We start from the raw sequence: 57,462 nt of genomic DNA, 5'->3' as shown, positions 1-57,462 counted from the left end.
CTGCGAACTGGACGCTCATGTCGGAGTCCTTCCACGCGGTGTGGGTTAGCGGGTCGTCCTCCGTTGCGTCGTAGTAGACGAACGGATCGTCGACGTCGGCGTCCATTGCATCGATCACCCACTCGATGGCGGCGTCGAGCGGCGTTGCGAGCTCTTCGACGAGTGTCTCGTTGCCGGTCCACCGGACCGTTTCGTCCAGCAAGACGATCCAGAGCGCCGTCGCGTCGATCGTTCCATAGAATGGGTCGTAGTCGATTTCGCCTCGTCTAGCGAACTCGCCGTGTCTAATCTCGTGGAACATCTTTCCAGGCTCGGCACGTCGTTCGGGGTCGTGGGCCGTCGACTGATGACCGGCGAGATAGGACAGCACACCCTCCGCGAGATCGGGGGCCACGGGTAGGACCTGGTAGGCCGACAGGAGGGAATCCCGCCCGAAGACGGTGGCGAACCAGGGTGCGCCAGCGAGCAGAACTGGACCGTGCGGGGAATCGGCCGAGAGTGCCTCGATGTCGGCGGCAGCCTGTTCGAAAGTCTTGGCGTACTCTGCTACGTCACTCTCGATGACCGGAACGTCCGGAAGTGAAGACGTGGTCGACCGTGATTGAGAGCGGTCCTCGATTGCAGTCGTTACGGTGGCGGTGACGGTGGCGGCGTCCTGTCCGTCGAGGTCGAACTCGAAGTCGGCGTGGCCGACGGCGATCTCGTCCGGAACCGGGTCGAAGGTGATCGTAGTTCGGTAACGAACTGACGTTCCGTCGGCGGCATCGTAGCCGTACTCGTAGGTGACTGAAGCTCCGTCGACAGCGGATTCGATGGTGCGGTCGATTCCACCGTTGACGCCCCGAATTTCGAACAGATCGGCGAAGTCGGCGTCGAAGTCTAGGCGAACCCCGTTGGTGACCGGCGTACTCGAGTGGTTGGTAATCGTGATCTCGTCGGTGAGGATGCCTTCGCGGGCCACGTGCCGGTCACATTCGAGGATCACTGAGGTGCGCTTGTCCTCGCCGGATTCGGAAATTTCGTTGACGGTCGAGAAACCGTCCGCGTACCGAACGAGCTGGTGGTTCGGTGCGATGAGTTCCGACCCGATGGCACTAAACGAACCGTCGTCGACAGTGACGTCGAGTCCGGTCAGGAATCGGGTATCGCGACGGTATAGTCCGCCCTGGGCCGGTTCGACACCGGCGCTCGTCGTGTAGAGAAGCGAGTACCCGTCGACGAGTGAAACGTCAGCCGTCATGGGAATCCTGTCCGTCGATGATCTCGGTTCCGGTCGCGGCGAACCGGGGGTTGCGATGCAGTGCCCGACCCATTCCTACCCCAATCGAGTGAGACCTCGCATATAATCCTTTGTATACCCCCACCGATAGTAGTGGTATTATTTTCCAACAGCCGTTGGCATGTGATCCAATCACGTCTGGTGGTTAGGGCATGGGGCACCCTGACAGATGCCGAAACCCGACCCCAATCACCCACCCCGAACCGCTACGGACCTCCGAGCACCGCTTCCCAAACCGCCTATGACGACGGTTTGGGAGCGATACAAGCCAACTCAAGTGGGGGAGAGAAGCGGGCCGTCCCGCTCCACGAGTGAATTAGTTTGCAACAACTAAAAATGGTTGTGCAAAACCTATATCTAGTTGGCACCGCATCGTGGCCCATGGCGAACTACGCACCGCCACCGCCGCTGGACACTGCAGCCGCCTCGATGATCATGGAGCCCCCAGAACAGGGTGAGGGAAACTGGATCGGTGCACCGTGTGTACACCGGCACGATGACACGACCTATCTCGCAGTCCGCGAGCGGAACCCCGACGACCGAGGTCACGCGATCGCGATCTACGAACGAGAAGCCCTGGATGCGTACACCGAGCGCATCCGCATCACCGCCACAGAGTTAGGCGTCACGAGCATCGAGCGCCCCGCGTTGACGACCGATCCGGACTCGGGGAACCTCAAGCTCTATCTTCCGGTGGATGCACACCGGAACTGCTGGCACATCGAGAAGCTCGCCGACGCCGAGGATCCGGCTGCTTTCGATCCAACAACCGCCCACGACGTAGTTCGCCCCGCGAGCGGCCACACGGACCGATCGACCGTCAAGGATCCCTACGTCATCACGACTGGCGGGAAGTACTACATGTTCTACGCTGGCAGCGACGGGGATAGCACGAGAGCGCACCTCGCGACGAGCATCGATGGCGAGACGTGGACGCGTCGGGACGACCCCATCGTCCACAGCCAGTTCTGGCACGACGAACGCACTCGGGTGTCCTGCGTCGTTCCCGCACCAGATGCACCCATCTGGTACGTGTTCTACGATGGATCTGGGCGAACGGATTATGGTAGTACGTGGAACCTCCGAACCGGGCTCGCCATCTCGACAGATCTGCGAACGTTTGAGGACACCAGTCCGCAGGGTCCAATCGTCTCGGCTCCGACGGCGGATCACCGGCTCGCGCCCCAGAGCTTCGCGACCTGTCGGTACATGGACGTACTACTGACCGACGACGGGTGGGACGTCTTCTTCGAGATGGCGCGCGAAGACGGCTCGTTCGCACTCTACCACCAGCGACTCACGGAGGCACAGTTCCGATCGTGACTGGGGATGCGTCTACAGAAGCGAAGTCAGAACGTCCCTACGTCGAGTACTGTCTCGCGAACGTTTCCCCCGAGCGTCGGGCAGCGCTCGAGGAAGCCGACGTGCCGACACGTGGCGTCGCGTGTCTCGATCGGTGCGGACGGTGCTACCGATCGTCGTTCCTGGTCGTGGACGGGAAGCCGATCGATGGAGAGAGGTGTGAACGGTTCGTCGATGCGCAAATTGCGGGTGGTCCGGAGTGAACGTCTTGTTCGTCTCCATCGACAGCCTCCGTCGAGATTTTTTCACCACGTACCGTGATCGTCCCTTTGGCTACGACTATGCCGTCGAGACGCCGAACCTGGATCGGTTCGCCGAGAGGGCCACGGTGTTCGACACGCACTACGCAGGGAGCCTGTTCTGTATGCCGGCCCGCCGCGAGTGGCTCACTGGCACCCGCGAGTTTCCCTGGCGTGGGTGGGGTCCGATCGAGCCGTTCGACGACACCCTTCCACGCATCGCTCGATCGAACGGAACCGTGGCGGGTCTAGTGACCGACCACTACCACTACTTCCAGCACGGCGCATCTGGTTACTACGACGATTTCAACGGGTTCGAGTTCGTTCGAGGGCACGAACACGACGCCTGGCGGACGGCGCCGCCAAATATCGACGAGTCGTTCGCATCACAGATCCACGCCAGCGATCCCGAGGAGCTATCCTACATGCACCGGGCCCAGTACGCCCGGAACGTTGCCGATTTCGATCCGGAGACCGAATCCGACTTCTTCGCGCCGAAGGTGTTCTCGAGGACCGCACGGTGGATCGAGGACAACCAGTCGTGGGACGACTGGTTTTGCTTCGTCGATAGCTTCGACGTACACGAGCCGTTTCACTGCCCGGAGCCGTACGCGTCGAGGTACACCGAGGATGATCCCCGTGATCCCGAGATGCCAGTGTGGCCCCACTGGGGACGAACCGATGCCGGCCAGGCAGCCATCGACGACCGCCAGTTGGCGTTCGTCAAAGCACAGTTCGCGGGAAAAGTCACGATGGTCGACGAGTGGTTCGGCCGACTCTGTGACACGCTCGACTCGCTGGATGCCTGGTCGGATACTGTGGTGGTCGTCACCGCCGACCACGGATTCTCGCTGGGCGACCACGGGTGGCTTGGGAAAGCCGATGGGCCGCTTTACGACACACTGGCGCACACTCCACTCCTGGTCTGGCATCCAACCTACAGCGATACCGTAGAGCGCGTCGGCGCACTCACGAGCGCAGTGGATCTGCACCCGACGCTCGCATCAGTGATGGACGCAAAGACAGACGGGCCACACGGTCGGTCACTGCTGTCGCTGCTGGACGGAGAATCCAACTCGATCCGAGACGCGGCAGTGTACGGGATTTGGGGATCAGACGTGAACGTCACCGACGGACAGTTCACGTACCATCGGCAGTGCGACGAGGGGAAATCGGCGGTCGTCAGATCCACGTTCCAGATGAATCCGCGTGCCGTGTTTCAGCCGCCAGACCCACCTATGGATCCGGTTCCCGACACCCTTCCGTACACAGACCGACCGGTGTGGCGGTACGAAGCCCCGAGCGTTTCGCGCCAACCCGACACGATGCTGTTCGACACTGATGCAGATCCTGCACAGAAACGGGATCTGCTGTCGACTGGGTCCGAACACGCAGAGAGAATGCGCGAGTTGCTTGTTTCACGCATGCAAGACCTCTCCGCACCAACCCCAGAATTCGGCCGCTTCGGGCTCTCTACTCCCCCAGGACCGGATTGAGGACTCGAGCAACATACGAACAACTACGCAGAATAGTTGTCTCCCAAATCTTTAAGGTTCCCCGTTAGACATTGGTTATCTATGGGAACGTCCCACAATAGACAGCTTCCCCGACGAACAGTACTTGGAAGTGCCGCCGCACTCGCTGGCGGCCTTGCAGGGTGTATCGGCGGTGGTGGCGGTGACGGTGGGGGCGACTCCATCGAATACTGGAGCATTCACAACTCCGAAGACCGCCGCTCCGCGATCGAACCGACGATAGCGTCGTTCGAAGACGAATCCGACGTCAGCGTACAGACGAATTTCGTCGACAACAACGACATCGGTACACAAATCCAAAGCGCGATCGCATCCGATTCACTACCCGACACGGCGCTGCTCGCAGTGCAGGACATCCAGCGCCTGGGTAACGACGGCGCAGTTTCGACGGAAAGTGCAACGGCTGTCGTCGAAGAGCTCGGCGAGGACGACTTTCGGGAAGCGACGCTCAACTTCGTGAGCGATCCCGACGGCGGCTACTACGCCGTTCCGTCGACGTCCTGGGTACAAGGCGTCTGGTACCGAAAGAGCGCATTCGACGAAGCCGGGCTCGACGACCCACTCACGTGGGACGCAATTCTCGAAGCCGCCGAAACGTTCCACGATCCAGACAACGGAACCTACGGGATCGGGTTCGGCACACAGCAAGACGCGTACGCACGACAGTGCTTCACGCAGATGGCCCGCGCCAACGGTGGGCTGGTCGTCAACGCCGACGGTGAGGTCGTCTTCGACCAACCCGAGATCGTCGAGACGCTCCAGTACGTGCAGGACCTCTCCGAGTACACGCCCGGCGCGATCACGTTCAGCGACACCCGGCAGCTCTACGAGAACGAGGAGATCCACATGACCCTGTGGTCGACGAACATCCTCAGACATATCCTGAACAACGTCGGCGAGGAGATGGCCCAGGACACCGGCTTCGCATCCTACATGGAGAACACCCGGCAGTCGACCTACGGACAGGTGCTCGGGCATCCGATCTTCAACAGCTCCGACGCGAAGCGAGAGTCCGCACAGGACCTCGTTTCACACGTGACCTCCGGAGACGCCTATATCGCTTGGGCGCACGCCGCACCCGGCGGAATGGTTCCGGCCCGACAGTCCATCACGGAGACCGACGAGTACCAGGACAACGAAATCCTCTCCGCCTGGGGAGACACGATCTCACAGTTCACGTCCGCGATGGACAATATGGAACGCTTCGATCTCGTCGGCGGGACGCAAGTTCCCGAATTCGGCAGCATCGCGAGCGCTGCGCTCGTCGAGGGAGCCGTGAACCGCGTCGCGGTCCAGGGAGACGACCCGGAGACCGTGGCACAGGAGCAGGCCGACGAGATGCGGAACGTGATCTAGGGAATGGCGTCGACCACGTTCATGAGAGAACGGATCGAGCGCATCGATCCGCGCCGGCGCGAGGTGTTGCTGGGCTACCTGCTGGTGTTGCCGTCGTTGCTGCTCATCGGCGGGGTCATTTTGTACCCACTCATATACAACGTATACCTCGGCTTCACCGAGGTGCCGCTCAACCCCGACCAGTCACCAGTGTGGATCGGCCTCGAAAACTACGAGACCCTCGTCAACAGCGACCGCTTCTGGGAGGCAACCTACAACACCGTCGTATTTACTGTGGCCAGTGCATTACTCGCGACGGCACTCGGCCTCGCCGTTGCGCTCCTATTCGACCGGGCGTTTCGCGGCCGACGGCTAGCACGCGGCCTGGTTCTCCTTCCCCACGTGACGCCGATCATCGCGGTGGCGTTCGCCTGGCAGTTCATGCTCGATCCGTTGTGGGGTAACCTCCCGGACTTCCTCGCGTGGCTCGGCATCTACGAGAGTGACGTCGGACTCCTCCAGTCACGAGACCACGCGTTGCAAATGGCGATCCTCTTCGACGTCTGGCGGAACTTCCCGTTCGCCTTCTTGCTGTTCATCGCACGGTTACAGGCGATTCCACAGAGTATGTACGAAGCAGCGACGATAGACGGAGCCGGCCGATTCGCACAGTTCAAGGACATCATCCTGCCCGAGCTGAAGGGGACGATCCTGATCGCAATCTTGCTCCGGTTCGTCTGGGAGTTCAACGCGTTCGAACCGGTCTGGCTGCTAACAAGGAATCTCGAAACGCTTCCGATCTACGCCTACAAGTCGGCGTTCTCGACGTACAATCAGGGACTCGGTGCAGCGATTGCAGTTATGCTGTTCCTGTTCCAGCTCGTCATGGTCGCCGTCTACATGCGGTTCGTGGGGGAGGACGAACTATGACGGTTCGAGAGAACGTTGCGAACGGCTTTCGGATCGTGCTCGATGGCCACCGTCGGTCGTCGCTCCTCAGTCGCATCGGATTCTACGTTGCAACCGCACTGACCCTCCTGTTCTCACTCTACCCCTTCTACGTGATGTTCATCACGAGCATCTCGACCAACGAGTCACTGTACTCGCGGGACAGAGGCGTGATTCCGAAATCGTTCACCCTCGAACATTACGAGGTGATCTTCGGGAGCGGGTCATTCCCCGTTCAGACGTACTTCTGGAACAGCCTCTCGGTCGCCTTGGTCACGTCAGTGATCGCACTGGTCGTCAGCATCCTCGGCGCCTACAGTTTCACTCGACTCGACTACCCGGGTGGCACGCTGATCCGGCGGGGAATCATCGTGGTGTACATGCTCGCGGCGATCACCCTGGTGATCCCGTTGTTCCAGTTGCTGGTCCGGTTCGACCTGGTCGACACCAAAACGAGTCTCTACATCACGTACACCGTCAAGACGCTCCCGCTGACGCTGTACATCCTCTGGAACTACTTTCGGTCCATTCCGGTCGAGATCGAAGAGGCGGCTTTCATCGACGGGTACTCCAGACTCGAGACGATCGCACGCGTGATCGTGCCCGTGAGTCTGCCGGTGCTCGTCGCAGCCTTCCTCTTTTCTTTCAAGATTGCGTGGAACGAGTACCTGTTCGCGAGTGTCTTTCTCCAGTCCGAAGCACTGTACACGCTTCCGATCGGGATCGAGACGCTCGACAGTGCCTTCCAGAACGTCTGGGGCGAGATCATGGCGGCATCGATCATCACCACGCTGCCGATCATCGTGATGTTCCTCTATCTAGAGAAATACATGGTCGAAGGACTGACCGCAGGAGCGGTGGAGGGGTAAGATGGCGGAACAACGTCGGAAACCGTCAGAATCCTCGTCACTCTCCGAGTCGTCGGCGTCGGGCGCCGTCCACGTCGATGGGCTCACGAAGCAGTACGACGACGTCGTCGCCGTTTCCGACCTCGACCTCCACGTCGAGCCAGGCGAACTACTCGTCTTGCTGGGCCCATCCGGCTGTGGGAAGACAACGACGCTTCGATCGATCGCGGGACTCGAACACGTGACCGATGGGACGATTCACTTCGACGACGAAGACGTGACCCGGCAGGCTCCACAGCGTCGCGACGTCGCGATGGTGTTTCAGAGCTATGCGCTCTACCCCCACAAGACGGTCCGAGGGAATCTACAGTTTCCATTGCGGAAAACCGACATCAGCGGCACGGAAGCGACGGAGCGCGTCGAGGAGATCGCCGAACTGCTCGAGATGGAGACCCACCTGGACACCCGACCCGCCCAACTCAGCGGCGGACAGCGACAGCGCGTCGCCGTCGGCCGAGCTCTCGTTCGACAGCCACACCTGCTGTGTATGGACGAACCGTTGAGCAATCTCGACGCCAAACTACGGGTCGAAACGCGATCAGAACTCCGGCAGCTTCAGCAGCGCCTCGGCATTACGACGATCTACGTCACGCACGACCAGGAAGAGGCCATGAGTATCGCAGATAGGATTGCGGTGATGAACGACGGACGCATCGAGCAGGTCGGCACACCCGAAGACGTCTACGAACGACCCGCAAACGAGTTCGTTGCGTCGTTCGTCGGCGATCCGCCCATGAACTTCTGTGATCCCGACGACGTGCAGGCAGCGGGCATCGAGACTCCCCAATCCGCGGCAGGGTCACCGGACACTATCGGGATACGGCCCGAGTACATCTACCCGACGGATAGCAGAGGAGAGCCGGCCGCTGGCGATCGGGTCGAGGTGGACCGTCCATCGGATCCTGTTGTGTTGACGGTGGAGCTGATAGAGCCTGTCGGACGAGCGTACGAGATTCAGCTCACCGGCCACGGACTCGATCTCGTGGCTCGGCTCAGAACACGACCGGACGACGTAACAGAGGGAGACAGCTCCGAGTTCGTTTTCGATCTGGATCGATTGACGACGTTCAACGACGCCGGGGAGGTGGTGTAACCGTGTCCGAACTCCGTCTCGAGAACGTTAGGAAGGAGTTTGGGTCGGAGACCGCGGTGTCTGAGCTCTCCCTCACGGCGGACGGTGATCTATTGGTCCTCGTCGGACCGTCCGGTTGCGGGAAATCGACGACGCTCCGCATGATCGCGGGACTCGAACAGCCGACTGACGGCAAGATCTTTATCGACGGAGAGGACGTCACTCGTCGATCGCCGAGTGGCCGGTCGATCGCGATGGTGTTCCAGAACTACGCGCTCTATCGGACCATGAACGTTCGGAAGAACATCGGATACGGCCTCAAACACTCGAGTGCTCTATCGAAGTCCGAACGCATCGAGAAAGTGGAGGAGATCGCCGAGATGTTCGGTATCAGTGAACTTCTCGATCGAGAAGTGTCGGCGCTCTCCGGTGGCCAAAAGCAACGCGTGGCCCTCGGTCGAGCGCTCGTCCGCGATCCGGACGTGTTTCTCCTCGACGAACCGCTCTCGAGTCTGGATGCGAAGCTCCGTTCACAGATGCGGACGGAGCTACAGCGCATCCAGCAAGAGCTCGGCGTGACGACGATCTACGTCACCCACGATCAGAAGGAGGCGATGACCATGAGTGATCGGCTGGCAGTGATGAACGACGGCGAACTCCAGCAGATTGGATCGCCCGAGGCGACGTACGTTCGGCCAGAGAACCGGTTCGTCGCTTCGTTCCTCGGCAGCCCAGCGATGAATTTCCTGGACATCGACGTCGAACGTCGGAACGGGCACACGAGGTATCTCCTCGACAGCCACGAACTCGTGCGGGTATCGGATGACACCCAGGCGATCGATCGTCCGATTCAACTCGGCATTCGACCGGAGGACCTGACGTTGCTCGACGACCCGGACGACGGCGCCACTACTGGAACCGTTCGCCACGTAGAGTACCAGGGGAACGACAGCTTCGTTCGACTCGAGGTGAACGGCCGAATCGTCACGTGCGTCGTTCCCGCCAGCGTACGCCCCCGACAAGGGGATAGTGTAGGGCTTAACTTCCCGCCCGATCAGATCCACCTGTTCGACATGGACGCTGGTGATGCGATTCGATCGCCGTCGGTCGACGCGAGCGATACCCGGATAGAGACGGGGCCGTCCACGACCGAGGGTAACGAAACCGACTCACGAGGTGCCAATAGATGAGTGAGGGACCCAGCCTCGACGTAGAACGCCTCACGGAGCAGCTTCAGGATCTCGGCCTCACCGAGTATCAGTCCCGAGCCTACGTCGCAGCAGTCGAGCTCGGCGAAGCTCGCCCCTCGAAAATCGTCGAAGAGTCGGGCGTCCCGCAGGCCCGGATTTACGACGTCATCGACGATCTCAGCGAGATGGGACTGGTCGAGGTCCACGAGAAGAGTGGCGGGAAGACCGTGGGAGCACCGGCACCGGAAGTGGCCCTGGATGCGTACAAAGAACGCCACGTCGGAGAGTTCGCCGAGACGGTGGACTACGTTTCGAGTGAGCTCGAGAAGACGCACGAGCAGGAACAAGCAACTGCAGGCTCCGTTACTGTCCTGAGCCACAGCGAGTCGGCCAACCGGCATATGCGCCAGGCGATCGAGCAGGCAGAATGGTGGATCGCGCTCTCGCTGACGCCCGAACGGTACGCGGAGCTCGAGGACGAGATTCTGGACGCCCTCGATCGCGGCGTCACAGTTCGACTCGTCGCGACCACATCAGATCTGGGTGCCAGCGTTTCGGCTGGCGAGTACCCGGACGACCTCCTCGTTCGATCTCGGCAGTTGTCGGACCTACTCGTCGCCAGCGATCGGTCCTATGGCGTGTACAGCGGCGAGATTCCGACCAGCGACGAACGGTCGTATCACGTCGTCACGAACCAGAACCTGGTGTTGCAGTTCCAGCAGTACTACGAACAGATCTGGACCTCGTCCCGCACAGTACAGGAACCACAGAGACTCCCTCGCCGGTATCTAGATCCGTGGCGAGCCATCGTCGATCTCCAGGCGGCCTTCGACAACGACGAGCCGCTGGAAGCACGCGTCGTTGGCCACGAGACCGGGTCGCGGGTTGGTGGCACCTGGAACGGACGGATCGTCGATTACGAACTTGAAGGGCCCATCGACGCAGATTACAAGGTATCGATCCCGGTGAAAGCGACACTGCTCATCGACGTCGACGGCGAGGAGTACTCCGTCGGCGGCTGGAAAGCAGCGGTCGAGGATATCGCAGCCGAGGGACTCGAAATATCACGAATCGATCAGTAGGTCCGTCGGAGGAGCGCGTGGCAGACGGTGTTTTCGTCGAAGAGGGACTGCCGGCCAATGCGTACACTCACACGCCACGAACACTTTTCTTGCGACCGGACGACTGACCACCAATGGCCGCGATCAGGACCGAGGGGCTGACGAAGCGCTACGGCTCCTGCAGACGGTTCCCGCTTCCGTGGCGCGAGCAGCCCAAAGGCGAGGACGGGCCAGTCGTCGGCATAGAGGACGTCTCGCTCACCGTCGAGAAGGGAGAGATCTTCGGCTATCTCGGCCCGAACGGCGCTGGGAAGACGACCACGATTCGCACGCTGTTGGGCGTGATCTCCCCGTCAGCAGGCGACGCCGAGGTACTCGGCGCGGACGTCACCGATCCCGCTGCCCTCCGGGGAGCGAAGGCGAGGATCGGATTCCTCCCCTCCGTGATGGGGTTTCCCGAAGACGTGACCGGGCGGCGGTATCTCGATCACCAGGCGCGGATCCTCGGCGACGAGCGCCGTGAGGAGCTACTCGAACTGTTCGATCCGCCGCTCGATCGCGAGATCGGGGAGTACTCGACGGGGAACCGGCGAATGCTCGGGATCGTCCGCGCGTTCATGCACGATCCGGATCTGGTGATCCTCGACGAACCGACCGCCGGTCTCGACCCGCTCAAACAGTCCCACTTCAACGCGTTCGTTCGCGAGGAGGCCGCGAGCGGCACGACAGTGTTCTTCTCCTCGCACGTACTCGGGGAGGTCCGGCAGGTCTGTGACCGCGTCGGAATCCTCCGGGGTGGCAGGCTGGCGACCGTCGAACCCGTCGACGAACTGCTGGATCGCGGCGGGAAACGGGTTCGCGTCCGGACCCGCGGCGATCCCGGAGCCGTCGGCGTCGGGCTCGAAGGCGTCGTCGAACGCACCGTCCACGACCGCGAGGTGCAGTTCACCTACGGCGGCGAGTACCAGCGACTGCTCGACCACCTCGCCGGGATCGACGCGATCGAAGATCTCGAGATTGCGGAGCCGCCACTCGAAGACGTCTTCCTGCACTTCTACGGCGAGGAGACCGAGACGGAACACGCGACCACGCTACCCGATACGGAGGCCGACGCTTGATGCCCGAGATCGCCCGCTTCGAGGGGCGTCGGAGGCTGAAAGGCTCACTCTATCTCGCGATCGGGATCGCTGCGTTCGCACTACTGTTCACCTCCTTTTTCCCCTCCGTCGAGCAGATCGACGTGGATGAGTACACCGAGTCGATGCCGGCACTCTTTCAGGAGCTGTTCAACATCTCGGCGATGGGAACCATCGAGGGCTTTCTCGCCGTCGAGATCTACCAGTTCGTCTGGGTGTTGCTCCTGCCGCTGTACGTCGCGTATCTCGGTGCGGGCGTCGTGGCTGGCGATGCCGACGCAGACCGACTGGACGTACTGCTCACCCTGCCGATTTCGCGCAGTCGGCTCCTCGCGGAGAAGGCGGCCTCGCTTGCGCCGGTCGTGCTGGTGCCGAACCTCGTCGTTCCGCCGGTCGTCTACGCGGGCGTACTCGCACTCGGCGAGTCGATCGATCCGATCGCGCTGCTCGCGGTCCACGCACTGTCGATCCCCTTCCTCATCGCCTGCGGAGCGATCGGCGTCGCCGTGTCGGTTCTCGTGCTCGATGGCGATCTCGCGCGGCGCGGTGCGATCGCCGCCGTGTTCGCGCTCTACCTGCTGGACTCGCTATCGGTCGTCGCGGATCGCGACTGGATCGGTGCCGTGAGTCCGATGCGCTACTACGATCCGACGGAGATCATGGTCGACGGCGAGTGCGATCTCGTCGGCGTCGGTGCTCTCTGTCTGATCGCCGCAGTCGCACTTGCGGTTGCCGTCGTCCGCTTCCAGCGCGTTGACGCGCCCTGATCGGAGGGTCGAGGTCTCCGATCGGGCGGAAACCGGGCTGGCAGTCCTGCCGGGTGCCATCCTGATCTCTCGTCGCTCCCGAGGTCGTCTTCGGCGGGGTTCCGGAGTGGGTGGCGGCGATCGCCGTCCTGCTGGTCGCGATTCGCACGGAGAGCATCGTCCTGGCGATGGCAGTCGGGATGAGCGTCGTGTGGCTCGTCACCGGCCTGGGCGGGGTCGTCTGAGCTGCGATCGGTCGGCTCGGCTCCATCCTCACCAGTTCATCCCTGGATCGTCGGCAGCCTGGCGAACCCAGGACGCGACTCTGCATCGTCCAGCGACGTCCCATCCGTGACGTCCAGCGGCTGTCTATCCGGATCCGACGCGGTGGGCGGTTCGGGGTCGAGATACGTTCCAGCCACGAAGAAGAGTTTGACGTGGTTCTTGAACGCGCTGATCGATGCGAACCAGCCCCGGTCCTCGACGGCGTAGAACGGCTGATACCAGTTCACGGCACGGCGGACACCGGACACCTCCGGCTCGATCAGTTCGTCGAATCGCGTCGCGACCGCTCGCTTCCATCCCGGCAGAGCTGCGACGTACGCATGCACCGACGCAGCACCGTCGGTGTCGTCGTTCCGCTGCGCCGTCTGGTACCGTTTGCTCTGCGCTTCCCACGCCGCCTGCGTCGGGAAATCCGCTGGTAGCTCGATCGTCCCGAACTCCTCGTCGACTATCGAGGCCCCACCCGCCCGGCCCACAATCGCAATCACGATGAGGGTCGGGTCGACTCGTCGGGGGTGTCGATGCACTCGACGGCCAGTCCTATAGTCCCACCGCGCCAGTGACGGACAAAGCCCACGAAGCCACCATCCCCTGGAGCCGGCTCGACGCGGAACAACTCCAGCATCGCTGGAACGGCGTCGGCACCCCACTGGAGTTCCTTCTCTAGCTCCGTGAACTCGACGCCTTCGTGGTTATCAGTCTCGTAGTACGAAGCCCTGATCACACGGTTCGCCAGCACGAGATCGGCTACCCGCTGAGCAGTGAGTGGGTTAGGCGTGTTCACGTGTACCAGTACGAGAACTGCGACGACCAACGTTCCGACAACACGACACCGGTTATTCTCGGTACGGGCGGGTGGAGGTCGGTGACCGCTGCTATTGAGTCCGAACGTATAATTTATACATAAGTGGAGTTATATTCCCACCCACCTATAGATTATATTACTATCTCGAACGCCGGGTAGTCAGCTACGCACCTGGCAAGATCTGCCACTCGAAGAGGCCCACCGAACCGAATGAAGACCGAACAGACAGGCGACTTTCGTATCGCATCCTGATGCGTCTTCACTCCATCTTGTTACAAACCTACTCGGTCATCGGTGTACGAAGCAAGGCAACTGTTCGAGGGAGATCACGGTGCTAAGAGAAAATTCGAAACGGGGTCACATACCAACGTTCATAGACCATAGACAGAATAGTCATTCAAAATTACAGTACAATATAATTTTATAATACACACCAGTATTGTTATCAAAGAGACGTTCCACCGACGGTCGAACCATTCAGGGTTTGCCGACGACGGCGTGACGATGTGCCACCGGTGACCACAATACTTACTTGTGAAGAGCGAAAAACGACCCCCATGGCAGCCATAACGTTCGATAGTGTAACCAAACAGTTTTCTGACAAAAATGAGACCGTCACCGCAGTCGACGACCTGGATCTCGAGATCGAGGATGGAGATTTCGTCGTGCTCGTCGGGCCCAGTGGCTGTGGCAAAACGACGACGCTTCGCTGTATCGCCGGCCTCGAGTCCGTAACTGACGGTGAAATCCGACTCGACGGGGAAGGGATGACCGACAAGCTCCCCGAGAATCGGAACGTCTCAATGGTGTTCCAGTCCTATGCGCTGTATCCGCATATGACGGTCCGGGAGAACATGAGTTTCGGGCTCAAGTACGCGACCGATCACTCGAAAGAGGAGATCGAGGAGAAGATTCAGGACGCCGTCGGTATGATGGGAATCGACGACCTTCTCGATCGACATCCGGCGGATCTCTCGGGCGGGCAACAGCAGCGAGTTGCGCTCGGTCGGGCGATCGTTCGGAACCCCGAGGCGTTTCTGATGGACGAGCCCCTCAGCAATCTCGACGCCAAGCTGCGGGCAGAGATGCGGACCTACCTCCAGCAGCTTCAGGAGGACCTCGGCGTGACGACCGTCTACGTAACCCACGACCAGACCGAGGCGATGACGATGGGCGACAAGATCGCGATCCTCGACGACGGTGAACTACAACAGTATGGAACGCCGGCAGAGTGCTATCACCAACCCCAGAACACGTTCGTAGCGGAGTTCCTGGGAGAGCCCTCGATCAACCTCATCGACATGACGTTACAGGACGCTACCATCTCGACGAGCGGGTTCGAACACGAGTTTTCCGAACCGATCGGCGATGGGACGACGAACTCTGACGTGATCGTCGGCGTCCGACCCGAAGAGCTCTCGATCACAGACGAGCCCCGAGCCGACGTGAGTTCCTTCGATGGTACCGTCACGGTCACCGAGCACCTCGGCAAGGAGAGCAACGTGTACGTCGAGACTGAAGGTGGTGCGACCGAGTTAACCGTCGTCGTCGACGGGGAGCCGACGGTCGACGACGAAGACGAAGTCACCGTAGAAGTGCCAAACGACGCCATCCACGTCTTCGACGCGAAGACTGGCGAAGTTATCCGGAGTGCCGAAGCGAGCGGTGATGTGGACGGCCTCGCCGGCGCCCAGGCTGCGGACTCGGCTCCGTAAGGAATCCCTCGAACCGGCGGTAAACTGCTCCTCCTGCGTTCGAAATCCGACAACACTCGAAGCCAGTAGCGAGCAGTATACGGATACTACCGCTACGACAGGACTCACTCCTGGAAAACCATACACGAAGGAGCGGGTACTGACAACCGCCCATCGAGTTCGGTCAACGTGCCGTCGTCGGGGTCGATCCGGAACGGGACGATATCGTCAGACTCCCTGTTCTGGACGAACAGTAGTTGCCCGGTCGGGTCGATGACGAAGTATCGTGGCCACGCGCCGCCAGTTGGAACTGTCTCGACGAACTCCAGACTGCCGTCGTCCCGCACGGCCGATGTCGCGATGCTGTCGTGGCCGCGGTTCGCGACGTAGACCCACTCACCCGACGGATGGACGGCGATCTCTGAGGTTTGATTGGCATCCACATAGCCCGTGGGAAGGGTAGATGTCGTCCCAATTTGATCTAACGCTCCCGTCGAAGCATCGAACTCGTAGGCAACGATGGTGGAACCGAGTTCGGTGACGAGGTAGGCCAGCGATCGCGTAGGATGGAACGCGAAGTGCCGTGGGCCGGTACCGGGATCGGTCCGTACTGCGTCACTGCGCACGAGCGAGCCGGCCTCGGCGTCTATCTCGTAGACCACCACCTCGTCCGTTCCAAGATCCGGAACGTAGAGGAAATTGCCACTGGGACCGCAATTGGCAGAGTGTGGATGGGAACCCTCCTGACGGTCGGCGTTCGGCCCGGAGCCCTCGTGCTCGATTACTTCGACGGGTTCGCCGATGGTACCGTCGCTCTCGATGGGAAGCATCGATACGGCACCACCCGCGTACTGCGCCACGAAGAGATACCGACCGGACCGATGGACGCTGCAGTGACACGGCCCAGCGGCACCGGTTCGCTGCTGATCGAGCTTCGCCAGCCCGCCCTCGTCTTCGAAGCGATAGGCCGACACCTGACCAGACTCGATTTCGTGGACGGCGTACACCAGCGGTTCGTCGGGATGGGCTGCCAGAAACGTCGGATGCTCGCGGTGATCGGTGACCGAGCGCCGTTCGAGTGAAACGCTCGCACCGAGTTCCGCATCCGCCTCGAACTCGACGTCACAACTGTAGATGCCCTCGCTACCGTGCTCGCTGTAGGTTCCGATAACTGCGTTGTAGTGCACAACGCGACTCTCGACGTCCAGATCCCTCAATCTACCTGTCGGGCTCGGAAAACACTCGATCGTCGGTGCCTCGACGATAGGGATCGGCTATCGATTCTGCTCGCTGATCGTACGGAACAGCGAGGCGAGTTCCGCACCGAGGAGATCGTAGAGTTCCTCCCCTTTCTCCTCCGATGCGAGATCGGGATCACCAATCGCACCGGTATCGGAGTAGGCCGTGAACGGCCGATGTACCGAGAGTGGACCGCCGTCCAGGAGATCGTCGCCAGCCAGGTCGTATGGTTCCTCCCAGTACGTCGCCTCGCCGTCGCCAACGAGGTCGGGTCGGAGATGCTCCATGAGCGACGTCTCGAACTCGCCGCCGTGGGCCATACCCCCCGTGGCACTGTCACGAACCTCGTCGATGAACGGCTCGGCCAGTTCGAAGTACGTCAACCCGAGCACTTCGTTGCCTGGTCGCTGGTTGCCGAGTGTGTTGACGACCGATCCAATCACAGCGGTGTTGCCGCCGTGCCCATTCAGAAACACCACCGCATCGAAACCATTCTCGAGGGCCGTGTCGGCCACTTCCTCGAGAACCGTTAGGAGCGTCCGGTGGCTGAGCGATATTGTCCCGCCGAAGGGCATGTGGTGTGGCGAGAAACCCGACCACACAGGGGGCGTCAGCAGAATCGGTACGTCCTCACGAACCCGCCTAGCACCTTCGTGAGCGACGGCGTCGACGAGGATCGTGTCGGTCGCGACGGGAAGATGGTGACCGTGTTGTTCGACGCTGCCGACGGGAATCACGAGGACCGATCCCGGCTGCTCGGCGAGTTCGACGATCTCTGGGTACGACTTCCCAGCCCAGGAATCGGACAATGCTCCCAGTTCACGATACACGTGCGGTCACCTCCGATTCCGGACGTCGATGCTCGAGGCGTCTCTCCGTCGATACGGTCGTCGGCTGGTGTGAACACGTCATAGTGGTTCCGTGGGAAATCGAAGGGAGATTCAGGCGCCGGTCTGGCTGAATCCCTCTGCGAACTGCCGGGTGAACAGGACGTACACGATCAGCGTGGGCAGCGCGGTCAGAAAGCCACCCGCCATGATCGTGTTGAACTGCTGGACTTTCGCGCCAGCTATGCCAGAGAAGGTCACGGTGACCGGCTCCGCCGCCGGGTTACTGACCAGCACGAGCGCGAACAGCAGGTCGTTCCAGATCGTGGTGAATGCCAGGATCATCACGACCACGAACACCGGTCGTGAGAGAGGCAACACGATGTTGAGGTAGATGCGGTAGATGCTCACGCCTTCGAGGCGAGCCGCCTCGATCATCTCTTCGGACATGTCCTTGTAGTGTGACCGAAAGAGCAACGTTGCGAGCGGAATCCCGAAGGCGATATGGGTCACGGCCAGTTCGATGAACTGTGCCTGATACCGCTGGGTGTACGGAAGCTCCCAGACGTTCAGTGGCCCCAGACTCGCCAACGTAGCCTCGACGCTCGCGTTGCTCCAGATGATCGACAGCGGAACGAGCACCGATTGCAGCGGGACGAAGATGCCAGCGATGAACAGCGTGTACAGCGCAAGCTGACCCCGCCAGTTAGTGATCGTTAGTCCGAACGCTGCCAGGCTGCCCAGGATCGGGACGATGATCGTCGCCGGGATGACGAACATCGCACTGTTGATGATCGAAGGGTTCAGCGTCTCCCAGGCCGACGACCAGGCGTCGAGCGTGAACTGATCGAAGCCGGGCGGGACGAACGGAGCCGTGTTGGCAAAGCCGGTGACGGTCTTCAGTGAAGTCGCGATTGCGGACCACAGCGGTAACAGATACAGCACTGCGATCACGAACAGGCTCGCGTAGAGACCCGCACGGACCCAGGACGTCCCGTCGAGTGCGTTTGCAATCCGTGATTCGGCGCCGTCCGAGTGGGATGGATCAGTCATGAGTCAGAGGAGGTCCTTCTTGTGTTGATAGTAGAGGTACGGGACGATCGCGGCGAAGGTCGCGAGGAGGAGGACGACCGCGATGCTGGACCCGTACGCCCAGTTGTTCGCGTCGAACGCCTCTCGGTACATCATTACGGGGAGGATGTCGGCCCCGGGCCCCGGGTTGACGCCGTACAGTACGTAGATGAAGTCGAACGCCTTCAGCGAGAACAGGAGGAGAATGACGATCGCCGAGAACGTCGACGTCTTGAGCTGCGGCACGATTACCTTGAGATAGCGAATCCAGACGGGAGCCCCATCGAGCTGTGCGGCCTCGTACTGCTCGGTCGGGATCTTACGGAGTCCGGCGAGGTAGATGATCATCGCAAGCCCGCTGAACTGCCAGACGAGCGCGATCATGATCGCCCAGAGCTGCGTTGCCGGATCGCCGAACCAGTCGTTGGCGAGAAAATCCAAGCCAGCGGTCCGGAGGAGATAGTTGACGACGCCGTTCGAGGGGTTGAACATCCACGCCCAGAAGATCGAGGTCACCACGAAGGAGAGGCTCATGGGGAGAAGATAGACCGTCCGTAGCGAGCCCTCGAACCTGATTTCGCGGTCGATGAGGATCGCGAGACCGAGTCCGACGATCAAACAGACGGCGGTGAACCCTCCCATCAGCAGCACGGTGTTCTTCGCGGCCGTGATGAACGTGGGATCGTTCAGCATCTGCTGGTACAGTTCGACGTCGAGTGACGAGTAGTCCGGATTGCCGAAACCCCGGAAGTCAGTGAGCGAGAGGACGACGTTCCAGAGGATCGACCCGTATACGAACACGCCGAGCAGCAGCGTCGGCACGAGTAAAAACGGGAGCGACTGTAGGAACTCGTTTCGGCGGAAACGCCGGGTTATTGGACCTAGAAGGCCCGTGAGCGTCGTTCGGTCGTTCGTGGATACCTCGTTAGTCTCGTCCATGCGTTACGCTCGAAATCGTGCCATTAGACGTCGAAGGCGTCGACGAGGCCGTTGTACGCTTGATCGACGTTCCAGTTGCTCTTGAAGGTCGAGAAGACGCCCGACACGTTCGAGGCGATCTGTGGGAGCACCTCGTTGTTGTGAGCGATCGTACCAGTGAGGTTCTCGGCAGCGAGGAACTCGTCGTACTGGGTCTGTTGATACCCGTTGAACGTGTACTCGCCGCTGCCGTCCATCTCGATGTCGTTCCGGCACGGAACGCCACCCTTGATCGCGTTGAATCGGACCTGGGCTTCCTTGCTCCCGACGTACCGGAGCCACTTCTTGGTCGCTTCCGGCGTCGGCTGGGGCTCTGGGTACATGAACCCGGAGTTCTGGCCCATGAACACGTCGTCGGTCCCCGGAATCGGGGTCGACTGCCAGTGGGTGTCGTAGTTGAACTCGTCGGACTGGCTAAAGTTCCCGACGGCCCAGGCGCCCTGATTGAGGAACGCAGCTTCGCCGCCCATGAAGTCGCTAATCGCTTCCGAGAAGTTCACGGACGCAGCATCGTCGTTCCAATAACTCCGGTACTCGGCGAGCACTTCCAGCGCGGCCTTGACGTCCGCCTCGTTTTCCGCGACATTCCCCTCGAGGAACGACTGGTAGGAGTCGTAGCCGTTCTCGCCCACGTAGATGGACTCCCACAGCTGAAGGACGACCCAGGTGCCCTGAGTCGACGTCGCCAGCCCGTTCGCACCGGTCTCACTCTCGATGGTGTCCATCGCGTCGATGAGCTCCGTCGGTGACGAAATCGAGGTTGGGTCGACACCGGCCTCCTCCACGACGTCGACGTTGTAGAAGAGGTTGTTGAGGCGGTTGAACTCGAGCGGGACGGCGACGTATCCTGTGCTCCCGAACTCGCACATCTGCTGGAGATACTCCGGAACGACCTCGGTGAGTCCCGCTTCCTCCCAGACGTCCTCCGTGATGCTCCCCATCAGTCCACCGTCGACGAACGGCTGAAGCTGCGGCCCGGTGAAGAAGCCCCAGGTCGAGGGGGGATCTTCGTTGAACATCCGGGTGTCGAGAGCGGTCGCCAGACCGGTCCCTGCACCACCGGGGTTGTTGTTGATCGTGGTAGCGACGTCGGGATACTCGTCTTTGAACCCGTCGTGCATCGCTTCGAAAGCAGTGGCACCGTCACCACCACTCCAAGCGATCATGATCTCCATATCCCCGCCGCTTCCGGAGCCGCCGTTGCCGGAGCAGCCGGCAACAGCCGCGGCGATACCCGCACCTGCGGTCGTAACGAACTGTCGTCTCGTCGGCATCGACAGCCAGTTTAAACTCTCCCTTATTATATCTTTTTACCATCTTTCCAATGTGTTTGGCGGTTGCTCCAGGCCGACGCGAGCACCGAGTGCCGGTGTTGGACCCAGAGCTCTAGCCGACTGTCGCGGTCGGGAATGCCCAGATCGTGGCCGAGCTTCGACGTCGAAGAACAACCGAGGACCGGTATAGTGCCGACCGAGGGACGCTGCGGAGGGTCGGCGACCGGAGTGCATAGCCGACGCAAACGTTAATGAGGATCTGGTAATTCGGTGTACCCACCGTCAATGAACTCTGCCCGTCACGAGGATCGAACAGTCATCGTTACCGGAGCCTCGAGTGGTATCGGCCGGAGGATCGCCCAGGCGTTCGGTGAGGAGGGTGCCAACGTCGTCTGTGCATCTCGAAGCAACGAACCCAACCAGGGGAAACACTACGACAATGATCTGACCGTCCCGACGGAGGAGTACGTGCGCCAGGAAACGCCAGGTGACGCTATCTTCGTCTCGACGGACGTCTCCGACCACCAACGAGTCGAGGCGATGGTCGAGGAGACGCTCGACGTCTATGGCCAAATCGACGTGCTCGTCAACAACGCCGGTATCTCGGTCGTCGGTGACTCCCAAGAGACCTCTATCGAGGACTGGAACAGGATGATCGGGGTCGATCTCGATGGTACATTCTTCTGTTGTAAACACGCGATTCCGCACATCAAGGAAACTGAGGGCGACATCGTCAACATCGCTTCGGTCAACGCCACAGAGGGCGGGTCGGGACCGGCGTACTCCGCGGCAAAGGCCGGACAGGTCAACATGACGCGAGATCTTGCCGTCGAGCTCGGGCCGGAGAACGTCAACGTGAACTGCGTCTCGCCGGGATACGTCAAGACCCCGATCCAGGATTATCAGGACGAATCGTCGATCGCGATCAGCCGCGAACAGACGCTGCTACCGGAGTTCGGTGAACCTGAGGACATCGCCGACGTCGTCACGTTCCTCGCGAGCGAGGAAGCGAGATACATCCACGGCGCGGACATCTACGTCGACGGTGGCTGGGCGGCGCACAGAGTGTAGAAGGACGGCACCGCCACACCGATTCAGTTCTCCGACGTTATCGAGAGGAATGCGACGCTGTTAGGCTGCGTCGTCGATCCGATATCGATCGATTGTATCCTGGTCGATGGTGATCCCGAGGCCGGGCTCGTCCGGGACGCGAATGCTCCCATTCTCTATCTCGAAGGGGTCCTCGATGACGTCCGCCTCCCAGCCGAAGTACGCCGTGTCGCTTGGGAGGTTAATGGCCGGTGTGCTGTGGACGGTATGGAGGATCGCCGCGGTCCGAATGCCGAGGTCGAACGCACAGTGGTGTGCAACGGAGATGCCGCCGTCCTCGGCGATTCCGGCCAGGTGTCGGACGCCCGCGATCCCGCCGGCTGGCGTGATGTCCACGACGGCCGCGTCGATGGCGCTCCGATCGATCATCTGCCGGAGGTTCCGCGGGATGTAGGTGTCCTCGTTGGCAGCGATTGGCTGCGCCGTGCGGTTGCGAAGCGACTCGAGCGAGCCGTGAGTATCGACCCGGATCGGCTGCTCGATGTATTGCAGGTAAACACCTGCGTCCTGAAGTTTTGCAGCCAAGCGCACGGCGTCTTCGGTCGTCCAGCCCTGGTTCGGGTCGATTCGGAACTCGAGTCGTCCGTCGACTTCGTCGTGCATCTCGACGATCCGCTCGACGTCCGTCTGCCAGTCTCGTCCCGCCTTCGTCTTCAGCACCGAGTAGCCTTCCTCGAGGGCACGCCGTGCGTACTGGCGGGACTCCTCCGGTGGGAAGATGCCGAGCGCGTACGCGAACTCGACGGATCCAGCGTCGTCGTCCTGAGCGACATGCTCGCGGTGACGCATGTTGGTCTGGTGGTTCGCGGTCCAGCCGCCGAGGAGTTCGTAGACGGGGCGGTCCAGCGCTTTGCCAACGATGTCCCAGCAGGCAGTTTCGACCGGCGCGAAGAACATGTTGGCGTTCGTATATTCGATGAACACCTGCCGGCGGAACCGTTCGAGTTCGAACGGCGACTGACCGACGACCATCGGTGCGACGCCATCCTCGATAACGGAGACGGTTGCCTCCGGCGAGAGGAACGATCGCACCTCGCCCCAGCCGGTGTACCCTTCGTCGGTATCGACCCTGACGAGGATACGGTCCATCTCGTAGAGTTCCCCGTGATTCGTCCTGTACGGCGCGATACCACCGTCTTCGATCGGCGAAAGCGGCACAGAAACAGGCGTCGCCGCTACGTCTGTGATTTGCACAGGGCGCGGTTGAGTAACTACTCTCTTAAATTTTTCCATAGATATTGTATCACGTGGGGCGCTCCGTTCCGCCAGGACCGGGCACAGACTAGTAGTAGACCGTCTTGAGTTTGATCTCGTTCGCCTTGTCCTGGAGCAGGGAGATGTACTGTGAGAGCTGTTCGGCACCGAATCGGTTAACGGGGCCAGTCACGCCGATAGCGGCGATGATCTCACCCTCTGGCGTGAGGATCGGCACATCCACACTTCGGATGCCGTCGCGGCGCTCCTCGTCTTCGACCGCGAAGCCCCGCTCTCTGATCGTCGACAGTTCCTCGCGTAACCGCCCGGGGTCGGTGATGGTGTTCTCGGTCGCGCGAGGGAGATCATTGTCCGTTATAATCGACTCCCGGCGCTCGTGGGGGAGATGCGCCAGCAGACACTTTCCGAGCCCAGTCCAGTGCAGTTCCGTGAACTCGCCGATTGGGATGTTGTCACTCACCGCCCCTCGGCCATCTTCTGCGCCGATGAGAACTCGCTTGCCGCTCTCCTCGACACCCAATCCCGCACGTTCGCCGGTGATCCCTGCGATGTCGGTTAGAACTGGAGCCGCAGCTCTGTAGATATCGAGTTGCTGACGGACCTGACCCCCGATTTCGAGGAATTTCAGACTATTGCGGTACTGTCTGTCTTCGACCGTCACGAAGCCCCCCTTCTCGAGCGTCTTGAGATAGACGTGTACCGTGCTCGTCGGTACGCCGAGTTCCTCTGCGATTTCGGTGAGGGTGAGGGATCCCCGCTCGCGTAGGAGCGCGATAATGTCGAACGCACGCTCCAGCGAGCCGATCGAGTTCCCCGTCGACGATTGTCCCATACGATACCACACGCGCGACTGCGTGATAAACGTGGCCGTGGATCGGGGATTTTCCACCATTGGAATATTTCTACCGATAGCATACCTCTTATATTGGAACTCAATATATTCTATCCACCATATACGAAAGGACGCGGTCGATCTCGATCCGCCCGAGATTGTTTGTGAAACTCCCGCATGCGACAGGTGCGCACTGATCCTGCCCGGAAACGTGAGGAGAGTAGGTAGAACCGTTGGCAAACACATACGTGGAACAATCACCAAGATATCCAACAATCCTGGATGGTGCAACAAATTGTTTTCATATTTACAGAATCTTACTGGCGTCAGAGTTCCCAGAACGGACTCCGGGCAGAGCGTTTGACAATACAACACTGTCAAACAATTCCCCGGAGCGTGAGAAGGGATCAACTGCAGCGAGACGTCCATCACGGGGTCCAGCTAGTGGGGTACTCGAGCGACCCAATCTACTCTGAATCCAGATGGCTGGGCCAATGGAACGGCTCGAACGTACAATATGAAGACCTATACGAGCGTTCGTGCTATCGATTGGCAGAGCCGCCATGGCAACCTCCGACCACGACCTCGACGCGGACGATCCATGCTGCAAAGTGGCCGCAGCCGCCGACCGACGTGGACTCGCGACGCTCGACGAGGAACTCCGACAACTGCGGAAGGATCAGGACGCAAGTCTACGTGAACTCGCCAAGTACGTCGACGAACAGCTCCTGGAGAGTGCGCTTCGCGAAGCTGGCGTGGAGATCGCGGCCGATCCCGGAACCGTTCGATCGGTAGTCATCGGCACCCCTGCAGAAGAGATGTCGGTCGACGTTGCCGTCCGCGAACGCATCGCAACTGCGCTCGACCGGAGTGACGTCGACGTCGGTTCGCTCGAGCGCGAGTTCGTCTCCCACGAGACGGTGCGCCGGCACCTGAACGACCACCTGGGCGTCGATACGGCACGGTCGCGAGCCGATCCGTCGGTCGAAGAAACTCGTGAGATGATCGCCTCGATCATCGAGCGCGACAGGTCGGTCGTGGAACAGTCACTAGGGTCCCTCCGTCGGGCAGATAGGCTCGACAGTGGGCCTCTCGAAGCGTCACTCACGGTACGGGTGACCTGTCCGGACTGTGAAGAGACCTACGCCGTGGACGAACTCCTCGACGAAGCGAGTTGTGCGTGTGCGTCGCAGTAGAGTGAACAACCGTTCCTGGATCCGGCGATCCCACGCCCCACGGACCAGTTACTAGAGGTCGACGACGTCCACAATCTATAAGTCACGACGAACGGGAGGAGTGGTCGTGTCTTTGACCAGTAGATCCGGAACCGATCGCGTCGCAACTCCGTTGACGATCTAAGAATGTCACAGTTCGATCCACCATCCCGACCCAGGGACGATCGCGGCGGCGACGCGCCAGTCGACGAGTTCGATGTCGATACCGTAGACACCGACGTCGAGGCATCCTTCGACACCGACGTCGAGACGCCATCTATCGATGCACCGCCGACCGCCACGCTCTCGCTCGAACAAATCGGCGGCATCGACGAAGGCGAGGTCACGATCGACGCTGGCATCACGACAATCGCCGGCCACAACGCGACCAATCGGACGTCGACACTCCGCGGGCTCTGTGCAGCACTCGGGACCGAAGCGACTGCGGCGCCAGCGACGACACTATCCTCGGACGCCGACGTGGGGCGCGTCGAGCTCGACTTCGGTGAAGAGACGTACACGCGTACATTCACCCGAACCGATCGAGGCAGCGTCGTTGCAGGTGGCGACCCGCTCGCGGACGACGGCGACGTCGTCGACGCCTTCGTCACGCTCCTCGAGGACAATCCCGTTCGACGGGCAGTCGAGCGAGGCGGCGACCCGACTGAGCTTCGGGACCTCTTGATGCGACCGGTCGACACGGAAGCCGTCGACCGACGAATCGATGACCTCGAGTCCCAACTCCAGCAGATAGACGAGTACCTCGCGACGATTGATGGCGAGGAGGAGCGGCTTCCAACTCTTCGCGACCAGCGCGAACAGAAGCAGAAGTTACTGGAGGAAATCGAAACAGAGATCGGAGACGTCGAGGCGGAGGTCGACGCCTACGATGCAAGCGAGGCCGAAGCCGAGCAGGCCGAAGAGCTACTCGAACAGCTCCAGGACCTCCGTTCCGAACTCGCAGAAACGAAGGACGAGGCCAAGTACCACCGCAAGAAGGCCGCAGAGTACGAAGAAGAGGCTACAGAAGTCGAAGCAACGCTCGAAGCGACCGCGGTTCCAGAGGAAGAGATCGAACGCATCGACGAGAAACTCGCACGCCAACGACGCCGAAAACGCGACCGCCAAGCGACCTACACCGACGTCGACGCCATCATCGGATTCAACGAGACGGTGCTGGAGGACGACGACATCGACATCAACGCGATCGGTGGGAACAGAGCGAACGAGAGCGAGGCTCCCCCGGGGTCGGACAGTGTCACCGATCAACTGAATCCCGCCGACGAAACGGTCGAGTGCTGGACGTGTGGAAGCGACGTGGCGGTGGATGCAGTTCGGGACCAACTCGACACCCTTCGCGACCTCCGGGCCGATCTGCACGCCGATGTTGGTGAGATCGAAGACGAGATCGACGAACTGCAGGATCGGCTACAGGAACTCGACGACGAACGCGAAGAGTACCGACGGCTCGAGTCACGCTCCGAACGGATCGAAGACCAGATCGACCACCACCGATCGGAGGCCGAGCGACGCACCGAATCGGCCCAAGAGCTCGCGGCGGAGATCGAGGAGCTCGAACGCCGCGTCGACGAGACGGAAGCGCTTCGAGAGAGCGATCTGGTCGAGGCGTATCAGCGCCTCTCAGAACTGGAGTACGAGCGCGGACAGGCAGAGAGCGAGCTCGAGGGCGTCGAGACAGAGATCGAGCGAATCCAGCAGCTCGTCGACGATCGCGAGGACGTCGAGGAAGCACGCGATGCAGTGGTCGAGGGGCTCCATACGCTCCGCGGGCGCGTCGAAGCCGCCGAGCGGGCACTCGCGTCGGCGTTCAACGAACACATGGAGCGCGTCGTCGAGGTCCTCGACTACGAGAACATCGCGCGTATCTGGATCGACCACAAGCCCGGCGACGCCGTGGCCGAGCCGGGGACCTTCGAACTCACCGTCGTGCGTGAAGGTGACGACGGTGCCGTCTACGAGGATTCGGTCCGGACGCTGAGCGAATCGGAGCGAAAGGTCCTCGGACTCGTACTGGCGCTGTCGGGGTACATCGTCCACAGAGTGTACGACGACGTGCCGTTCGTCGTCCTCGACTCGGTCGAAGCTATCGATGCCGAACGGATCGCCGAACTGCTTGGATACTTTGGTCAGCGGACGGGATTCCTGATCACTGCACTGCTCCCAGAAGACGCGGCCGTGGTCGAATCCAGCGAGCAGACGGTGGCGAGAGGACCCACCGAATATTATCATAGAAAAGCAGAGGATATTGGATTTTTATCAGAATAGCATACTATTTGTTATCGGTGCGCTCTATCGACGTAGACGACACAGGGGTGAGCAGGTAGTGGCGACCCGGGACAACGATGAAGCGCACGAATGACTCCTCTATTCCCTCAGGTTCGCAGTGTGGATCGAATCGGTTCTCTGACGAGTGTGTCTCTCTCCGCTTCCCCATGCGGATCAAACGGGACATGGAGCGACATCAGTGAGGAGAGAGGCATGAATAAGATAGGATAAACAACCCTATTGCCAATTTTTGTTCGAATATCCGATCCATCAGTAGAGAACTCCATCCGGCATTCACCACACAGTTGTCAGGTGGGCCACTACTCGATCGGCGACACACCAACGGTTCAACGATCCCCCTCTGGTGTGGAACGCATATACAATAGAGTTCCAGCACATGACCGGGCCAGCGTACTCTGGCCAAGTAGAGGCCACCGAACACCATACGATCAAATTCCCCATATGAATAATAATTTTATATATTTCAGATATGGTCGTGCCGCGTTCCTCGGTAGGCAGCCGCTCTCGTCACGAACGTCGATCGCAGCGGCTGCCATCGACGAACGGTTCAGTTGGCTGGTGAGACGGGATTCCCTCACGATCGGCCATGTCGATCGAGACGGGGTCGACGACGAGTACCCAGTCATCGAGCACCGAGGAGATCTGGCCCCGGAGACGACGTGTGGCATGAGCCTCGAGCACACCGTCCGTCTCACCGCGTCAGCGACAGTCGAACCCACACAGACGCAGCTCCCCAACCAATCCACGGTCCGCTTCACCGACCGACCCCCGCGAATCGGCCCAAAACGTTCCACCGCCCCTGGAGGACTGAAAGGGCGAGGCGGGGTCGCGTGCGCCTCAGCCGGCCCTATCCGAGCGAGTGAAACGAGCGAGGATATCCGGCTGAGCGTGCGCGAGCCAGCCGAGGGCTTTCGAGGCAGCATCGTAACTGCGAGCGGCCCCGATCGTTCTGGATTCGAGGCCGCAGCGGAAGCGATCCACCGGTCCACCACTCCCGATTCGGGGCCGGGCGTTTTTACTACCGGACCTGCCAACACCTTCGCAATGATCGACGTCGCGTCCCTGCGAAAGGAGTACGGCGGATTCGTCGCCGTCGCAGACAGTACGTTCGCCGTCGAGAGCGGGGCGGTTTTCGGCGTCGTCGGCCCGAACGGCGCCGGGAAGACGACGACGTTGAAGATGCTCGCCGGCCTGCTCGAACCGACGGAGGGGACAGCGACAGTCGCTGGACATGACGCCGGCGATCCGGAGATGCGCCGGAACCTCGGCTTCCTGCCTGAGGAGTCGCCACTCTACGAGGAGATGACGGCGCGTTCCTATCTCACCTTCTTCGCCGATCTCTACGACGTTCCCCGCGACGTCGCGGCCGAGCGGATCGAGCGGGATCTCGACCGCCTCGAACTCGAACACCGCGACCGCAAGATCGGCGACATGTCCAAAGGGATGACCCGGAAGGTCGCGATAGCCCGCGCGCTCGTCAACGATCCGGACGTGTTGATCTTCGACGAGCCAGCGAGTGGGCTCGACCCGCGGACGACGAACTACGTCAACGAGTTCGTCGGCGAGCTCGCCGAGCGCGGGAAGACGGTCGTGTTCAGCGCGCACAATCTCTACCACGTCGAAGACGTCTGCGACCGCGTCGCTATCATGAACGAGGGCGAGATCGTGGCGAGGGGAACGCTGGACGCGATCCGTGACGAGCACGGCGAGAGCGCCTACCACGTCTACACCGACGTTCCGATCGAGGGCAGCGTCCGGGAGAACGGCCGACACAAACTGGTCGTCGGGCGGTTCGAGGAGGTCGAGGCCGTCCGCGCCGACGCGGCCGAGGCTGGCGGCCAGGTGCTCGACGTCCGCACGGAAGGGTCGACTCTCGAAGAGATCTTTCTCGACCTCGCCGGCGACGACCGGGAGGCCCAAGCGTGAGCTGGCGCCCGCGGAGACCGCGCCCTACGACACAGGACGCCAAATACGCGAACGATGACCGCGCCAACCAGACGAACGCCCACCACACCGAGTACGCACACACCGACTGCGCACGGAGGCTGGGATAACCGTGGGGCTGCGGAAGCTCCTCCGGATCGCACGCTGGGAGGTCGCCACCGCGACGGGGACGGTCGACAGACGGACGGTCGCCGTTCTGATCGTCGCGCTCCTCGCCGCCGGTGCCGGGGCGCCCGCGATCACGAGCGGCGCCGGGCAGCTCGACGCGGGGCTCTACACCGTCGCCGTCGACGACGATCACCCCTACCACGATGCGATCGAGGAGCGCTCCTCGCTCCGTATCGTGGGGGACGCCGACGACGCCGATCTGGTCGTAACCGACGACGTCGTCAGGGTCGCCGACACGACGACCGGCGACGCAGCGCAAACAGAACTCCGCGACGCGATTCGCTCCTTCAACAACCGTCACCTTCGCGCCGAGGACGATCAGGCGGCGGCGTTCCCGGTCCTCGTCGATCTCGTGTTCGTCGAGCAATCAGGCGGCGCCGCGGTAGGCGGTGACGGCGGAGGAGGTGATGGGGTCGGAGGCGACGGGGCGAGCGACGGCGGAAGCGGAGACGGAGGCGGCTCTGCTGGAACTGACGGTACCGCCGGTGACGGCAGTGGCGACGGGACGGCCGGCGACGGGACGACGAGTGACGGGGGTACCGGCGACGGTGGTACTGACGCGGGCACGGGGGACGACGGTGGATCCGGTGGCGACACTGAGCTCCCCGTTCCCGATATCGGCTTTGGCGGCGGGGGTGCCCAGAGCGGGACGCCCGGTGCGATCTCCGCGCCATTCCCATTCAGTTCGCTCTTGCTCGCTTTCGTGTTCGTGCTGCCGATGAACTTCGTGATCCAGGCGTATGGCTCGACGATCATGGACGAGCGGCGCAACCGTCGGGGAGAGCTGTTGCTCGTCGCGCCCGTCACGCGAACGGACGTCGTCGGCGGGAAGACCCTGCCCTATCTCGGCGCAATCACAGCGATCACCGTCGGGATCGCGGCGCTGATCGGCGGCGGCCCGCTCTCCGTGCTGGCGGTGTTGCCGATCGGGCTCCTCTTCCTCGGGCTCACGTTCCTCGGCGCGATGTTCGCCCGCTCCTACAAGGAGCTGACATTCCTGACGGTCTCGATCAGCGTGCTCGTGACGACGTTCGTCTTCGTCCCCGCGATCTTCACCGACGTCACGCCGATCGCGCTGATCTCGCCGCTGACTCTGGTGGTCATGGACCTGGACGGCGGGAGCGTCGGGCTCGGCGAGATCGCGTTCGCGATCGGCCCGTCGCTCCTCGCGAGCGGCGTCCTGTTCGGGCTCGGCACCGGGATCTACCGCGAGGAGGACATGTTCACCCAGCTGCCAGTCCACCGGAAGGCCCTCGACGCGCTGGCGGCGTGGATCCACCGGCGGCGACACATTGCGGTGATGACCGCCGTGTTCATCCCGTTCGTGTTCGTCCTCGAGTTGCTCTCCGTCGCGATCCTGTTCGCGCTCCCGCTCGCGGTCTCGTTGCCGGCAATCATGCTTCTCGTCGCCGTGATCGAGGAGGTCGCCAAGAGTATCCACGTCTACGCGGCGTTCGAGCACGACCGGTTCGATCGCGGGATGCCCATCGCGATCGGGCTGGGGCTCGCGAGCGGGACGGGCTTTTTCCTCGCGGAGAAGGTCACCCACGCCGTCCAGCTCGTCGGACTCGATCAACTCGAGATCGCACAGGCCGCCTTCACGCCCGGAACGGACGTCGCACCGACGATCGCGATCGCACTGTTTCTCGCACCGCTCGTGCTCCACTGCGTCACCGCCGCGATCAGCGCGGTCGGAGCGAGCCGGAACGGGCGAGAGTACGGCGTTGCACTCGCCGTCGCCGTCCTCGTCCACGCCGCGTACAACCTCGGGGTGATCGCGCTTGCCACGTGATCCCCGGCTCACGATCGCCCGGCGGGAGCTCGCCGCGCTGAAAAGCGAGAAGACGATCGTCCTCGCCTTGCTCATCCAACTGTTCGTCGCCGGCTTCTCCTCGTTCCTGGTCGTCGGGCTCGTCTCGATGTACGACCCCTCCTCCGTCGAGGGCGGCTCGGTCGACGTCGCGATCACCGGCGAAGGGGGCGAGGACGTCACGCGCGCGCTCGACTCCGTCGACGGCATCCAGCCAGTCAGCTTCGCCGACGCCGACGGGGCAGAGTCCCGCTTCCGGGACGGACAGTACGACGCCCTCCTCACCGTCACCGAGAGCGAGGACGGTCGGTTGCGCATACGTGCGGCCGTCGCCGACTCCGGCGTGCAGAGCACGCTCGTCGTCGTGCGGATCCGAGACGGACTCGAGGCCCTCGAGCGGGATCGCCGTGCCGCGTTCGACGACCGGCTCGAGTTCGAACCGATCACGCTTCCCGAGGAGTCCTCGGGAAGCCCCTACGTCGGGTTCACCTACACCGTGCTCGTCCCGCTATTGTGCTTCCTGCCGGTGTTCATCAGCGGATCGATCGCGGTGGACTCCATCAGCGAGGAGCTCGAGCGAGGGACCTTCGAGTTGCTCCGGGCGGCCCCGGTCTCGATCGTCGACATACTCGACGGCAAACTGCTCGCGGCCGCGTCGCTCGCGCCCGCGCAGGTCGCCCTCTGGCTGGGGCTGTTGCATGTTAACGGGATTCCGATCGACAACGTGCCCGCAGTGCTCGGCCTCGTCGCGGCGATCACCGCCGCGATCGTCGGCCTCGGCATCACGATCGCACTGCTCGCGCCGGACCGCCGGCAGGCGCAGCTCGTCTACTCCGTCGGCGTACTGTCGGCGTTCGTCGTCGCCTCCCGTCTCCCCGAGCATCCCGCAAACACGGTCGCGAAGCTCTCCGTCGGGAATCCAACGGGGCAGACGTGGACGCTCCTCGCTGGCTACCTCGTCGCAGGCGCGCTTGCACTCGTGGTCGTCCGTCTCCTCGTCGGGCGGCTCTCCGTGGAGCATCTCGGCGGCGATCGGTGAGGCGGCGGGTAGGACGCAGCGACGGCGGGTTTCTCCAGTGCGACGGACTGTCGACTGTCCCACCAGCAGAATGCCAACCCGACCTCAGCAAACAAACCCGAACGAGCAGCTACGCTCCTAGACCGAGGGACAGCATTGAGCAGAGGAGCCCCGGGCGCGTCGCGCGTGCGACCAGATCTCCATCCCCTGACGCAATCAATTGGCAAGGCATTCCTGCCGGCATATGCCGCCACGGTACAGGCGGTCGGTGACGCCGACTGCAATGCCCGCGTGCGTCTCGACCGGCCCTATCCGAACCGGGCGCAGCGAGTCCTCCGGTAGGAGCCCTCGACAACTGCGAGCGGGAGGAACGGAGTGTCGACACGCGAGCTACGCGCGCGAGCGCGCCGAGGGCTTTCTTGGCAGCAGCTGTTCCGCTGCGTTCTCCGACGGATCGCTACGAACGCGATTGCCTACCCCTCACCCTCGGACTGACCGGGCTCGCCTACCGCTTGGACGGGCAGCTCGCTGAACACCTCCATCGAGAGATCGTCCGGTGACTCGAAGCGTTCGCTGGCCGTGCGATCGATGACGTCGACGAGACGCTCCTCGCCGTCGGCGTACTGGAGCACCACGTCGTCGTACGTCTCGCGGACGGTAGCACGCTCGACGGGGCAGGAAAGCTCCTCGAGGAGGGCATCGAACTCGTTCAGGGGAACCTGTCGGACCATAGCAACTGTACGGCGGCGACGGCTAAAACCATTGGTACGCCAATACATAGCACATCGGACCGTATGAAAAAAACCCTCGCACAGCGTTGGCACTGTGCGAGGGTGAAATGAGTGGTAGGCGGCGAACCGGATTTCCCAGAGGCTCGCGCACTCCAGTACTCGCCGGAACGCAGGCGGGCTTATCTTCCGTGTTCGGGATGGGTACGGGAGTGACCCCGCCGCTATGGCCGCCTTAACGCCGACTCGCGGAATCGAACCGCGACGCGGTAAGGCTCCTGCGTCGGTTTCCGTAATGTACGTGCGATCCAGTTAACGCCTGGGTCCGTCCAGCGATTGAACAGACGCAGCAATGCGGTATGAATGTGTGGCTTCGATCAGTTAGTGGACGCGGGCTCAACGCCTCGTTGCCTCGGCGCGTACACCCCGTCTCTATCGACCCCGTATTATACGGGTGATCTCAACGGTGTCTCTTTTCCAGGTGGGTTTCGGGCTTAGATGCGTTCAGCCCTTACCCCGTGTTGCGTAGCTGCCCGGCACTCGCCCTGTCGGACGACCGGTACACCAGTGGCAACCGATCGTAGTTCCTCTCGTACTATACGATCGTTCCCGTCAGACACCAAAACACCCCCAATAGATAGCAGCCGACCTGTCTCACGACGGTCTAAACCCAGCTCACGACCTCCTTTAATAGGCGAACAACCTCACCCTTGCCCGCTTCTGCACGGGCAGGATGGAGGGAACCGACATCGAGGTAGCAAGCCACTCGGTCGATATGAGCTCTTGCGAGTGACGACTCTGTTATCCCTAGGGTAGCTTTTCTGTCATCAATCCGGCCCATTGAGGACCTTGATTGGTTCGCTAGACCACGCTTTCGCGTCAGTGACCATTGTTGTGCTGGTCACTGTCAGACCACCTTGTGCTCTTGCGCTCTTCCTCGGGTCTCCGACCCGAGTGAGGTGATCTTGGGGCGCGCTCGATATCTTTTCAAGCGCGTGCCGCCCCAGCCAAACTGCCCGGCTACCGGTGTCCTCCTCCCGGAGTGAGAGTCACAGTCACTAGTGGGTAGTGTTTCATGTGTGTCTCGGTGGCGTGCTGGCGCACGTACCTGTGTAGCGACTCCTACCTACCCTGCACACTAGCGACCGTGTCTCAGCGACAGCCTGCAGTAAAGCTCCATAGGGTCTTCGCTTCCCCTTGGGGGTCTCCAGACTCCGCACTGGAACGTACAGTTCACCGGGCCCAACGTTGGGACAGTGATGCTCTCGTTAATCCATTCATGCAAGCCGCTACTGAAGCGGCAAGGTACTACGCTACCTTAAGAGGGTCATAGTTACCCCCGCCGTTAACAGGTCCTTCGTCCCCCTGTACGGGGTGTTCAGATACCTGCACTGGGCAGGATTCAGTGACCGTACGAGTCCTTGCGGATTTGCGGTCACCTATGTTGTTAGTAGACAGTCGGAGCATCCGAGTCACTGAGGCCTGCCCCGTTGCGGGGCAGGCATCCCTTCTTCCGAAGGTACGGGACTAACTTGCCGAATTCCCTAACGTCGGTTGCTCCCGACAGGCCTTGGCTTTCGCCGCCAGAGTACCTGTGTCGGATCTCGGTACGGACGTCGTCCTCACCTTTTCACGGGCTCTCGGTTGAACCATCTTGCGCTATCTCACTATTCGGCCGCTTCGTGCCATGACGGCTTCCACGGCGTTCGGTGATTCGACCGGGCGAGTGCCCGGCATGGTCGATCCGAAAGCGTCGGCTTTCGCTGGACGACGGCACTGGAATATTAACCAGTTTCCCAATTTGTCTCGCTCGAGTTGCGACGAGACTTAGGACCGGCTAACCCTCGGCTGATAAGCAGTGCCGAGGAACCCTTACTCTTGAGGCCGTCGGGATTCTCACCCGACTAACGCTGCTACTATGACCAGGATTTTCGTCACTGATCGGTCCACGCGAGTTCTCACCCGAGCTTCCATCCGATCAGAGCGCCAATCTACACAATTGCCCTGTAACGGGCACGGTCAGGTATCGGTGGTGGGTTTGAGCCCCGATCATTTTGGGCGCCCCGAACCTCGGCCGGTAAGCTGTTACGCTATTCTTAGAGGGTAGCTGCTTCTAAGCTCACCTCCCGGCTGTCTGTGGCTCGGGACCACCTTCGATCGCACTTAACCCACACTTGGGGACCTTAACCCGACTCTGGGTTGTCTCCCTCATGGTGCACAGGCTTACCCCGCACACCGGACTCGCTACGTCGACAGCGTCCGTAGGTTCGGAGTTTGACAAGCGGTCAGACCCCTCTCGGGGTCCGGGCCGCTAATCAGTGTCTCTACCCCACGAACTACCTCGGTAACGGTCATGCTTCGACATGTTTCGATTGGAACCAGCTGTTGCCGGGCTCGATGGGCCTTTCACCCCTACACGTAGGTCACGGGAGGGTATTGTAAGACACCACCCCTAGCGGGCCTCCACGTGCCTTTCGGCACGCTTCACCCTGCCCACGCGTAGATCGCCCGGATTCGGGTCGTGCCGGATTGACTCCCCGCGCTTGAACACGGCGGCCCTTGCGCAAAGCGCTGCGGCCATGTCGGTTTCCCTACGCCTTCCCCGATAATCGGGTTAGACTCGCCAATCTAGCACACTCCCTGGTCCGTTTTTCAAAACGTACGACGGAACACCGGCTTCCCTTGCCTCCTACTGGTAGTTCGCACTACTGTCGTTTTGCAAGGGACCTTTTGTGCCCCGTCGCTCCATCGCCAGCCAATTTCAAGTCCTATTGCACCTCCCTTCTTGGGGTGCTTTTCAGCGTTCGCTCACGCTACTTGTTCGCTATCGGTCTCGAGGAGTACTTAGCCTTCCCAGTCGATGCCTGGGATCTTGGCGAGGGATATCCAACCCCCGCTACTCTGGTACTGACGCACGCCGTACTACAGTTCGTTACGGGACTTTCACCCTGTATCGTGCTCCGTTCCAGGAGACTTCACGAACCGTTTCGGACGATGAGAGCCAGACCCAACACCACATTGCCCGTGAGGGCTTCGGTTTGGGCTGTGTCGCGTTCACTCGCGGTTACTAACGACGTCTCGTAATTGATTTCTCTTCCTGCCGTTACTGAGATGTTTCAGTTCACGGCGTTCCCCATTGCGCAAAGCAATTGCGATGAGGATTCCTATTCGGGTATCTCGAGTTCTTCCCCTCCGTGCGGGTCCCTCGAGCTTATCGCAGCTTGGCACGCCCTTCGTCGGCTCTCGAGCCGAGCTATCCACCGGCTGGCATAGTAGCCACGCAGTCTGCTGCGTCGGGTCCGATCGCTGCACGGACCCAGTGGACGTCTGGATCGCACGTACACACGGTGTCATTTGCACGCCCTAGTGTGAGCGGTGCGTGCATCGACCCTTCCCACCCACGCTTGCGCGGGGCGGTGCATCGGTCAGTCGTGATCCATCGTATCGCCGTCCCACACTTAAGGAGACGGTTTCCGATCGACCACGAGGCATGGACCCACTGGGATTCGAACCCAGGGCATCCTCCTTGCAAAGGAGGCACTCTACCACTGAGCTATGGGCCCACCCCTCTCGGGGAACGTTAGCCTTGGTAGTTCGTTAGCGTCCGGCCTGATGGGCGGCGTCGACGATCTTGGATAGGTGGGCCTGGCTGATCGCCAGGTCCCGGTCTGTGGAGGTGATCCAGCCGCAGATTCCCCTACGGCTACCTTGTTACGACTTAATCCCCCTTGCGGAACCCAGATTCGACCCGGGAACCGGGCCTCATCCGGATCCCACTCGGGTGATTTGACGGGCGGTGTGTGCAAGGAGCAGGGACGTATTCACCGCCGTCTTCTGAACGGCGATTACTACCGAATCCAGCTTCATGCGGGCGGGTTTCAGCCCGCAATCCGAACTACGGCCGAGTTTAGGAGATTAGCGCCCCCTCTCGGGGTTGCATCCCACTGTCTCGGCCATTGTAGCCCGCGTGTCGCCCGGCACATTCGGGGCATACTGACCTACCGTTGCCCGCTCCTTCCTCCGCCTTGGCGGCGGCAGTCTTCCTAATGTACCCAACCGCCTCACGGCGTTGCTGGCAATTAAGAATACGGATCTCGCTCGTTGCCTGACTTAACAGGACGCCTCACGGTACGAGCTGACGGCGGCCATGCACCTCCTCTCAGCAGCGTCGAGTAAAGGCATCAGCCTGACTGTCATTACTGCTGTCGGTGCCGGTGAGATGTCCGGCGTTGAGTCCAATTAAACCGCAGGCTCCTCCGGTTGTAGTGCTCCCCCGCCAATTCCTTTAAGTTTCATCCTTGCAGACGTACTTCCCAGGCGGTCCGCTTAGCGTCTTCACTGCGGCACAGCGCAGGCTCGTAGCCTGCGCCACACCTAGCGGACATCGTTTACAGCTAAGACTACCCGGGTATCTAATCCGGTTCGTGACCTTAGCTTTCGTCCCTCACCGTCGGGTCCGTCCTTCCAGGGCGCTTTCGCCACCGGTGGTCCGTCCGGGATTACGGGATTTCACTCCTACCCCGGACGTACCCCCTGGATCTTCCGGCCCCAAGCCAACTGGTTTCCACCGGACGCCTGCACGTTGGGCGTGCAGATTTCCCGATGGACCTGTCTGGCCGGCTACGGACGCTTTAGGCCCAATAAGATCGGCCATCACTCGTGCTGCCGGTATTACCGCGGCGGCTGGCACCGGTCTTGCCCAGCACTTATTCCACCACCACCTTACAGTGGTGAAAAGCGAGGACTGTATGCCCTCGCACTCGGGGTCCCCCTATCGCACTCGCGTGCAGTGTAAAGGTTTCGCGCCTGCTGCGCCCCGTAGGGCCCGGTATCTTGTCTCAGATACCGTCTCCGGGCTCTGACTCTCATCACCCGTACCGATTATGGGCACGGTGGGCCGTTACCCCACCGTCTACCTAATCGGCCGCAGCCACATCCTGTGGCGCCGGAACGTTTCACGCCCACTCCACTCCAGGATGTGGGCGATATCCAGAATTAGCCTCAGTTTCCCGAGGTTATGCTGGTCCACAGGGTAGTTTGGCCACGTGTTACTGAGCTATATGCCACGAGTATGAACTCGTGCGACTAGCATGGCTAAATCGGACCCCGATAGCAATGGCCTCCGGCAGGATCAACCGGAATGTCGCCCCCATAATGGAGGCGGGTTAGGCGGGAACACGTGACGTCACAATGACGTCGCGTGAACATTGCAAATGGTCCAAGATCGGCGACGATCGGCCAACAGGCCGGATGTCGCCGAACTACCAAGGCTAACATCAGATCCCGTCTGTTACGGCGGACCGCAGGGGCAGGATCCTCATTTCCTTCGGACCTCAACGTAGGGCTTCGTCCAGGGATAAACCCTTCGAAGCCCCTTGCGGGCCCGGCGACGGAGCGAGTTGAACGCCCCGCCGATGTCACGTCGTTCGCATTCACACCCAAATGCCCGTTAGCATATAAGGCATTCGAATCGTGTCCGCGAGATTCCGGCCGACGTCGGCCGGTTTCCGTGTTTGATCCGAGTGCCCTGTAGTACTTAAGGGCTGTGGACCGGGACGGCGCGTGTCGCGCATGGACACACCGCGTGTCCAGACGCGACACTGGTCGGAGTGACCTGGCCGCCGGTCCGGGCGTGCTCCCTTCGTGCCGGAATACAGCCGAAGGCCGTGGCGCGCTGCGCCACGTCGTGTGCATTCCATTCGAATCGGGGTTAATACTTAAGGCCGTCGAACGAACGTCTCTTCGATTCGCGGTACCATGGGCCGATACCGCACGAATGTCCGGTGTGCCGATCCGTTGGCGATGCAGGTGCTCCTCGACGCGATACGACCCCAGATATGGACCTCATTCGACCTGCCTCCGGAAGGAATGTAGCGCGGACGGAGGCCGGCCGGTCATTCCACGCGTCGTGCGGCGTCTGGCCGGGTGGGATCCGCGCGTCCGAGAGTGAACGGAGACGGTGCAAAAGCCCGTCGCTGAAAGGTAGTGGCGTGCCCGCCAGCGAGAAGCTGCTCCATCTCGTTCGTCGCGACCCTACACGCGTGGGCGTGCGTGCACGTAGGAAGATGATGTCTCAGGGGAGCATGCAATCGTGATGCGACAGCGGAGCTGCATGCCTGTCCGGCAGTCTCACGAGGAGCAACAGTGAGGAGAAGCCTCTCTGCGGATAGCGCGATGAACGTCCGGGCAGTATCTGTCGTCGGAGGTGATTGGACAGCCGCTACAGACAGACGGTGTAGCGTGAGAGTGGCGTGGACTGTTCGACCGGCACAGGCCGTCGGTAGACGCCTAGTGCAGTGGCTCGTCACCGCCCAGGCACGGAAAAGATCAGTTACCGCCTGGCGTCACTCGTCGAGATGTTCGATCCCCTTCTTCGAGACGTTGGCCTCGGTGATGTCGCCGGGCATCCAGTTCGGGCTGTCGTCGGGTGCTTCCTCCTCCCAGGCCCAGCCGTCGTAGATGTGTACTTTGTCGGTTCCTTTCTCGCGGAGCCGTAGCTCCGTCTCGTTGGCCGCCGACTCAGAAGGAGCCGGCTCGAGACGCCGCGCCGCTTTGAGGGCGGCCTGCCGCGGCGTATTTCCGGAGAAGACGCTCGATTCGTCGGCCCCGTCTCGCAGTGCAAAGTTTCGTTTACCGTCTTCACGTACCATGGGTTCCAAACCTCCGTGTGAAGGGAACACACTCCCCACCATAAAGATATCCCCGAGATCGCCAGACGGGAGCGCCCCATATATAACCTTTTTCCCGGTGGTCGCCGCCACTCCCGGCCAATTCGGGGGACGACGGCCGGTTTTGGGTCGCAAATCGACCCCTCGATCGCCGGCGCGCGGTCCGTGAACCACGCGCAGTCGGACAGACGGCAGGCCCAGTGTCCAACAACACTTAAGTACGTCCTGCAGCGAACTCTCGAAATAAGAGACCGCGATGGTCCGTAAAAAGAAGCTCAGCCCGAGTGGTGCGAAAGACGAGGACGGCGAGTACCACAACGTACACATCAATCTCCACGAGGACGAACTCTCCGTCGCGGGGATGGCGATCGGTGACGAAGTCTTCGTGCGCGTACGCGAGGACAAGATCATCATCCAGAAAGCGGACCAGGACGACGTCGAACACGAGTTCTGATTCCGCTGTCGCTTGTCTCGGTGCCGGTGCTGGATCGTCGAGTCCGGGCGTTTATTGCGGTCGCGGTCACCTGTTCGCCCGATGGACTGTTACTCGCTGGCGAAACCACTCCTCTTTCGGCTCCCAGCAGAGACGGCCCACCACGTCGTCTACAGTGGGCTGGGTGCCGTGCAGGGGACGCCGATCGAGGGACTGCTCGGTCGACGATACCAGGTCGAGGACGACCGGCTCGGCGTGGACGCCTTCGGGTGCTCCTTTCCCACGCCCGTCGGCGTCGCTGCGGGCTTCGACAAGAACGCGAAGATCCCACGAGCCCTGGCCGCACTCGGGTTCGGCCACGTCGAGGTCGGCGGAGTCACGGCGGAAGCCCAAGAGGGCAACCCCCGGCCACGCCTGTTCAGACTGCCCGAAGACCGCGCCCTTATCAACCGGATGGGGTTCAACAACGAGGGCGCGGACGCGATCGGGCGACGTCTCGACGAGACGACGCTTCCGGACGTCCCCGTAGGCGTCAACGTCGGGAAGTCCAAATCCACGCCGGTCTCGGAGGCCCCTGACGACTACGCCTACACCTACGAGGCCGTCGCCGACGCCGGCGACTACTTCGTCGTGAACGTCTCGAGTCCAAACACGCCGGGACTCCGCGAGCTCCAGGACCGCGGGCCGCTCGTTGACATCCTCTCGCGACTCAAAGACGAGGGCGCGTCCCCACTGCTCGTCAAACTCTCGCCGGACCTCTCCGAGGCCGCGACGGCCGACGCGCTCGAGGTGGTCCGCGAACTCGATCTCGACGGCGTGATCGCCGTCAACACCACGACCGAGCGGTCGGAGGGGCTCCGCAACGCCAATAGCGCCGAAGAAGGCGGGCTCTCCGGCGCACCGCTGGAGCACCGGGCGACCGAGCGAATCCGTTTCGTCGCCGAACGCGTCGACGTCCCGGTGATCGGCGTCGGTGGCGTCGCCTCAGCGGAGGGCGCCTACCGGAAGATCCGGGCCGGCGCGAGCGTCGTCCAGCTCTACACTGCGCTCGTCTATCAGGGGCCATCGCTCGCGAGAGAGATCAATCGCGGGCTCCTCGAGCTCCTCGACCGCGACGGCTTCGCGACCGTCGAGGACGCAGTCGGCGTGGACTGCTGAACGCCAGCCGATCGAACGTTCTTTTCGCAGGAAGGAGGGGTACCGAGGGTGGATCGTGTGCTCACCGGCCGGTCCAGCGCAACAACAGCAGCGTCCCTTCGAAGAGGGCGACCATGGTCGCCGTCAGCAGGACAGGCGCCATCCCCGTCGGGTCGAGGCCGACGAAGAAGGCTACGCCGAAGAACAGGCCCCAGAAGTACAGACGGCGGCTCTCGAGCCACTCACGAGTGGTGATTCCCATCAGGATCGCGAGCATGATCAAAAGCGGGATCTGGAAGATGACCGCCAGCATCCCCATCATCATCAGGATGAGGTTCATCGTGTCCGCGAGCTGGAAGGCCAGATCCGCGGACCCCTGCGTGTAGCTGATGAAATACTCGAACAGCAGCGGGAGCATGACGAAGTACGCGAACACCATGCCGACGATACCCAGGAGGAGGCTGAAGGGGACCGCCGCGAGGTAGTATCGGCGCTCGTGGGGGTAGAGCCCCGGCCGCATGAACCGATAGATCTGGTAGACGCCGAGCGGGAGCGCGGCGAGCAGCCCCGCGAGCCCGGCGACGCGAATCCGGGTCAGAACCAGTTCGAGCGGTCCGTACACGTGGGGCGCCACACAGTCTGCGCTCTGGGGATTGGGCCGACAGGCCTCGACCGATCCGGCGTGGACGTCGTACCACATCTGGATGATGATGTCGTTGGCGAAGGGAAAGGCGGCCAGCGTCGCCAGCGACGCGATGACGACAACGATCGCGAGTCGAGTGAGCATCTCCTCGATGTGCTCGGTGAGGGGCATCTCCTCGTCGTCAGGTGGCGCTGAACCGCCGATGCCACCGGAGAGGATGCTGCCCCCGTTATCGCCGTCGTCGACCGTCGTCGTGCTGGATACCGCATCCGGACCCTCGGTCGGCGAGGGTGCCTCGGCGCCGATCGGCGCGTGCGCACTCGAGGGATCGTCGGCGTCGTCGTTCGATGCGGTCACGTGATCGTCAGTGTAGCCAGGCCGCGCTGTCGGGCTACCGGCCTCGTCGGCGTCGTCCGTCGAATCGGTCGGTTCGGAGCCGCCGTCGGACGGCGCTCCCGGGGCATCGCTACCGGAATCGCCGTCGTCGGTCGGCTCGTCGGACATTCGTGCAGTAGTTCGCAGACGGGTTATTATAGGCCTTTTTGACTCGCCGCCGTGCCCGCGCGTGGTCGAGGAAGAAGATTGATAACTGGGAGTTTGCAAGCTTCGGCCAGTATGAGCGTCGTCGACGAGGACACCGCTCGCGCGGTCAACGCAGGCCGAGAGACGATCGGTGGAATGCTCTCGGAGCTCCAGCGCGAGCTGAAGAAGGTCTTTCTCGTCTTCGTCGTCGCATTCGTCGGAACGATACTCTCCCTCCGGTGGTGGATCTGGGACTACCTCGAGTCGGTGACGAAAGCCCAGATGAACGACGCGGTCGCCCAGGAGGTCGACATCATCGCACGGACGCCGTTCGACGTCATCTTGATGCAGGTCAAGATCGGTGCGATCGTCGGCATCGTCATCGCGTCCGTCTTCGGCATCTATCTCGCACGGAAAGCCATCCTCACGCGGATCGAGGACACCGGCGTCGAGGTGACGTGGGGCAAGCTCTACGGATTCATCGCACTCTCCATCGCGCTGGCGATCGTCGGGATGGTGTACGCCTACGCCGTCTTCTTCCCGCTGATGTTCAAGATCCTGGCCGAACAGGCGTACGCTGCGGGTGCGAAACCCAGCTACGGGATCGTTCGGTTCACCGAGTTCCTGCTATTGTTGACGGTCTCTTTCGCGCTCGCCGCCCAGCTTCCCCTCCTGATGAGCGTGCTCTCCTACGCGGAGATCGTCCCCTACGAGACGTTCCGTGACAAGTGGCGCTACGCGGTTCTCGGCATTTTCGTCTTCGGTGCAGTGTTCTCACCGCCGGATCCGTTCACCCAGATCATGTGGGCAATCCCGCTGGTCACCCTCTACGTCTTCAGCCTGGGACTTGCGAAAGTGGTGACGAACATCCATCGTGGTGGCGTCCACGGGAGCCCCATCGAGCCGGGCACCTTCCGGCGGAAAGGGTATCTGGTCGTCGCTGCGACCGTGATCGGTGGCGTCGGCACGGCCGTGGCGCTCTGGTCCGGCCACGCCGAGATCGTCGGCGAGGCAGTGCTCGGCCCGCTCCCCGAACGGCTTTCGGTCCCCTTCCTCGGAGAGTTCCAGTTCCCGACCGACGTCGAGCGAGGCGGCCTCGCCGTGTGGATCAGATCCGGCCTCGCGATGGGAGCCGTTAGCGGGGCGCTGGCGCTCGCCTACGGGCTCGTTTCCGTGCTACGGATGCCGGTGATCTCCCGGGCGTACGCCGGCGTCGAGACCGACGATACTGGCGACGCCGATCCGAGTGACGTCGATCTCGCGGCACTCGACGCCGAGGGCGTCCGCCGGGCCCCGCTGGCATCGTTCGCCCACCTCTCGGAGTCCGAGGCGGTCGATCTCGCTGGCGAGGCGATGGAGGCCGGCGATGAGGAGAAGGGTCGACTCCTCCTCGAGCGCTGGGAGGACGCACAGGAGCAAGGGATCGAGGCAGGCGGTCGGAGCGAAGCTTCCCCTGACGCTGCCGACCTTCACGCCCTCGACGCCGACGGCGTCGCGGCGGCGCCGGAGGAAGCCTTCGCTGCGCTCTCCGAGGACGAAGCCGTCGAGATCGCGGGCGCGGCGATGGAGAACGACCAGGAAGCGAAGGGACGTCTCGTCCTCCAGCGCTGGGAGGAGGCCGGTGACGTCGAGCAGAAACCGGTCACCGGTGACCCCGCGAACCTCGACCTCCGCGAGCTCGACGCTGCTGGCGTCGACGCCGCACCACCGGAAGCGTTCGAGGCGATCGACGAGGACGAGGCCATCGACATCGCTGGCGAGGCGATGGAGGCCGGCGAGGAGGAGAAGGGCCAGCTCGTCCTCCAGCGATGGGACGAAATCAACGATGCAGGGGCTGCCGGCGGTACGAGTGACGAGGAGGACGACACTGAGTCGGACGGGCTCCTCGTGGGCGGCGCGGGCGACGGAGGCGACGACGGAGAGGGTGGCGCCTTCGGTGGACTCCTCAGCGACACCGCCGGCGGCATGCTCAGCTCCTTCGCCAGCGAGGAGCGCGACGAGGACGAGATCGGCGGCTACATGTACGACATCGGGTTCATCTTGGACTCGATGCGCTCGCGAATGTTCGTCATCGTCGCGACGTTCATCGGCGTCTTCACCGCCTGCTTCGCCTACCTCTACACGGTCGGCATCAAGCAGATCATGGAGGTGTTCATCTCGGAGGTGCCAAACGAGGCGCTGGCGCCCGGACAGCGCGCGACCGACGCCACCGACGTCGTCATCGCGCTCCACCCCGTCGAGGTACTGATCTTCATCGTGAAGTTCAGCGGGGTGGTGGCGATCCTCGTTACGCTACCGGTGTTCCTCTACTACGCGTGGCCAGCGCTCCAACAGCGCGGCATCGCGCCCGGATCCGGCCAGCGCTGGGCGTTCCTGATGTGGGGGTATATCTTCCTCGTCGGGACGCTCACCGGCGCGATCGTCGGGTTCTTCGTGATCGCCCCTGAGGTCATCTCCTACCTCGTTACCGACGCGGTCTCCTCCGGGATGGTCGTCTCCTACCGGATCAAGAGCCTGCTGTGGGTCGTCTTCTTCATGACCATCGGGTTCGGGTTCTTCCTCAACATCCCGATCGCCATGTTGCTGTTACATCTCTCGGACCTCGTCTACTTCCAGAGCATGCGGGCGTACTGGCGTCACGTCGTTCTCGTGACGTTCATCCTCGCGATGGTCGTCACGCCTGGCGGCGTGCTGACGATGCTCGTCTTCGCGATCCCGGTCTCGGTCGCCTACGTGGCCGGCCTGATCCTACTGTGGCTCCTCACGGCGCCGTGGCGGCTGCTCGGGAGAGGCCGCGCCTCCGGGGCGTCGTAAGGCCGGACCAATCGCTGAGGAAGCGTGCAGTTCGATCGGCTCCGATCAGAAAACAGCGAACGTCAGTCCGTGCGCTCGGCGAACGCGAACCGTGGCTTGACTTCGTCGATCCGAATTGGGACCGTCTCGCCGACGCTGGCGTCGGAAACGAAGACCGTGAACCCCTCGACGTGAGCGACGCCGTCGCCCTCCGACCCCTCGTCGACGACGTCGACGGTCAGTTCCTCGCCGGCCTCCACCGGTGCCGTGAGCCGGTGTTTGCCCACGATGTAAACCTCGGACGAGCTGTCTCGGGTCGCGTCCGGCACGACCGTTCGAGCGTACTCGAAGGCGTCGTCGACGTCGGCCTTGAACGCCTCGAGATCCTGGCCCTGGAACACCTTTGCGGCGAAGTCGCCGCCGGGGCCGAGCACCGTCTTCGCGGTCTCGAACGCCTGGCGAGCGAGATGGACCGATCGCGCGTGATCGAGCTCGTACTGCCCGGAGACGTTCGGTGCCATGTCGGATAGCACGACGTCGACCGCGCCGGTGGTGTTCTCCGTCTCGGCCGCTGCAGCGTCGCTCCCCGTGACCGTCGCTGCGATCTCGCGGATATGCTCGCGCGTATCGTCCTCCGTGATGTCGCCACGGAGGAGTTCGACGCGTGGCTCGGGATCCTCGAGATCGTCGATCCGCTGACGGTCGACGCCGATCACGGTGCCGTCCGGGCCGACGCGCTCGGCGGCGACCTGGAGCCAGCCCCCGGGTGCCGCACCGAGGTCGACGACGACGTTGCCCGGGCCGAAGAGGCCCGCCGCCTCGTCGAGCTGTTTGAGTTTGAAGGCCGAGCGGGCACGGTAGCCCTCGACTTTCGCTCTGTTATAGTACTCGTCCTTCCCAGTCATCGACCGGGATACAGCCGGCGGGCGTAAACGGGCTTCGTTCCTCCGCGGATCGGCACCGCCCACCCGGCCGGATCAGTTACAGAAGCGAATTTCAGTAACTCCCGCTACAGAAATGTCCTTCAGATTATGCTTATGGGGCTGTCGCCCCGAGGTGTATCTACGATGCAACTCACCGTCTCTCCCACCGGCTACGAATCGTCCGTGACCGATCGACGAACACTCGGCGGTATGCTCACCTTCGTCGTACTGGTCGCCGCAATCCTCCTCGCAGTCTCCCACCCTACGGTCGCCGCCGCGGCTGCCGTGGGTGCCGTCGGCGCCCACCTCGCCCACCACGCTCGCGACGAGTAACCAGGTCGGCCCTTTCGGGGAGAGAGTCGACGAACGGCGGAAGCCTACGACCGCGACGACGACACACCCGTTTACGCAGACGGTTCCGAGTCCTCCTGTGGTGTTTCAACCGTCTCGACGACCGACGCGGTGTCGTCGACGGTGACCGTGAGCCGACCGTCGTCGGCGGCGAAGACGAGCCGGAGCCGAAACGGATCCTCCGATACGACCGTCTGTTCGACGGTCCAGTCCCCGATCTCCCAGGCGACGATCTCCCGCACGTCGACACCCTGGTCCCAGAAGAACGCGATCACCGCCGGGTGGAAGAGCACGGCGTAGTTCGGCGGCGCGCTGTAGCCCACGCCACACCGCGTGCAGCGACCCTCGTAGAGAACCGGCTCGGGCTGTTCCTCCCGGTGTGTGACCGACCAGTCGACGGCACCGTAGCAGTAGGTACAGGTCCCCTCGAGCACGATCTGGAGGTTGAATCGTGCGCGCGCGCGGACCGCTGCCAGCACGTCGGCGAGCGACGCCTCCGTCGCGAGATCGTGCGGAATGCTGCTGGTGAACAGCGTGTGGTCGTTCGCACACTCGACGACGATCTGGCCCTGCTCGTAGGCAGCTTCGACCTCTGCGTCGCAGTACGGGCAGCTCTGGTCGAGTGGTTCGGGCGGACGATCCTCGCCCGCGGTGAACGCTCCAGAGAGGATCGCACCGGCGACCTCGTGGCCGCGTGGCGAGAGGCGGTAGCCGTCGTCGGTCGAGTGAACGAGGTGGTCGCGGAGCTTGTCGAGGTGGTAGTTGAACTGTCCGGAGTCGTCGATGTCGACCCGGTCGTGCAACGCGGAAAAGGAGAGCGCCGGGGCGTCCGGATTCGCGCTGGCCTGTTCGGCGAGCGCGAGCAGGATGTCCACCCGCGCAGGGCTGCGTACGACGTCGAACGCCGCGACGTACCGATCGTCGAGGCCCCCGTTCTCGGTCATACCGGGAGATAACGTCCCCGCGTGAAAACGGCTGTGCTGGCCCGTGAACACGTGACGTAGCGACGGCGTACCGCGGGTTCTGGCCGAATACGGAGGGACTGCTATTGCATTTGGGAGACGAACCCGGCGCGCATGGGTCTCATCCTCTCCGCCAGGACGCTCGCCACCCTCAGTACCATCGCACAAAATCAGACCGAGATCGGAACGGGGCTGTTCGGCAGCGCGGTCGGCGCGTTCCTCGGCACACTGATCGTCGGCGGCATCATGATTCTCGTCTTTCCCGACTACACCGAGGGGCGAATTCGCGATCTGGTCGAGGATCCGGTGGGCTCGGCGGTGTATGGACTGATCGCACTCGTCGTCTTGATCGTCGCGACGGTGTTGCTCGTCCTGACGATCGTCGGTATCCTCGTCGTGATCCCGCTACTGTTGCTCACGTATCTCCTGTGGGCCGTCGGCGCCGCGATAGCCTATCTCGGAATCGGCGACCGGCTCGTCGGCCACGACGGCGGCTGGCTGACGCCGCTGCTCGTCGGAAGTGCGGTCAACGGACTCCTGGTCCTGACGGGGATCGGCGGACTGGTGTCGCTCGTGGTCGGTGCAGCCGGATTCGGGGCGGTGTTGCGTAGCTGGCTGGGATAGCGAGTACGGCTGGAGACCGAGGGGTCCGGAGAACAGATGGAAGCGACACGCGATCGCAATTTCCAGCGGACGCTGGCCGTCGCCAGCGCCTCAGTCGATGTAGCCGAGCGCGTCTTCGATCCGACCCAGCTCGGGCCCGGTCGTATCCTCGCCGACGACGTAGCCGTCGTCGCTGACGATGAGTCCGGAGCCGACCAGCGGGGCGCCGTAGTTGATCGTCCCGATGTCGGCGTGGACGTCGAGATGCTCGGCGAGGTGATCGAGCTGCCCGTCGGTCGCCTTCGGGTGGCAGAGGACGCCGCGGTCGTTCGCGACGGCGGCGGTGCCGACGGTGCGGACGCCCGCAACGTCCCCGCGTTCGACAGGGACGTCGAGGGTGTCCTCGATCACGGCGACGGCATCGTCGTTGAGGTCGCGGTGGACGTACGCGCCAGTGTCGTTGGCGAGCACGACGTTGCCCGCGGCGTTGATCCGGCCGGGGAGCTCCGCGACGGGGACGGAGACGGCGTCGCGAATCCGATCGAGTTCGCGGTCGAGGGCGCGGCTGCTCAGGAGGAGGCCGTTCTCGTTCCCGACGGCCAGCGAGCCGACGGTGCCGGAGCCGCCGATGGTGGTCGGCAGTGGTTCGAGGCCGAGTTCGTCGGCGATCTCGTTCTGGAGTTCGGTGTCTGCGTCTGGCCGGACCAGAAGGTGGCCGGCGGCCGCGCGAGCGAAGACGCCGACGTACGACGATCCGGAGAAGGAGGCCCGGAGCAAGTGTAGAATCCTACTCCGCGTGCTCTGCTTCCACGACGCCCTCGCCCTCTTCCTGGAATCGGGCGGCGCGAACGCGGAGTTTGCGTGGCGGGCTGGCGTTGCCGTTCTCCCAGACAGCCTCGTTGATGGAGCTGTCCAGCCGAACGACGTCCTTCTCGACGGAGAAGTGCTTGGCGAGATGCGAGCGGATGAGCTTCATCGCCTTGTCCGAGCGCTGGTGGCTGGGCGCTGCGGCAGCGTCCCGCAGCGGCACCGTCACGACGCGCTCCTCGAAGTCGCTTGCGCTCATTCGTCCGTGGAGGAGCGCCGCCAGTTCCGGCGCTTGTGGTTGCGGGTGACGTCTCGGTCCGTCTTCAGCATGACCCACGCCGGGATGCGGGAGTTCTGACGCTCCAGTTTCCCGAGGCGCTTCTTCTGGGCCTTGGACTTCTTGCTCATGGTGACGTGTTGGTTTCGCCCCGATTCTTAAAACGTTGTTCTTCCGCGTCCGTGCGGTTCCGGTGGCCACAGACTGCGGTGGGGGTGGGCCGAGGTGGCAGAAGTCGCTGGAAGCGAGAGAAGGGGTGAGACGGAGAGTGAGAAAGTGAGAGAGAGAGTGGGTGGGTTGTGTGGGGAGTGTGGGAGTTGGTGGGTTGTGTGGGGAGTGTGGGAGTGGGTGAACGTATGAGAGAGAATTGGAGACACTGATAGGAGAGAGGAACACCACCGCATCGCTGGCGAACGAGCGGTCCTCGAAATACTGAGAGAGTAGGTTCGCGTTATCGCATTTCCTCGAGCGCCGGGGCAGCGTCGGCGTCGATGGATACCCAGGCCTCCTCTGTCGCGATGTCCGCGATGACGTAGGCTTCCTGGTCCTCGGCGTCGTCCAGCGACCCGATAACCTCGCGATCGGGGCCGTCGTCTGCATGGCCTGGTGCGACTGCCATGGTAGGAGTTATCGAACGGTAGTTGATAAACGCTCCGGATCGGACCGGGCGGCCGATCGCGGGTGTACGCCCAACCTATATTCACCTATTTACCCGAACGTGTCGTCACTTGTCAATAGATTCTAGCCCGTATCGGTCATTTTCCAGGCGTTGATCGGACATGAACAATCGTTACGTCCGGCCATTTAGTTCTTCCATCACACCGAAAAATAAAACTGAGTGCCAGGTTCACTCGCGTCGGGTCCGGGCCGTTCGAACCGTCGATGGGGCGGACCACCCGGTCTCTCCACGACCCCATCGCGTGCGACGAGTACGGAAAGTGTCGACAATACTGAATATGTCGGGGGAAGTAGGCCGCGCAGAAAGTGGGCAACAGAACAAGTGGCCAGCCCCGGACGTGAACGGTCGTGGGTCCGGACGATGAGAGGCGTAGAGTCGACGATCGTAACCACATTCACTAGCGGAGCTTCTCGTTATGCAGAGGATTGATTACCACCGCGCCGAGAGCCATTCCATGTTCGGATCGTCGTCCGGAGAAGCGAATCAACGACTCTCCCGGTCGCTGGTGAAGACGCTGTGCTATCGCCTGTTGATGGTCGCGATTACGATCACCGTCGCGTTCGCGTTCACTGACGACGCGACGGCAGCACTCAACATCGGGCTCGTCGCGAACGTGGTCAAGACGGGAACGTACTTCGGGTACGAACGGCTCTGGGCCCGGATCTCCTGGGGCGCAACATCGGCGTAAGTCACCGATAGCTCCGACGACAGGTCCGCACTGGGACTGACCCGACCGAAACTGCTACTGTGCGGGACGTTCTTGCATCCACCATGTCACTCACCCTGTACCAGCTCGAGGGCTGTCCGTTCTGTGAAAAAGTCGCAGACGCACTCGACGAGGCGGGCGTCGACTACGAGACCGTCTGGGTCGACGCGCCCCATTCTCAGCGCAACGAAGTCAGGCGCGTCTCCGGCCAGCGTGGCGTGCCGGTGCTCGTCGACGAAGATCGTGGCGTGACGATGTCCGAGTCCGACAACATTCTCGAGTACGTGGAACGAACGATCGTGCCACAGGCGAGCGCCTGAACGAACCGGACCAGAGACCACCGGACCAACCGCCGCGTACGATCCTGGCAGAAACTCCGTCACCGCCAGTTACTCGGATCGCTCCACCGGCGGTTCCGTCTGGAGGCGCCGTGCACCGACGGTGAACAGCCCGAGGAGCAGCAGGTACAGCTGCCAACCGTGGACGGCGATAGGGACGATCCGCTCGACGTTCCGATCCACGCCGCCCCCTGGGTTCGGATCGGTCGGGGTTGGAACGTGCACGTCGTCGGTGCTGCCCTGCTGGCCGACGTCGATGCCGCCGTCGGCGCCGGTGCCGAACTCCACGAACGTCTGAATCCAGCCGTCGGCCGTCGAGTAGACCAGCTCCCCCTCGAGGGTGTAGAACTGGTCGGCGAGCGGGTAGAGCAGGTTGATTCCCGAGAGATGCGACCAGTCCAGAAAGAGATGGGCGAGCAGATGCGTCGCGAGGAGCCCCCACGCGACCGTCACCGCCCGCGACCCCCAGCGCTCGCGGAGCCAGGACCGATCGCGTAGGCGGGTGTCGTAGTAGAGCAGCGCCGCGACCACTCCCGCGAGAACGAGCGTGTGAAACATCGCCCGGTGAGCGCCGGGCAGCCACCAGCCCGGGATCGAATCGAGATCCGGGAAGACGACCACGGCAGCGAAGACTGCGAGCAGCCGGCGGTCGAATCGCTCCATCGGGAGTACGGCTGCAGCGACGAGCAGGGCAAACCCGAGATGGACGGTCGTGGCGGGCATCAGCGGCTCACCTCCGCGACGGAACTACCGTCCTCGGCGACATCGCCATCGTCTGGGACACCGCCAGCGTCCACGACGTCGCCGCCTTCCACGACGGAATCGCTGGATCGCCACCGGATCGCGAGCACAGCGACCGCGGCGATCACGACGATCGCCTGCCAGCCGCGCTCGACGAGCGGGAAGCGGCGTTCGACGCCCGTCTCGAACCCGGTTCCCGGCGTCGGGTTGATCCACGATTCTACGTGGTGGGTCGCCGTCGTTCCGGGGGAGCCGACCGCGAGAACATTCTCGCCGCCGAGGGTCACGTAGGTCTGGACGAGCCCGTTCTGCGTCGAGTAGACGAGCCGGCCGGTCACCGCGTAGAAGCGGTCGTGGAGCGGGTAGAACAGCGCCACGCCCTCCGGACTGAACAGGTCGAGGGCGACGGCGGCCACGAACGCCGCGAGGGCGACCCAGGCGATCCGGATCCCTCGCCAGCCGTAGCGCTCGGCGAGCCAGGAGCGCTCCCGGCGGGCCGTGTCCCAGTAGAGGAGCCCGGCAGCGGCAACCGGGAGCAGGAAGCTGTGGAAGGCGGCGTTGGTCGCGCCGTAGACCACCAGACTCACGGCCGCGTCGAGATCCGGTACGAGGGCCGCGAAGACGACGATCCCGAGCGACCGGCGGTCGAACGCTGGGCCGAGCAACGCCGCGGCGAGGAGGGCGGCGATCGCAGCGGCGACCAGGGTCGGCACCATACGAACGCCTGGCGCTTCGGCTCAATAAGCCTCGTGTCGGAGCGAGGGGTCGATACCGGTGGCGGTCAGCCTGCGCGACGGAGCGATTCGTCTGTGCCGCGGCCGGCCATCGTTGCACCGATGGAAAGCGGTTTGCCGTCGCGTCGCGAACCCACAACCATGAGCCAGGAGCAGGTCGCGGCCGACGCCAGCGAGGACGCGCTCGCCGAGATCGCGGTCGTCGACTACGGCCTGGGGAACCTCCGTAGCGTCACGCGCGGCCTCGAACGCGCCGGCGCGGCCGTCGAGATCACCGACGATCGCGACGCGATCCGGTCGGCCGACGGCATCGTGCTCCCCGGCGTCGGCGCGTTCCGCGAGGGCGTCGAGAACGCCGGCCCGTTTCGCGACGCGCTCCTCGAGGCTGCCGAGGACGGCCAGCCCGTCTTCGGCATCTGTCTCGGAATGCAGATGCTGCTCACCGACAGCGAGGAGGCCGAACGCGAGGGGCAGGGTGACGCCCGCGGGCTCGATCTGATCCCCGGAACGAACCGCCGCTTCGACGAAGGGCAGAAGGTGCCCCACATGGGCTGGAACGAGCTCGACGTCGAGCGTGAGCACCCGCTTCTGAATGGCGTCGACACCGTCGGATCGGAGAACCGACGAGCAGACGGAAACGGCGGTTCCGTCGACGGCGAGTACGCCTACTTCGTCCACTCCTACTACGCCGTCCCCGACGACGAGCAGGCTGTCGTCGCGACCACGGACTACGGCCGGGACTTCGCGAGCGTCGTCGCCAACGAGGACGGCACCGTCTTCGGCACCCAGTTCCACCCCGAGAAGAGCGGCGAGACTGGGCTAACGATCCTGCGCAACTTCGTCGACATCTGCGCCGATCAGTAGCGGCTGTTCGATTGGTTTTCTGTGGCTGTGTTTCGTGTGGGAATCGAGGACGAGAAATCAGTTCTGGTGTGTCGAACGGCACAGCAGACAGCCACGGATTCCGGGAGACCGGAGGTCTCCCGACGTCGCGGGACACGCCCGCGACAGCCCCCTCCCGCTCGCGCCCGCTACCTCGCTGCGCGCTTCCCTCGCTCCGCTCGGTCCAGTGCTTACGTCAGTAGCGAACGCGAGCCGTCGGCCCCTTCCGAAGTCCCCCAGGACTCGTCCCAAGGAGCGAAGCGCGGCGCTTGTTCGGGCATGCTTTGCACTGGGGATCGACCGCCAGCTACAGCCCGTTAGAGGATCCGCGGGGTGGGACTGGAAGGGGCCGACCGCTCGATGCGGCCCCGGCGACGGAAGGACCGCAGGGAGCGTCAGCGACCGAGGACCGCACCGAGCCGCGGACGGTCGAGCGGGAGGGGGCTTCCAAGCGGTTCGCTGTTCAGTCCACTCCGCGGTTTGCGGGTTGCAATACCCAACAGTCGAGTATCGAGCGACCTGCACGCAACGACGACGATTAATTACAGTACCCAGAGCGCGCCAGACCACCCCGCCACCACAGGTCGCACAAAGCACGGGGTTTATGCCGGAATTGGACCTACGGCGGGGCATGAACGTCTCGGACGCAATGACGTCGCGCTCGGAGCTCGTCACGGTCGAGCTACCGGGCAGTCGCGATGACGCCCTGGAACACCTCCGCGAAGGCGCCTTCTCGTCGGTCCCCGTCGTGAAAATCGAGAACGGGACCGAACGCTACCGCGGGCTGGTCTCCCGGGAGACGCTGATCGAGCAGCCCGACGAGGACCAGCTCGCGCTGCTGATGGAAGAGGTGCCGACCACGACCGCTGACGCGGATCTGCGCGAAGCTGCTGCGCTGATGGTCGCGGAGAGCGCCCGACGGATTCCCGTCGTCGACGGCGAACTCGAGGGCATCGTCACGATCACGGACGTCGTGAAGGCGATCGCTGAGGGCGACGTTCCCGGTGACGCGCTGGCTGGCGACATCGCCACGCGCTCGGTCATCACGGCCTACGAGGCGACGCCGCTCGCGGTCGCGGAACGGCAGCTGTTCCACGCCGACATGCCCTACGCCGTCGTGCTCGACGACGAGGCCGGGATGGCCGGCGTGTTCACCGAGCAGGACGTCATCGAGGTCGCCGAGGTCGTCGAGGGCGAGACGAAGACTGGCAACTCCTTCGCCGACCAGGACGACGACTGGATGTGGGAGGGAATCAAGGGCGTCGGCAGCCGCTCCGTGACCACGCGTGACGTCGAACTGCCCGAGGGCCCCGTTTCGGAGTTCATGACCGCCGACGTGGTCACGATCTCCCAATCCAAGACCGCGAAGGACGCCGCCCAGGCGATGATCACCCACGACGTCGAACAGATTCCGCTGGTCAGCGGCGACGGTCTCGCCGGCATCGTTCGCGACGTCGATCTGCTGGCCGCGATCGCAGACGCCTAACGCGGAGTGTTGTCTATGCCACCACACGAAGACATCTCAGAGGACGTCGTCGAACTCGCAAAGCGCCGCGGCTACTTCTTCCAGACGGCACAGGCCTACGGCGGCGTCGCCGGATTCTACACCTACGGCCCGCAGGGCGCCGGCCTCAAGCAGAACGTCGAGGACGCCTGGCGCGATCGTTTCGCCATCGCGGAGGGTCACCAACTGGTCGACGCGCCGACGATCATGCCCGAGGCCGTCTTCGAGGCCTCCGGCCACCTGGACACGTTCGACGACATGCTCGTCGAGTGCGCAGAGTGTGGTGAGAGCCACCGTGCGGACCACCTGATCGAGGACGCGCCGGGCTCGGACGTCGAGGACGCCGAAGCCCTGCCGATCCCCGAGGTCGAGGAGCTACTCAGAGAGTTCGAGATCGGCTGCCCGACCTGCGGTGCCGACCTCGCCGGCGAGCCCGTCGAGGATTTCAACCTCATGTTCGGCACGAACATCGGCCCCGGCGACTCCCAGCCGGGCTACCTGCGGCCCGAGACCGCCCAGGGCATCTTCGTCGAGTTCCCGCGGCTCAAACAGTACGCCCGGGGCCAGCTCCCCTTCGGCGTCACGCAGATCGGTCGCGCCTACCGCAACGAGATTAGCCCACGGAAGTCGATCATCCGGACGCGGGAGTTCACGCAGGCGGAGCTGGAGCATTTCATCGATCCCGAGGTCGACGAGCCGGATCTCGACGCCGTGGCCGACGTCGAGTGCACATTCTACCCCGTCTCCGAACAGCAGGCCGACGACGGCGAGCCGATCCGCGCGACCGTCGCCGAAGCCGTCGAGGACGGCATCGTGGAGAGCGACTGGATCGCCTACTACCTCGGCCTCACGAAGCGCTGGTACGACCGCGTCGGCGTCGACATGGACCGGTTCCGGTTCCGCCAGCACCTCCCGGGCGAGCTCGCCCACTACTCGAGTGACTGCTGGGACGCCGAGGGGTTCGCCGCCGGCGACTGGATCGAGATGGCCGGCTTCTCCTACCGCTCGGACTACGACCTCTCGAAACACGCCGAGCACAGCGAGGAGGAGTTCACCGTCTTCAAACAGTACGACGAGCCACAGACGACGAAGCAAGCCACGGTCGATCCCGACATGAGCGAGCTCGGCCCGGCCTTCGGCGGTGCGGCTGGCGACGTCGCCGACGCGCTGGAGGAGCTCGCTGGCGAGGCACCCAATCGGTTCGACGCAGCGGCAGCGGAACCCGCCGGCACGGTCGACGTGGACGTCGACGGTGAGACCTACGAAGTCCCCTTCGAACACACCGGCTACGCCGTCGAGGAAGTCACCGAGGCCGGCGAGCACCTCCGCCCGCACGTCGTCGAACCCTCCTTCGGCGTCGATCGGCTCCTCTACGTGCTGGTCGAGCACGCCTACCGCGAGGACGAGATCGACGGCGAGGAGCGCGCGTACCTCGCGCTCGATTCCGAGGTCGCGCCGACCACCGTCGGCGTCTTCCCGCTGATGGACAAGGACGGCATGGGTGAGCGCGCAGGTGAGATAGCGTCCGAACTTCGGGAGGCCGGCCTCTCTGTGACGTACGACGACTCGGGCGCCATAGGCCGGCGGTACCGCCGCCAGGACGAGGTCGGGACGCCCTTCTGTGTCACCGTGGACCACGACTCGCTGGAGGACGACACCGTGACGATCCGCGAGCGCGACTCCACGGAGCAGATCCGCGTGGACATCGAGGCCCTCCCGCGGCTCTGTCGAGACCTCCGCGATGGCGTCCGATCCTTCGACGCGCTCGCGGAGGACGCTCCGGCGGCGGAGTGACGATGCGAGACCACAGCGAGGACCGTGCCGAGACCGGCCTCGACGGCGTCACCGCCACGGCCCGTCGCCGGATCGAGGGCGAGGTCGGCAGACGGCTCGTCCACGTCAGCGGCGCCCTCGTTCCACTGTCCTACGTGCTGGGCCTGCCCTACCTCTGGCTCCAAATCGTGCTGCTCGCCGGGGTCGTTGCGGTTGGAGTCCTCGAGCTACTCCGCTTGCGCACGACCTTCTCCTGGTGGGCCTACGAGCATCTGACCCGGGAGTACGAGTCCGACACCGTCGCCGGCTACGCGCTCTACGTGCTCGGGATGGCGATCGTCGCGCTCGCATTCGATCCGCGGATCGCGATCCCGGCAATGTTCATGCTGGCCGTCGCCGATCCGGTCGGTGGCGTGCTCGGCGGTGCTGATCCGACGCCGGTGAAACGCCCACGAGCCTTCGTCGGCGCGTTTCTCGTGAGTCTCGCCGTCGGAGTTCCGTTCGTGGCTCCGCTCGCGGCTGCCGCCGGCGCGCTCGCTGCGAGCCTCGCCGACGGCGTGTTCATGGAGATTCGCGGCTTTGTCGTCGACGACAACCTCACGATCCCGCTCGGTGCTGCTGGCGCAATCGCCCTCATGCTGGCCTACGGGCCGGTG

Annotated in this window: 50 protein-coding genes, 1 tRNA gene, 3 rRNA genes and 1 pseudogene (2 of these 55 only partly in view); 30 read left to right on the top strand and 25 right to left on the bottom strand. The window is 62.8% G+C overall.

Annotated features, from left to right (window positions below; genetic code table 11):
• Positions 1-1,240 carry the 5' portion of an amylo-alpha-1,6-glucosidase gene (locus MXF70_RS06220; protein ID WP_248518134.1) on the bottom strand. 737 nt of this gene lie to the left of the window's left edge, so 1,240 of the gene's 1,977 nt are visible here — the first part of the coding sequence; the start codon lies at positions 1,238-1,240; its stop codon lies off the left edge, out of view.
• A 420-nt stretch (positions 1,241-1,660) separates the two neighbouring features.
• On the opposite strand from MXF70_RS06220, the gene MXF70_RS06215 reads away from it, so the two are divergent.
• The 12 genes and pseudogenes from MXF70_RS06215 to MXF70_RS06165 form a co-directional block, all read left to right on the top strand.
• Complete coding sequence (locus MXF70_RS06215) at positions 1,661-2,602, top strand: glycoside hydrolase family protein (protein ID WP_248518133.1); 942 nt, start codon at positions 1,661-1,663, stop codon at positions 2,600-2,602.
• On the top strand, positions 2,515-2,844 hold the full coding sequence (locus MXF70_RS15420) for a DUF1450 domain-containing protein (RefSeq protein ID WP_375140832.1): 330 nt from the start codon (positions 2,515-2,517) through the stop codon (positions 2,842-2,844). Before MXF70_RS06215 ends, MXF70_RS15420 begins: the two co-directional genes overlap by 88 nt.
• Positions 2,841-4,376 (top strand): sulfatase, encoded by a 1,536-nt coding sequence (locus tag MXF70_RS06210; protein WP_248518132.1) that lies wholly within the window; start codon positions 2,841-2,843, stop codon positions 4,374-4,376. Before MXF70_RS15420 ends, MXF70_RS06210 begins: the two co-directional genes overlap by 4 nt.
• Positions 4,377-4,457: 81 nt before the next feature.
• Complete coding sequence (locus tag MXF70_RS06205; RefSeq protein WP_248518131.1) at positions 4,458-5,771, top strand: ABC transporter substrate-binding protein; 1,314 nt, start codon at positions 4,458-4,460, stop codon at positions 5,769-5,771.
• Positions 5,772-5,792: 21 nt separating this feature from the next.
• On the top strand, positions 5,793-6,680 hold the full coding sequence (locus tag MXF70_RS06200) for a carbohydrate ABC transporter permease (RefSeq protein ID WP_248518130.1): 888 nt from the start codon (positions 5,793-5,795) through the stop codon (positions 6,678-6,680).
• A complete protein-coding gene (locus MXF70_RS06195; RefSeq protein WP_248518129.1) occupies positions 6,677-7,567 on the top strand; it encodes a carbohydrate ABC transporter permease in 891 nt (296 codons plus the stop codon). The genes MXF70_RS06200 and MXF70_RS06195 overlap by 4 nt, the downstream gene beginning before the upstream one ends.
• A 1-nt stretch (position 7,568) precedes the next feature.
• A complete protein-coding gene (locus tag MXF70_RS06190) occupies positions 7,569-8,699 on the top strand; it encodes an ABC transporter ATP-binding protein (RefSeq protein WP_248518128.1) in 1,131 nt (376 codons plus the stop codon).
• Positions 8,700-8,701: 2 nt separating this feature from the next.
• Positions 8,702-9,868 carry an ABC transporter ATP-binding protein gene (locus MXF70_RS06185; protein ID WP_248518127.1) on the top strand — a complete coding sequence of 389 codons (1,167 nt, stop codon included), beginning with the start codon at positions 8,702-8,704 and terminating at the stop codon, positions 9,866-9,868.
• Positions 9,865-10,950, top strand: coding sequence for a TrmB family transcriptional regulator (locus tag MXF70_RS06180; RefSeq protein WP_248518126.1), 1,086 nt, complete (start codon positions 9,865-9,867; stop codon positions 10,948-10,950). The genes MXF70_RS06185 and MXF70_RS06180 overlap by 4 nt, the downstream gene beginning before the upstream one ends.
• A gap of 113 nt (positions 10,951-11,063) precedes the next feature.
• Entirely contained in the window at positions 11,064-12,047 is a 984-nt protein-coding gene (locus MXF70_RS06175) for an ABC transporter ATP-binding protein (protein WP_248518125.1), read from the top strand.
• Entirely contained in the window at positions 12,047-12,832 is a 786-nt protein-coding gene (locus MXF70_RS06170; protein WP_248518124.1) for an ABC transporter permease, read from the top strand. Before MXF70_RS06175 ends, MXF70_RS06170 begins: the two co-directional genes overlap by 1 nt.
• 80 nt (positions 12,833-12,912) lie before the next feature.
• Positions 12,913-13,056 (top strand): annotated as a pseudogene (locus MXF70_RS06165) (AzlD domain-containing protein); the annotation flags it as partial.
• A 36-nt stretch (positions 13,057-13,092) separates the two neighbouring features.
• Here MXF70_RS06165 and MXF70_RS06160 read toward each other — a convergent pair.
• Together MXF70_RS06160 and MXF70_RS06155 are read right to left on the bottom strand one after the other, a co-directional pair.
• On the bottom strand, positions 13,093-13,584 hold the full coding sequence (locus tag MXF70_RS06160; protein WP_248518122.1) for a DUF1801 domain-containing protein: 492 nt from the start codon (positions 13,582-13,584) through the stop codon (positions 13,093-13,095).
• Positions 13,581-13,880, bottom strand: a complete 300-nt coding sequence (locus MXF70_RS06155; protein ID WP_248518121.1) for a hypothetical protein — start codon at positions 13,878-13,880, stop codon at positions 13,581-13,583. The genes MXF70_RS06160 and MXF70_RS06155 overlap by 4 nt, the downstream gene beginning before the upstream one ends.
• A 578-nt stretch (positions 13,881-14,458) precedes the next feature.
• On the opposite strand from MXF70_RS06155, the gene MXF70_RS06150 reads away from it, so the two are divergent.
• Positions 14,459-15,616, top strand: a complete 1,158-nt coding sequence (locus MXF70_RS06150) for an ABC transporter ATP-binding protein (protein ID WP_248518120.1) — start codon at positions 14,459-14,461, stop codon at positions 15,614-15,616.
• A 104-nt stretch (positions 15,617-15,720) separates the two neighbouring features.
• On the opposite strand, the gene MXF70_RS06145 is transcribed toward MXF70_RS06150, so the two are convergent.
• The 5 genes from MXF70_RS06145 to MXF70_RS06125 form a co-directional block, all read right to left on the bottom strand.
• A complete protein-coding gene (locus tag MXF70_RS06145) occupies positions 15,721-16,782 on the bottom strand; it encodes a lactonase family protein (RefSeq protein WP_248518119.1) in 1,062 nt (353 codons plus the stop codon).
• Between the two features lie 87 nt (positions 16,783-16,869).
• Positions 16,870-17,664 (bottom strand): creatininase family protein, encoded by a 795-nt coding sequence (locus MXF70_RS06140; RefSeq protein WP_248518118.1) that lies wholly within the window; start codon positions 17,662-17,664, stop codon positions 16,870-16,872.
• A 111-nt stretch (positions 17,665-17,775) separates the two neighbouring features.
• Positions 17,776-18,714: a carbohydrate ABC transporter permease gene (locus MXF70_RS06135; protein ID WP_248518117.1), complete on the bottom strand. Its 939-nt coding sequence runs from the start codon at positions 18,712-18,714 to the stop codon at positions 17,776-17,778.
• Between the two features lie 3 nt (positions 18,715-18,717).
• The gene (locus MXF70_RS06130; RefSeq protein ID WP_248518116.1) at positions 18,718-19,554 is read right to left on the bottom strand and encodes a carbohydrate ABC transporter permease; all 837 of its coding nucleotides are present in this window, start codon (positions 19,552-19,554) and stop codon (positions 18,718-18,720) included.
• A gap of 140 nt (positions 19,555-19,694) precedes the next feature.
• Entirely contained in the window at positions 19,695-20,984 is a 1,290-nt protein-coding gene (locus tag MXF70_RS06125; RefSeq protein ID WP_248518115.1) for an ABC transporter substrate-binding protein, read from the bottom strand.
• A 285-nt stretch (positions 20,985-21,269) separates the two neighbouring features.
• On the opposite strand from MXF70_RS06125, the gene MXF70_RS06120 reads away from it, so the two are divergent.
• A complete protein-coding gene (locus MXF70_RS06120; protein ID WP_248518114.1) occupies positions 21,270-22,055 on the top strand; it encodes an SDR family NAD(P)-dependent oxidoreductase in 786 nt (261 codons plus the stop codon).
• Between the two features lie 60 nt (positions 22,056-22,115).
• Here MXF70_RS06120 and MXF70_RS06115 read toward each other — a convergent pair whose 3' ends face one another.
• Complete coding sequence (locus tag MXF70_RS06115) at positions 22,116-23,288, bottom strand: mandelate racemase/muconate lactonizing enzyme family protein (protein ID WP_248518113.1); 1,173 nt, start codon at positions 23,286-23,288, stop codon at positions 22,116-22,118.
• An 88-nt stretch (positions 23,289-23,376) separates the two neighbouring features.
• Complete coding sequence (locus MXF70_RS06110; RefSeq protein ID WP_248518112.1) at positions 23,377-24,141, bottom strand: IclR family transcriptional regulator; 765 nt, start codon at positions 24,139-24,141, stop codon at positions 23,377-23,379.
• Between the two features lie 563 nt (positions 24,142-24,704).
• Between MXF70_RS06110 and rdfA the strand changes: the two genes are divergently transcribed.
• From rdfA to MXF70_RS06085, 5 genes are all read left to right on the top strand, one after another.
• Positions 24,705-25,337 carry a rod-determining factor RdfA gene (rdfA, locus tag MXF70_RS06105; protein ID WP_248518111.1) on the top strand — a complete coding sequence of 211 codons (633 nt, stop codon included), beginning with the start codon at positions 24,705-24,707 and terminating at the stop codon, positions 25,335-25,337.
• Between the two features lie 165 nt (positions 25,338-25,502).
• Positions 25,503-27,641 (top strand): archaea-specific SMC-related protein, encoded by a 2,139-nt coding sequence (locus tag MXF70_RS06100; RefSeq protein WP_248518110.1) that lies wholly within the window; start codon positions 25,503-25,505, stop codon positions 27,639-27,641.
• A 1,065-nt stretch (positions 27,642-28,706) separates the two neighbouring features.
• Positions 28,707-29,588, top strand: coding sequence for an ABC transporter ATP-binding protein (locus MXF70_RS06095; RefSeq protein ID WP_248518109.1), 882 nt, complete (start codon positions 28,707-28,709; stop codon positions 29,586-29,588).
• 130 nt (positions 29,589-29,718) lie between these two features.
• The gene (locus tag MXF70_RS06090; RefSeq protein ID WP_248518108.1) at positions 29,719-31,566 is read left to right on the top strand and encodes an ABC transporter permease family protein; all 1,848 of its coding nucleotides are present in this window, start codon (positions 29,719-29,721) and stop codon (positions 31,564-31,566) included.
• Complete coding sequence (locus MXF70_RS06085) at positions 31,556-32,623, top strand: ABC transporter permease (protein ID WP_248518107.1); 1,068 nt, start codon at positions 31,556-31,558, stop codon at positions 32,621-32,623. The genes MXF70_RS06090 and MXF70_RS06085 overlap by 11 nt, the downstream gene beginning before the upstream one ends.
• Before the next feature lie 452 nt (positions 32,624-33,075).
• On the opposite strand, the gene MXF70_RS06080 is transcribed toward MXF70_RS06085, so the two are convergent.
• The 6 genes from MXF70_RS06080 to MXF70_RS06055 all read right to left on the bottom strand — a co-directional run bounded on the left by MXF70_RS06080 (position 33,076) and on the right by MXF70_RS06055 (position 39,980).
• Positions 33,076-33,333 (bottom strand): DUF5789 family protein, encoded by a 258-nt coding sequence (locus MXF70_RS06080; RefSeq protein ID WP_248518106.1) that lies wholly within the window; start codon positions 33,331-33,333, stop codon positions 33,076-33,078.
• Positions 33,334-33,446: 113 nt separating this feature from the next.
• A 5S ribosomal RNA gene (rrf, locus tag MXF70_RS06075) occupies positions 33,447-33,568 on the bottom strand.
• 124 nt (positions 33,569-33,692) lie between these two features.
• Positions 33,693-36,615, bottom strand: a 23S ribosomal RNA gene (locus MXF70_RS06070).
• 206 nt (positions 36,616-36,821) lie between these two features.
• Positions 36,822-36,893: transfer RNA gene (locus MXF70_RS06065), tRNA-Ala, on the bottom strand.
• 108 nt (positions 36,894-37,001) lie between these two features.
• Positions 37,002-38,472 (bottom strand): 16S ribosomal RNA (locus MXF70_RS06060).
• Together the 16S, 23S and 5S rRNA genes with 1 tRNA gene alongside form the textbook arrangement of a ribosomal RNA operon.
• 1,202 nt (positions 38,473-39,674) lie before the next feature.
• A complete protein-coding gene (locus MXF70_RS06055; RefSeq protein ID WP_248518105.1) occupies positions 39,675-39,980 on the bottom strand; it encodes a non-histone chromosomal MC1 family protein in 306 nt (101 codons plus the stop codon).
• A 274-nt stretch (positions 39,981-40,254) separates the two neighbouring features.
• Here MXF70_RS06055 and MXF70_RS06050 point away from each other — a divergent pair, with 274 nt between their 5' ends.
• Both MXF70_RS06050 and MXF70_RS06045 read left to right on the top strand, forming a co-directional pair.
• The gene (locus MXF70_RS06050) at positions 40,255-40,452 is read left to right on the top strand and encodes a hypothetical protein (protein ID WP_248518104.1); all 198 of its coding nucleotides are present in this window, start codon (positions 40,255-40,257) and stop codon (positions 40,450-40,452) included.
• An 81-nt stretch (positions 40,453-40,533) separates the two neighbouring features.
• Positions 40,534-41,589, top strand: a complete 1,056-nt coding sequence (locus MXF70_RS06045; protein ID WP_248518103.1) for a quinone-dependent dihydroorotate dehydrogenase — start codon at positions 40,534-40,536, stop codon at positions 41,587-41,589.
• Positions 41,590-41,650: 61 nt separating this feature from the next.
• Here the strand turns inward: MXF70_RS06045 and MXF70_RS06040 are convergent, their stop codons facing one another.
• Complete coding sequence (locus MXF70_RS06040) at positions 41,651-42,715, bottom strand: twin-arginine translocase subunit TatC (protein WP_248518102.1); 1,065 nt, start codon at positions 42,713-42,715, stop codon at positions 41,651-41,653.
• 111 nt (positions 42,716-42,826) lie between these two features.
• On the opposite strand from MXF70_RS06040, the gene MXF70_RS06035 reads away from it, so the two are divergent.
• Positions 42,827-45,547 (top strand): twin-arginine translocase subunit TatC, encoded by a 2,721-nt coding sequence (locus MXF70_RS06035; RefSeq protein ID WP_248518101.1) that lies wholly within the window; start codon positions 42,827-42,829, stop codon positions 45,545-45,547.
• 62 nt (positions 45,548-45,609) lie between these two features.
• Here the strand turns inward: MXF70_RS06035 and MXF70_RS06030 are convergent, their stop codons facing one another.
• Positions 45,610-46,431, bottom strand: a complete 822-nt coding sequence (locus MXF70_RS06030; protein WP_248518100.1) for a 23S rRNA (uridine(2552)-2'-O)-methyltransferase — start codon at positions 46,429-46,431, stop codon at positions 45,610-45,612.
• A gap of 162 nt (positions 46,432-46,593) precedes the next feature.
• On the opposite strand from MXF70_RS06030, the gene MXF70_RS06025 reads away from it, so the two are divergent.
• Complete coding sequence (locus tag MXF70_RS06025) at positions 46,594-46,782, top strand: hypothetical protein (RefSeq protein WP_248518099.1); 189 nt, start codon at positions 46,594-46,596, stop codon at positions 46,780-46,782.
• Between the two features lie 71 nt (positions 46,783-46,853).
• Here the strand turns inward: MXF70_RS06025 and MXF70_RS06020 are convergent, their stop codons facing one another.
• Complete coding sequence (locus MXF70_RS06020) at positions 46,854-47,744, bottom strand: winged helix-turn-helix domain-containing protein (RefSeq protein ID WP_248518098.1); 891 nt, start codon at positions 47,742-47,744, stop codon at positions 46,854-46,856.
• A 132-nt stretch (positions 47,745-47,876) separates the two neighbouring features.
• Between MXF70_RS06020 and MXF70_RS06015 the strand changes: the two genes are divergently transcribed.
• Positions 47,877-48,386, top strand: a complete 510-nt coding sequence (locus tag MXF70_RS06015; RefSeq protein WP_248518097.1) for a DUF8173 domain-containing protein — start codon at positions 47,877-47,879, stop codon at positions 48,384-48,386.
• 90 nt (positions 48,387-48,476) lie between these two features.
• Here the strand turns inward: MXF70_RS06015 and MXF70_RS06010 are convergent, their stop codons facing one another.
• The 4 genes from MXF70_RS06010 to MXF70_RS05995 all read right to left on the bottom strand — a co-directional run bounded on the left by MXF70_RS06010 (position 48,477) and on the right by MXF70_RS05995 (position 50,068).
• Entirely contained in the window at positions 48,477-49,142 is a 666-nt protein-coding gene (locus MXF70_RS06010) for a translation initiation factor IF-6 (RefSeq protein ID WP_248518096.1), read from the bottom strand.
• Between the two features lie 10 nt (positions 49,143-49,152).
• A complete protein-coding gene (locus MXF70_RS06005) occupies positions 49,153-49,431 on the bottom strand; it encodes a 50S ribosomal protein L31e (protein ID WP_248518095.1) in 279 nt (92 codons plus the stop codon).
• Positions 49,428-49,580: a 50S ribosomal protein L39e gene (locus MXF70_RS06000; RefSeq protein WP_248518094.1), complete on the bottom strand. Its 153-nt coding sequence runs from the start codon at positions 49,578-49,580 to the stop codon at positions 49,428-49,430. The genes MXF70_RS06005 and MXF70_RS06000 overlap by 4 nt, the downstream gene beginning before the upstream one ends.
• 320 nt (positions 49,581-49,900) lie before the next feature.
• A complete protein-coding gene (locus MXF70_RS05995) occupies positions 49,901-50,068 on the bottom strand; it encodes a DUF7556 family protein (RefSeq protein ID WP_248518093.1) in 168 nt (55 codons plus the stop codon).
• Between the two features lie 514 nt (positions 50,069-50,582).
• Here MXF70_RS05995 and MXF70_RS05990 point away from each other — a divergent pair.
• Positions 50,583-50,816 carry a DUF2061 domain-containing protein gene (locus MXF70_RS05990; RefSeq protein ID WP_248518092.1) on the top strand — a complete coding sequence of 78 codons (234 nt, stop codon included), beginning with the start codon at positions 50,583-50,585 and terminating at the stop codon, positions 50,814-50,816.
• Positions 50,817-50,899: 83 nt separating this feature from the next.
• On the top strand, positions 50,900-51,154 hold the full coding sequence (locus tag MXF70_RS05985; RefSeq protein ID WP_248518091.1) for a glutaredoxin family protein: 255 nt from the start codon (positions 50,900-50,902) through the stop codon (positions 51,152-51,154).
• 69 nt (positions 51,155-51,223) lie between these two features.
• On the opposite strand, the gene MXF70_RS05980 is transcribed toward MXF70_RS05985, so the two are convergent.
• Positions 51,224-51,895 (bottom strand): metal-dependent hydrolase, encoded by a 672-nt coding sequence (locus MXF70_RS05980; RefSeq protein WP_248518090.1) that lies wholly within the window; start codon positions 51,893-51,895, stop codon positions 51,224-51,226.
• Entirely contained in the window at positions 51,895-52,629 is a 735-nt protein-coding gene (locus MXF70_RS05975; RefSeq protein WP_248518089.1) for a metal-dependent hydrolase, read from the bottom strand. Before MXF70_RS05975 ends, MXF70_RS05980 begins: the two co-directional genes overlap by 1 nt.
• 159 nt (positions 52,630-52,788) lie before the next feature.
• On the opposite strand from MXF70_RS05975, the gene hisH reads away from it, so the two are divergent.
• The 4 genes from hisH to MXF70_RS05955 all read left to right on the top strand — a co-directional run.
• Positions 52,789-53,511, top strand: coding sequence for an imidazole glycerol phosphate synthase subunit HisH (hisH, locus tag MXF70_RS05970; protein ID WP_248518088.1), 723 nt, complete (start codon positions 52,789-52,791; stop codon positions 53,509-53,511).
• A gap of 649 nt (positions 53,512-54,160) precedes the next feature.
• Positions 54,161-55,015, top strand: a complete 855-nt coding sequence (locus MXF70_RS05965) for a CBS domain-containing protein (protein ID WP_248518087.1) — start codon at positions 54,161-54,163, stop codon at positions 55,013-55,015.
• Positions 55,016-55,030: 15 nt separating this feature from the next.
• The gene (glyS, locus tag MXF70_RS05960; protein WP_248518086.1) at positions 55,031-56,827 is read left to right on the top strand and encodes a glycine--tRNA ligase; all 1,797 of its coding nucleotides are present in this window, start codon (positions 55,031-55,033) and stop codon (positions 56,825-56,827) included.
• Positions 56,828-56,829: 2 nt separating this feature from the next.
• Positions 56,830-57,462 carry the 5' portion of a diacylglycerol/polyprenol kinase family protein gene (locus MXF70_RS05955; protein WP_248518085.1) on the top strand. It continues 3 nt past the right edge of the window, so 633 of the gene's 636 nt are visible here — the first part of the coding sequence; the start codon lies at positions 56,830-56,832; its stop codon lies off the right edge, out of view.

This window comes from Salinarchaeum laminariae, assembly GCF_023204835.1.
GTDB lineage: Archaea > Halobacteriota > Halobacteria > Halobacteriales > Salinarchaeaceae > Salinarchaeum > Salinarchaeum laminariae.
Note: the sequence above shows the minus strand (reverse complement) of the source record. Positions and strands in the feature narration are given on the sequence as shown.

Excerpts from the sequence above, each read along its gene's own strand:
- MXF70_RS05980 (WP_248518090.1), bottom strand. The coding sequence starts at position 51,895 with ATGCCCGCCACGACCGTCCATCTCGGGTTTGCCCTGCTCGTCGCTGCA.
- MXF70_RS05990 (WP_248518092.1), top strand. The coding sequence starts at position 50,583 with ATGTTCGGATCGTCGTCCGGAGAAGCGAATCAACGACTCTCCCGGTCG.
- MXF70_RS06200 (WP_248518130.1), top strand. The coding sequence starts at position 5,793 with ATGAGAGAACGGATCGAGCGCATCGATCCGCGCCGGCGCGAGGTGTTG.
- MXF70_RS06120 (WP_248518114.1), top strand. The coding sequence starts at position 21,270 with ATGAACTCTGCCCGTCACGAGGATCGAACAGTCATCGTTACCGGAGCC.
- MXF70_RS06035 (WP_248518101.1), top strand. The coding sequence starts at position 42,827 with ATGAGCGTCGTCGACGAGGACACCGCTCGCGCGGTCAACGCAGGCCGA.
- MXF70_RS05965 (WP_248518087.1), top strand. The coding sequence starts at position 54,161 with ATGAACGTCTCGGACGCAATGACGTCGCGCTCGGAGCTCGTCACGGTC.
- MXF70_RS06040 (WP_248518102.1), bottom strand. The coding sequence starts at position 42,715 with ATGTCCGACGAGCCGACCGACGACGGCGATTCCGGTAGCGATGCCCCG.
- MXF70_RS06135 (WP_248518117.1), bottom strand. The coding sequence starts at position 18,714 with ATGACTGATCCATCCCACTCGGACGGCGCCGAATCACGGATTGCAAAC.
- MXF70_RS06110 (WP_248518112.1), bottom strand. The coding sequence starts at position 24,141 with ATGGGACAATCGTCGACGGGGAACTCGATCGGCTCGCTGGAGCGTGCG.
- MXF70_RS06080 (WP_248518106.1), bottom strand. The coding sequence starts at position 33,333 with ATGGTCCGACAGGTTCCCCTGAACGAGTTCGATGCCCTCCTCGAGGAG.
- MXF70_RS06205 (WP_248518131.1), top strand. The coding sequence starts at position 4,458 with ATGGGAACGTCCCACAATAGACAGCTTCCCCGACGAACAGTACTTGGA.
- MXF70_RS06125 (WP_248518115.1), bottom strand. The coding sequence starts at position 20,984 with ATGCCGACGAGACGACAGTTCGTTACGACCGCAGGTGCGGGTATCGCC.
- MXF70_RS06015 (WP_248518097.1), top strand. The coding sequence starts at position 47,877 with ATGGGTCTCATCCTCTCCGCCAGGACGCTCGCCACCCTCAGTACCATC.
- MXF70_RS06045 (WP_248518103.1), top strand. The coding sequence starts at position 40,534 with ATGGACTGTTACTCGCTGGCGAAACCACTCCTCTTTCGGCTCCCAGCA.
- MXF70_RS06030 (WP_248518100.1), bottom strand. The coding sequence starts at position 46,431 with ATGACTGGGAAGGACGAGTACTATAACAGAGCGAAAGTCGAGGGCTAC.
- MXF70_RS06175 (WP_248518125.1), top strand. The coding sequence starts at position 11,064 with ATGGCCGCGATCAGGACCGAGGGGCTGACGAAGCGCTACGGCTCCTGC.
- rdfA (WP_248518111.1), top strand. The coding sequence starts at position 24,705 with ATGGCAACCTCCGACCACGACCTCGACGCGGACGATCCATGCTGCAAA.
- MXF70_RS06195 (WP_248518129.1), top strand. The coding sequence starts at position 6,677 with ATGACGGTTCGAGAGAACGTTGCGAACGGCTTTCGGATCGTGCTCGAT.
- MXF70_RS06190 (WP_248518128.1), top strand. The coding sequence starts at position 7,569 with ATGGCGGAACAACGTCGGAAACCGTCAGAATCCTCGTCACTCTCCGAG.
- MXF70_RS06170 (WP_248518124.1), top strand. The coding sequence starts at position 12,047 with ATGCCCGAGATCGCCCGCTTCGAGGGGCGTCGGAGGCTGAAAGGCTCA.
- MXF70_RS05975 (WP_248518089.1), bottom strand. The coding sequence starts at position 52,629 with ATGGTGCCGACCCTGGTCGCCGCTGCGATCGCCGCCCTCCTCGCCGCG.
- MXF70_RS06095 (WP_248518109.1), top strand. The coding sequence starts at position 28,707 with ATGATCGACGTCGCGTCCCTGCGAAAGGAGTACGGCGGATTCGTCGCC.
- MXF70_RS06180 (WP_248518126.1), top strand. The coding sequence starts at position 9,865 with ATGAGTGAGGGACCCAGCCTCGACGTAGAACGCCTCACGGAGCAGCTT.
- MXF70_RS06150 (WP_248518120.1), top strand. The coding sequence starts at position 14,459 with ATGGCAGCCATAACGTTCGATAGTGTAACCAAACAGTTTTCTGACAAA.
- MXF70_RS06050 (WP_248518104.1), top strand. The coding sequence starts at position 40,255 with ATGGTCCGTAAAAAGAAGCTCAGCCCGAGTGGTGCGAAAGACGAGGAC.
- MXF70_RS06000 (WP_248518094.1), bottom strand. The coding sequence starts at position 49,580 with ATGAGCAAGAAGTCCAAGGCCCAGAAGAAGCGCCTCGGGAAACTGGAG.
- MXF70_RS06055 (WP_248518105.1), bottom strand. The coding sequence starts at position 39,980 with ATGGTACGTGAAGACGGTAAACGAAACTTTGCACTGCGAGACGGGGCC.
- MXF70_RS05985 (WP_248518091.1), top strand. The coding sequence starts at position 50,900 with ATGTCACTCACCCTGTACCAGCTCGAGGGCTGTCCGTTCTGTGAAAAA.
- MXF70_RS05995 (WP_248518093.1), bottom strand. The coding sequence starts at position 50,068 with ATGGCAGTCGCACCAGGCCATGCAGACGACGGCCCCGATCGCGAGGTT.
- MXF70_RS06100 (WP_248518110.1), top strand. The coding sequence starts at position 25,503 with ATGTCACAGTTCGATCCACCATCCCGACCCAGGGACGATCGCGGCGGC.
- glyS (WP_248518086.1), top strand. The coding sequence starts at position 55,031 with ATGCCACCACACGAAGACATCTCAGAGGACGTCGTCGAACTCGCAAAG.
- hisH (WP_248518088.1), top strand. The coding sequence starts at position 52,789 with ATGAGCCAGGAGCAGGTCGCGGCCGACGCCAGCGAGGACGCGCTCGCC.
- MXF70_RS06215 (WP_248518133.1), top strand. The coding sequence starts at position 1,661 with ATGGCGAACTACGCACCGCCACCGCCGCTGGACACTGCAGCCGCCTCG.
- MXF70_RS06020 (WP_248518098.1), bottom strand. The coding sequence starts at position 47,744 with ATGACCGAGAACGGGGGCCTCGACGATCGGTACGTCGCGGCGTTCGAC.
- MXF70_RS06025 (WP_248518099.1), top strand. The coding sequence starts at position 46,594 with ATGCAACTCACCGTCTCTCCCACCGGCTACGAATCGTCCGTGACCGAT.
- MXF70_RS06005 (WP_248518095.1), bottom strand. The coding sequence starts at position 49,431 with ATGAGCGCAAGCGACTTCGAGGAGCGCGTCGTGACGGTGCCGCTGCGG.